Source organism: Gordonia liuliyuniae (assembly GCF_021738805.1).
Classification (GTDB): Bacteria; Actinomycetota; Actinomycetes; order Mycobacteriales; family Mycobacteriaceae; genus Gordonia; species Gordonia liuliyuniae.
In genome coordinates this window covers 115,344-173,014 of the sequence record NZ_JAKKOR010000008.1, presented here as the reverse complement: position 1 = coordinate 173,014, position 57,671 = coordinate 115,344, and the positions used below count along the sequence as shown (strand labels likewise).

General features: G+C 65.4%; 49 protein-coding genes, 1 tRNA gene and 1 pseudogene (2 of these 51 cut by a window edge). 20 read left to right on the top strand and 31 right to left on the bottom strand.

Annotated features, from left to right (window positions below; all coding sequences use genetic code 11):
* The 12 genes from L5G33_RS11775 to L5G33_RS11720 all read right to left on the bottom strand — a co-directional run.
* Positions 1-877, bottom strand: the 5' portion of a protein-coding gene (locus L5G33_RS11775; RefSeq protein WP_236998374.1) for a cyclase family protein. The gene continues 14 nt to the left of window position 1, outside the view; only the first 877 of its 891 coding nucleotides appear in the window; the start codon lies at positions 875-877; the stop codon falls past the left edge of the window.
* Between the two features lie 306 nt (positions 878-1,183).
* Positions 1,184-2,689 carry an MFS transporter gene (locus L5G33_RS11770; protein WP_236998373.1) on the bottom strand — a complete coding sequence of 502 codons (1,506 nt, stop codon included), beginning with the start codon at positions 2,687-2,689 and terminating at the stop codon, positions 1,184-1,186.
* A 472-nt stretch (positions 2,690-3,161) separates the two neighbouring features.
* Entirely contained in the window at positions 3,162-4,214 is a 1,053-nt protein-coding gene (locus L5G33_RS11765; RefSeq protein WP_236998372.1) for an alcohol dehydrogenase catalytic domain-containing protein, read from the bottom strand.
* Positions 4,215-4,217: 3 nt separating this feature from the next.
* On the bottom strand, positions 4,218-5,168 hold the full coding sequence (locus L5G33_RS11760) for a TIGR03619 family F420-dependent LLM class oxidoreductase (RefSeq protein ID WP_236998371.1): 951 nt from the start codon (positions 5,166-5,168) through the stop codon (positions 4,218-4,220).
* A gap of 122 nt (positions 5,169-5,290) precedes the next feature.
* Entirely contained in the window at positions 5,291-6,046 is a 756-nt protein-coding gene (locus tag L5G33_RS11755; RefSeq protein ID WP_236998370.1) for an SDR family NAD(P)-dependent oxidoreductase, read from the bottom strand.
* A 62-nt stretch (positions 6,047-6,108) separates the two neighbouring features.
* Positions 6,109-7,110 carry a ferredoxin--NADP reductase gene (locus L5G33_RS11750; RefSeq protein ID WP_236998369.1) on the bottom strand — a complete coding sequence of 334 codons (1,002 nt, stop codon included), beginning with the start codon at positions 7,108-7,110 and terminating at the stop codon, positions 6,109-6,111.
* Positions 7,111-7,183: 73 nt separating this feature from the next.
* Positions 7,184-9,103, bottom strand: a complete 1,920-nt coding sequence (locus tag L5G33_RS11745) for a flavin-containing monooxygenase (protein ID WP_236998368.1) — start codon at positions 9,101-9,103, stop codon at positions 7,184-7,186.
* A 104-nt stretch (positions 9,104-9,207) separates the two neighbouring features.
* Entirely contained in the window at positions 9,208-10,770 is a 1,563-nt protein-coding gene (locus L5G33_RS11740) for a class I adenylate-forming enzyme family protein (RefSeq protein WP_236998367.1), read from the bottom strand.
* Positions 10,767-11,573 (bottom strand): enoyl-CoA hydratase, encoded by an 807-nt coding sequence (locus L5G33_RS11735; protein WP_236998366.1) that lies wholly within the window; start codon positions 11,571-11,573, stop codon positions 10,767-10,769. Before L5G33_RS11735 ends, L5G33_RS11740 begins: the two co-directional genes overlap by 4 nt.
* A gap of 2 nt (positions 11,574-11,575) precedes the next feature.
* A complete protein-coding gene (locus L5G33_RS11730) occupies positions 11,576-12,652 on the bottom strand; it encodes an acyl-CoA dehydrogenase family protein (RefSeq protein ID WP_236998365.1) in 1,077 nt (358 codons plus the stop codon).
* A 9-nt stretch (positions 12,653-12,661) separates the two neighbouring features.
* On the bottom strand, positions 12,662-13,819 hold the full coding sequence (locus L5G33_RS11725; protein ID WP_236998364.1) for an acyl-CoA dehydrogenase family protein: 1,158 nt from the start codon (positions 13,817-13,819) through the stop codon (positions 12,662-12,664).
* Positions 13,819-14,862, bottom strand: coding sequence for a Rieske 2Fe-2S domain-containing protein (locus L5G33_RS11720; protein ID WP_236998363.1), 1,044 nt, complete (start codon positions 14,860-14,862; stop codon positions 13,819-13,821). Before L5G33_RS11720 ends, L5G33_RS11725 begins: the two co-directional genes overlap by 1 nt.
* Before the next feature lie 367 nt (positions 14,863-15,229).
* On the opposite strand from L5G33_RS11720, the gene L5G33_RS11715 reads away from it, so the two are divergent.
* Positions 15,230-16,312, top strand: coding sequence for a Zn-dependent alcohol dehydrogenase (locus L5G33_RS11715; protein WP_236998362.1), 1,083 nt, complete (start codon positions 15,230-15,232; stop codon positions 16,310-16,312).
* Positions 16,313-16,356: 44 nt separating this feature from the next.
* Here L5G33_RS11715 and L5G33_RS11710 read toward each other — a convergent pair whose 3' ends face one another.
* From L5G33_RS11710 to L5G33_RS11675, 8 genes are all read right to left on the bottom strand, one after another.
* Positions 16,357-17,244, bottom strand: coding sequence for a TetR/AcrR family transcriptional regulator (locus L5G33_RS11710; RefSeq protein WP_236998361.1), 888 nt, complete (start codon positions 17,242-17,244; stop codon positions 16,357-16,359).
* Positions 17,245-17,568: 324 nt separating this feature from the next.
* Positions 17,569-18,354, bottom strand: a complete 786-nt coding sequence (locus L5G33_RS11705) for an ABC transporter ATP-binding protein (RefSeq protein WP_236998360.1) — start codon at positions 18,352-18,354, stop codon at positions 17,569-17,571.
* Positions 18,355-18,364: 10 nt separating this feature from the next.
* Positions 18,365-19,435 carry a taurine ABC transporter substrate-binding protein gene (locus L5G33_RS11700; protein ID WP_236998359.1) on the bottom strand — a complete coding sequence of 357 codons (1,071 nt, stop codon included), beginning with the start codon at positions 19,433-19,435 and terminating at the stop codon, positions 18,365-18,367.
* A complete protein-coding gene (locus L5G33_RS11695; RefSeq protein ID WP_236998358.1) occupies positions 19,432-20,292 on the bottom strand; it encodes an ABC transporter permease in 861 nt (286 codons plus the stop codon). Before L5G33_RS11695 ends, L5G33_RS11700 begins: the two co-directional genes overlap by 4 nt.
* 488 nt (positions 20,293-20,780) lie before the next feature.
* Positions 20,781-21,062, bottom strand: a complete 282-nt coding sequence (locus L5G33_RS11690; RefSeq protein WP_236998357.1) for a cyclic-phosphate processing receiver domain-containing protein — start codon at positions 21,060-21,062, stop codon at positions 20,781-20,783.
* A 92-nt stretch (positions 21,063-21,154) separates the two neighbouring features.
* Positions 21,155-21,697, bottom strand: a complete 543-nt coding sequence (locus L5G33_RS11685) for a DinB family protein (protein WP_236998356.1) — start codon at positions 21,695-21,697, stop codon at positions 21,155-21,157.
* Positions 21,698-21,810: 113 nt separating this feature from the next.
* A complete protein-coding gene (locus L5G33_RS11680; protein ID WP_236998355.1) occupies positions 21,811-22,671 on the bottom strand; it encodes an alpha/beta hydrolase in 861 nt (286 codons plus the stop codon).
* A gap of 388 nt (positions 22,672-23,059) precedes the next feature.
* A tRNA-Leu gene (locus L5G33_RS11675) sits at positions 23,060-23,145 on the bottom strand.
* A 257-nt stretch (positions 23,146-23,402) separates the two neighbouring features.
* Here L5G33_RS11675 and L5G33_RS11670 point away from each other — a divergent pair.
* The 7 genes from L5G33_RS11670 (at position 23,403) to pknB (ending at position 32,902) form a co-directional block, all read left to right on the top strand.
* Positions 23,403-24,749 carry an FHA domain-containing protein gene (locus L5G33_RS11670; protein ID WP_236998354.1) on the top strand — a complete coding sequence of 449 codons (1,347 nt, stop codon included), beginning with the start codon at positions 23,403-23,405 and terminating at the stop codon, positions 24,747-24,749.
* 110 nt (positions 24,750-24,859) lie between these two features.
* Positions 24,860-25,324, top strand: a complete 465-nt coding sequence (locus tag L5G33_RS11665) for an FHA domain-containing protein FhaB/FipA (protein ID WP_236998353.1) — start codon at positions 24,860-24,862, stop codon at positions 25,322-25,324.
* Positions 25,321-26,736, top strand: a complete 1,416-nt coding sequence (locus tag L5G33_RS11660) for a PP2C family protein-serine/threonine phosphatase (protein WP_236998352.1) — start codon at positions 25,321-25,323, stop codon at positions 26,734-26,736. Before L5G33_RS11665 ends, L5G33_RS11660 begins: the two co-directional genes overlap by 4 nt.
* Entirely contained in the window at positions 26,733-28,157 is a 1,425-nt protein-coding gene (locus tag L5G33_RS11655) for an FtsW/RodA/SpoVE family cell cycle protein (RefSeq protein ID WP_236998351.1), read from the top strand. The genes L5G33_RS11660 and L5G33_RS11655 overlap by 4 nt, the downstream gene beginning before the upstream one ends.
* Positions 28,157-29,659, top strand: coding sequence for a peptidoglycan D,D-transpeptidase FtsI family protein (locus L5G33_RS11650; RefSeq protein WP_236998350.1), 1,503 nt, complete (start codon positions 28,157-28,159; stop codon positions 29,657-29,659). Before L5G33_RS11655 ends, L5G33_RS11650 begins: the two co-directional genes overlap by 1 nt.
* Positions 29,656-30,972 (top strand): serine/threonine-protein kinase, encoded by a 1,317-nt coding sequence (locus L5G33_RS11645; RefSeq protein ID WP_236998349.1) that lies wholly within the window; start codon positions 29,656-29,658, stop codon positions 30,970-30,972. Before L5G33_RS11650 ends, L5G33_RS11645 begins: the two co-directional genes overlap by 4 nt.
* Positions 30,973-30,982: 10 nt before the next feature.
* On the top strand, positions 30,983-32,902 hold the full coding sequence (pknB, locus tag L5G33_RS11640) for a Stk1 family PASTA domain-containing Ser/Thr kinase (RefSeq protein WP_308191570.1): 1,920 nt from the start codon (positions 30,983-30,985) through the stop codon (positions 32,900-32,902).
* A 50-nt stretch (positions 32,903-32,952) separates the two neighbouring features.
* On the opposite strand, the gene L5G33_RS11635 is transcribed toward pknB, so the two are convergent.
* A complete protein-coding gene (locus L5G33_RS11635) occupies positions 32,953-33,597 on the bottom strand; it encodes an aminodeoxychorismate/anthranilate synthase component II (protein WP_236998348.1) in 645 nt (214 codons plus the stop codon).
* Positions 33,598-33,652: 55 nt separating this feature from the next.
* Between L5G33_RS11635 and crgA the strand changes: the two genes are divergently transcribed.
* Entirely contained in the window at positions 33,653-33,943 is a 291-nt protein-coding gene (gene crgA, locus L5G33_RS11630; RefSeq protein WP_183369274.1) for a cell division protein CrgA, read from the top strand.
* Positions 33,944-34,021: 78 nt separating this feature from the next.
* Positions 34,022-34,453, top strand: a complete 432-nt coding sequence (locus L5G33_RS11625) for a PH domain-containing protein (RefSeq protein WP_236998347.1) — start codon at positions 34,022-34,024, stop codon at positions 34,451-34,453.
* Positions 34,454-34,621: 168 nt separating this feature from the next.
* On the opposite strand, the gene L5G33_RS11620 is transcribed toward L5G33_RS11625, so the two are convergent.
* Positions 34,622-35,488 (bottom strand): rhomboid family intramembrane serine protease, encoded by an 867-nt coding sequence (locus L5G33_RS11620; protein WP_236998346.1) that lies wholly within the window; start codon positions 35,486-35,488, stop codon positions 34,622-34,624.
* 19 nt (positions 35,489-35,507) lie between these two features.
* A complete protein-coding gene (locus L5G33_RS11615) occupies positions 35,508-36,038 on the bottom strand; it encodes a peptidylprolyl isomerase (protein WP_236998345.1) in 531 nt (176 codons plus the stop codon).
* A 112-nt stretch (positions 36,039-36,150) separates the two neighbouring features.
* On the opposite strand from L5G33_RS11615, the gene L5G33_RS11610 reads away from it, so the two are divergent.
* Positions 36,151-36,321, top strand: coding sequence for a hypothetical protein (locus L5G33_RS11610; protein ID WP_236998344.1), 171 nt, complete (start codon positions 36,151-36,153; stop codon positions 36,319-36,321).
* A 500-nt stretch (positions 36,322-36,821) separates the two neighbouring features.
* Entirely contained in the window at positions 36,822-37,079 is a 258-nt protein-coding gene (locus L5G33_RS11605; RefSeq protein ID WP_236998343.1) for a DUF4190 domain-containing protein, read from the top strand.
* Positions 37,080-37,125: 46 nt separating this feature from the next.
* Here L5G33_RS11605 and L5G33_RS11600 read toward each other — a convergent pair whose 3' ends face one another.
* Positions 37,126-38,241 carry an alpha/beta hydrolase family protein gene (locus L5G33_RS11600; RefSeq protein ID WP_236998342.1) on the bottom strand — a complete coding sequence of 372 codons (1,116 nt, stop codon included), beginning with the start codon at positions 38,239-38,241 and terminating at the stop codon, positions 37,126-37,128.
* Positions 38,242-38,356: 115 nt separating this feature from the next.
* On the bottom strand, positions 38,357-40,399 hold the full coding sequence (locus tag L5G33_RS11595; RefSeq protein ID WP_236998341.1) for a PhoX family protein: 2,043 nt from the start codon (positions 40,397-40,399) through the stop codon (positions 38,357-38,359).
* A 293-nt stretch (positions 40,400-40,692) separates the two neighbouring features.
* Here L5G33_RS11595 and L5G33_RS11590 point away from each other — a divergent pair, with 293 nt between their 5' ends.
* On the top strand, positions 40,693-43,593 hold the full coding sequence (locus L5G33_RS11590; RefSeq protein ID WP_236998340.1) for an FAD-binding and (Fe-S)-binding domain-containing protein: 2,901 nt from the start codon (positions 40,693-40,695) through the stop codon (positions 43,591-43,593).
* A gap of 81 nt (positions 43,594-43,674) precedes the next feature.
* Here L5G33_RS11590 and L5G33_RS11585 read toward each other — a convergent pair whose 3' ends face one another.
* A complete protein-coding gene (locus tag L5G33_RS11585; RefSeq protein WP_236998339.1) occupies positions 43,675-44,358 on the bottom strand; it encodes an MspA family porin in 684 nt (227 codons plus the stop codon).
* 263 nt (positions 44,359-44,621) lie between these two features.
* Positions 44,622-45,662 carry an NAD(P)-dependent alcohol dehydrogenase gene (locus L5G33_RS11580; protein WP_236998338.1) on the bottom strand — a complete coding sequence of 347 codons (1,041 nt, stop codon included), beginning with the start codon at positions 45,660-45,662 and terminating at the stop codon, positions 44,622-44,624.
* Between the two features lie 218 nt (positions 45,663-45,880).
* Between L5G33_RS11580 and L5G33_RS11575 the strand changes: the two genes are divergently transcribed.
* Together L5G33_RS11575 and L5G33_RS11570 are read left to right on the top strand one after the other, a co-directional pair.
* The gene (locus L5G33_RS11575) at positions 45,881-46,873 is read left to right on the top strand and encodes an isopenicillin N synthase family dioxygenase (protein ID WP_236998337.1); all 993 of its coding nucleotides are present in this window, start codon (positions 45,881-45,883) and stop codon (positions 46,871-46,873) included.
* Between the two features lie 117 nt (positions 46,874-46,990).
* A complete protein-coding gene (locus L5G33_RS11570) occupies positions 46,991-47,893 on the top strand; it encodes an SDR family NAD(P)-dependent oxidoreductase (protein WP_308191569.1) in 903 nt (300 codons plus the stop codon).
* A 4-nt stretch (positions 47,894-47,897) separates the two neighbouring features.
* Here L5G33_RS11570 and L5G33_RS11565 read toward each other — a convergent pair whose 3' ends face one another.
* Genes L5G33_RS11565 through L5G33_RS11555 form a run of 3 tightly spaced genes read right to left on the bottom strand, consistent with a single transcriptional unit; the run spans position 47,898 to position 51,177 of the window.
* On the bottom strand, positions 47,898-49,508 hold the full coding sequence (locus L5G33_RS11565) for a CotH kinase family protein (RefSeq protein WP_236998336.1): 1,611 nt from the start codon (positions 49,506-49,508) through the stop codon (positions 47,898-47,900).
* The gene (locus L5G33_RS11560) at positions 49,508-50,185 is read right to left on the bottom strand and encodes a DUF4956 domain-containing protein (RefSeq protein WP_236998335.1); all 678 of its coding nucleotides are present in this window, start codon (positions 50,183-50,185) and stop codon (positions 49,508-49,510) included. Before L5G33_RS11560 ends, L5G33_RS11565 begins: the two co-directional genes overlap by 1 nt.
* Positions 50,186-50,187: 2 nt before the next feature.
* Positions 50,188-51,177 (bottom strand): polyphosphate polymerase domain-containing protein, encoded by a 990-nt coding sequence (locus L5G33_RS11555; RefSeq protein WP_236998334.1) that lies wholly within the window; start codon positions 51,175-51,177, stop codon positions 50,188-50,190.
* A gap of 149 nt (positions 51,178-51,326) precedes the next feature.
* On the opposite strand from L5G33_RS11555, the gene L5G33_RS11550 reads away from it, so the two are divergent.
* The 3 genes from L5G33_RS11550 (at position 51,327) to L5G33_RS11540 (ending at position 53,749) form a co-directional block, all read left to right on the top strand.
* Positions 51,327-52,394, top strand: coding sequence for a DUF6670 family protein (locus L5G33_RS11550; RefSeq protein WP_236998333.1), 1,068 nt, complete (start codon positions 51,327-51,329; stop codon positions 52,392-52,394).
* Positions 52,395-52,620: 226 nt separating this feature from the next.
* Positions 52,621-52,857: an antitoxin VbhA family protein gene (locus L5G33_RS11545; RefSeq protein ID WP_236998332.1), complete on the top strand. Its 237-nt coding sequence runs from the start codon at positions 52,621-52,623 to the stop codon at positions 52,855-52,857.
* Positions 52,858-52,939: 82 nt separating this feature from the next.
* Entirely contained in the window at positions 52,940-53,749 is an 810-nt protein-coding gene (locus tag L5G33_RS11540; RefSeq protein WP_236998331.1) for a Fic/DOC family protein, read from the top strand.
* A gap of 243 nt (positions 53,750-53,992) precedes the next feature.
* On the opposite strand, the pseudogene L5G33_RS11535 reads toward L5G33_RS11540, so the two are convergent.
* Positions 53,993-54,887 (bottom strand): annotated as a pseudogene (locus L5G33_RS11535) (IS256 family transposase).
* Between the two features lie 761 nt (positions 54,888-55,648).
* On the opposite strand from L5G33_RS11535, the gene L5G33_RS11530 reads away from it, so the two are divergent.
* Positions 55,649-56,332 (top strand): MspA family porin, encoded by a 684-nt coding sequence (locus L5G33_RS11530; protein ID WP_236998330.1) that lies wholly within the window; start codon positions 55,649-55,651, stop codon positions 56,330-56,332.
* A 1,081-nt stretch (positions 56,333-57,413) separates the two neighbouring features.
* On the top strand, positions 57,414-57,671 hold the 5' portion of the coding sequence (locus tag L5G33_RS11525) for a hypothetical protein (RefSeq protein WP_236998329.1). The gene runs 243 nt beyond the window's last position; only the first 258 of its 501 coding nucleotides appear in the window; its start codon is at positions 57,414-57,416; its stop codon lies off the right edge, out of view.

Sequence of the window (57,671 nt, the reverse complement as noted above, 5' to 3'; positions counted from 1 at the left end):
CTGGGGTAACGGGACTTGCTGTCCCGCCGGTGATGTTGAGGGCACCGATGGCGAGCAGGAACTCGTGGCATTTGTCGCTCGCCAGTTCCTTGAGGTCGAGATTCTCGACGAGGTGGATACCGTTATCGACCAGCAGGACGATATGGCCGCCGAGGTAGACGTCCTGATCGAACGGGATGGCTTCGACAGCCGAATTGTCTGATCCGACGAGTGCGACGTCGCATTCGGCCAGGTACTTGGCTGCGTCGATTCCGATGCCCGGCTGCGGGAGGAGCTCGGACTGGGTTCGCATGAACTCTTCGAGCCACCCGGTGCGGATCAACACGAGGTCGCCGGCGGCAAGGGCGACGCCCTGCACGTCGAGCGCGTGACGCAACTCTTCGCGAGTGATCACGTGACCCGCGGGCAGGACATCGACTCCCGCGGCCGCCGCGACGTCGATCAGCACTCCGCGACCCACGATGGGGTCGACGTTCTCGATGCCACACTTGTCCGCACCCGAGTACGGACTGACCCCGTCGTGCGGATGCCCGTTGTAGATCTTGTGGTCGGAGTACACGTGGCAGAGTGCGTCCATGTGCGTAGAGGTGTGCGACGGCATGACCAACTGGTCTTCGTGCGCACCGACCCCGGGGACGCCCCCATTCGCTTGCGCCATCGCCTCGTCGTCGTGGTTAATCATCGTGAGGCGTTGCGGCGTTCCGCGATACTCCATGTTCGGCACACCGGAGCGTTGGATCGGGATTCCGAGGCTGTAGCGCTTACCCGTCCGAGGAATCTTCAGGGCAGCGAGCACGCTCTCTTGGGTCAGCAGATTGAGGGCGCCCTTCTCGTCCGATTCGCCCCATCGCCCCCAATTCGACTCGCGTGTACTCACATCGGCTCCTTGTCCGTCGATCATGTCGATTCCGTAGAAATTTCGTCCCGGCGAAAGTGGTGTGCTCGTGCGCGATCCGCTCAGCGGTTCGTCGGTGTCGTCTCCGTCGCACGATTCCGTTGCCGTGATACGAGTCACTGTAGCCATCGGCTACGCTTCCGTCAACACATTGGTGATTCTGGAGGCATCTACGCAGATAAGCGGGAAATTCATAGAATAGACCCACCCCGAGGAGCGGCGGCTAAGGAGGCATAGCGCAGCAGGTCGTCAACCGTCTTGGTTGCCGACCTGCTGCGTGGCATACAGTCAGCGGGTCGTGGCCACCGCCCGGTGCGTAGCTGTGGGCGGATCAACCTCAGCAGACTGCCCGCTCGGGGCGATACTGCTTACGTCGTTGGGCTCACCGATAACGGTTAGGTCGCCGACTGCGTCGTTCTGAACCGTTACCTCGATGATCTTTCGTGGCACGAAGAGGACGGCGACAACGCTGATGAGCGCGATACCGGCCGCCCCGATCCACGCGAACTTCATGCCGTTGGCCGAGTAGAGGGTGACGCCGTCGACGACGCGAGCGACGTTCGAGTTCAGGAGGGTGAACACGGCGACGGGAAGGATGGCGCCCAGCATGGACTGTGACGTGGCGACGATGCTCGCAGTGGACGCCTGTAGCTGCGGCGGCACCGTGGAGAACTGAACGTTCGGAATGGAACTGTAGGCCAGGCCGGTTCCGATACCGGTGATGATCGCGCCCACCAGCACGATCCATCTCGTGTCCATTCCGGACATGATGACCAGCGAGCCGACGGCGAGCAGGCTGGACCCCAAGGCGAGCAGGACGCGCGGGGTGAGGCCGCGCCCGATCATGATTCCGACGAGGACGCCGCCGATGACCTGGGCGACACCGAGCGGTGACTGAATGGCGGCGAAACCCTTGGCGTCGATGCTGAAACCGTAGCCGAGGCCGAACGACGCCGAGGTCATGCTCATCAGCGGAAGAATCGTCGAACTCACCGTGGTGGAGCCGTACGCCGTGCCGGCGGCGATTGCGGTCAGCCCGATGGACCTTCGAGTGAGGAGACGGAGATCTATCAGCGGTGCCTTGACGACTCGGGCCGAGTAGATCCACAGGCTGAGCATCACGATGCCGACGAGGAACAGGCCGAGCGTTTTGCCGTCCGTCCAGCCCCAGTCCACTCCGAAGCTGACCGCGACCAGGATCGCACCGATACCGGCGCCGAGCAGCCCGGCGCCGACGAAGTCGATCTTGGATCGCAGGCGGAACGACGATTCGTCTGTAAAGAGCCTGATGCCGATGCCGGTGATCACGAGGATGACGGTGAAGAACCAGAACAGGGACCGCCACCCGAAGCCGTCCATGAGCCAGCCGGTCAGGAATGGCGTCGCGACGCTCACGACTCCCATGCCGCTGGTTGCGAGAGCGGCAGCCATGGCCACCGTCTTCGGCGGGTAGACGTCGCGAATGAGCGAATAGCCGAGGAAGAGGCAGGTGACGAGCAGGCTCGACATCGCTCGGCCGGTCAGGAGCAGGATGAAGTTCGGAGCGAGCGCCGAGACGAGCGAACCGGCGGCGGAGACGAATACGCAGATGAGCAAGACGCGTCGCTTGCCGAACATGTCGGCGATCTTGCCCAAGGTGGGGCTGATCACAGCGGCGACGAGGAGGAACGCGGTCTGAATCCAACCGCCCTGGTTGGTGTGGAAGTAGGCCATGATGCCCGGCAGTCCGGTCGAGATCATGCTGGCGTTCATGGTGAGGGCTTCGAGCAGTACGACAAGAGATATCAGCGACATGATGAGCCGGGGAGACCATCCCCGATCGGAGGCCGGGGACTCAGTTGCGTCAACTGGACCGGTTTGCGTCATTGATGTTCCTTTGGCTTGCGGCGTGTGCCTGGGGGGCGAGTGCTGCGGCCCGCGAAACTCGGGCGCGGCGAGCGCGGCGGGCAGGTCGTCAAGATGATCGATCGGATCGTCCGCCGGTCGTCTGACCGGCTCGGTTCGGGTGATTGAGGCTTGTGGTGCGATCGCCTGAGTCACGAACTGACGGCGCGGTCGGCCGGTGATTACAGCAGTGCTCCGCGCACTCATGCGCGCTTCGAAACCGGCGCATCCGCGCAATCACAGGAAAGATGATTCGTGACTGAAGTCACTGTAGCCACCGGCTACGTCGGCGTCAACGGTTTGCTCGGAATTGGTCCACGCCCCGTCCGGAGCCTCGTCTAGGCCGGGCGGGCGCACCCCACACACGCCCGGCTTCGCAGCGTCAGGAGCCAGCGAAGTCGATCACCGCTCGGCCGCGCAGCGAGCCATCACGGAGCTTGCCGTACGCCGTCTCGATCTCGTCGGGCGAGAACACCTCGACCGGGCTCTGGATCATTTCGCGTCGAGCCAGTGCCATCACCGATTCGAGATTGCGCACGGTCGAGCCCTGATAGGTGAAGACCTCGCCGTCTCGCGGCAGCAGGTGGAACCACTCCCCCAGCGTTGCGAGTCGACCGCCACCCGCACCGACCAGCCCGTACTTGCCGCCGGGTCGCACAGCTGCGATTCCGGTAGCGATCGTATGATCGATTCCGACGAAGTCCAGGAGCGCGTCGGCTCCGCGACCGTCGGTGAGTTCGCGGATCTGATCGAGCGTCGAGTCGTTCACTCCCTCGAGCGTCTCGTGCGCACCCAGTTCACGCGCCATGGCCAGCTTGTCCGTCGACATGTCGATAGAGACCACGAAGGCGGGACTCACGGCGCGGAGGAACTGGATGGCGAAGGAACCCAAGCCGCCCGCACCGAACACGACGGCCGTCGACTGCGGCGTCAACGCCCCCCGGATGCGATCGACTCCGTGGTAGGCCGTGGAACCCGCATCACTGAGTGGTGCGGCGTGGATCGGGTCGAGCCCACCGAGCGGCACGATGTCGCGCGCATTCTTCACGAGTACGTAGTCGGCCAATCCACCGTTGTCGCCGTATCCGCGGCCTGCACCCGCATTGCTGCAGTTGTTCGGGGCGTCGCGCAGGCAGTACCAGCAGTGTCCGCAACTACTCGCGGGCAAGACCACGACAGGCTCTCCGACACTGAGGTGATCGACCCCCTCACCCAAGGCTGCGACTTCTCCCGCGATCTCGTGGCCGAGGGTGAAAGGGAACAACCACCCTGCGGGTTCGACTGTGGCAGCGGGCATTTCCTGCATGTCGAGGTCAGACCGGCATAGCCCGACAGCGGTGACCCGCAGGACCGCCTCCCCCGGACCCGGGGTCGGCTCCGGGACCTCCTGCCACGTCGGTGCAGTCAACGGTGCCGTGATCCGGAAAGCGCGCATACTTCACTTCTCCTTCATTCCAATGGGGCGGCTCGGTGCGGGCCGCGCTCGAACAATCAGCTCCTGATATCCGTCGATGAATTCTTCGGCGGCGGCCGGTGACCGAGAATCCGCGTGCACACACAGGGAGGTGGCTCCGGCCGCGCGCAAGCGATCCACTTCGACCTGCCAGCGCGCAACGGATTCATCGTCCGAGACGTCGACGTGCGGAGCCTCGACCTGAATGTCGATCTCCGACAAGCTGCGTCCTGCCGCGGCCAGCTCGTCAGCGAGTGCATCGACCGCCGTGGCGAAGGCCGCCACACCGTCAATCACGTCCGTTCTGATCGCGGCGGAGACTCCGACGTCGGCGATGACCGGACACCAACCGCTACCGAACGTGACCACACGACGACGCGCGGCCACGCTGTTGCCACCGATCCATAACGGCGGGTGCGGGTTCTGCACCGGACGCTGCAGGTGCATGTCGCCGATCGCCGCGAAGTCCGCGCCGACCACCGGGGCCGACGGGTCGCGCCAGATGCTGCGCAACGCGCTAAGCGCCTCGTCGAACAGCTCGGGACGCCGCGCGAAGTCAACACCGAGCGCCGAGAACTCGGAGCGAAGGTAACCTGCGCCGACGCCCGCGATGAGTCGGCCTCCCGAGAGCGTGTCGAGAGTGGTGAATTCCTTGGCCGTCAGATACGGGTTTCGGGCGGGGAGAATGAAGAGGTTCGTCATGAGCTTCAATGACGTCGTCGCGGCCGCGGCATACGCGAGCGCCACGACCGGTTCAAATGTGTCGTGGCCGCCATTGCGGTACCACTTCGCCGAGGGTGCGGGATGGTCGGAGAGCGCGACGGCATCGAACCCGCATATCTCGGCACGTCGGCTGATGTGCGCCAGCGCAGCTCCGGTGGACACGCTCGTGTGAGAGCCGGGTGCACCGCTCGGATACTCCAGGGTGAACTTCACGTCGTGACTCCAGTCCTCATCGCGGACACGCCGAACCGGGGCCGTGACGACCCACGAGGACCGTGCCCGCGGGGTGGGGACGCAAGAGTCGTCTCGCCCACCCCGCGTGTGCGAATATGTCGCTACTTCGCGCCCTTGATGGCCGTCCGACCCGCCGTGGCGCCACCGTCGACCACCAGGTCGTGGCCGGTCACGTAGTCGGCCTCGTCGGAGGCGAGGTACAGAATGCCCGTCGCCATCTGCGCTGGATCCGCTGCGTAGCCGATCGGCTGAATGCCGTGCAACACCTTGATGAACTCCGGGTCCGGCGGGACCATCCCGGACAGCATGGTGCCCGGCGACAGCGTGTTGACGCGAACACCCTTCGGTGCGAGTTCGATCGCACATGCCTTGGACATCCCGATCACAGCGGCCTTCGATCCGCTGTAGAACGCCATGCCCTCGGTCGGCAGCGACCCGCCGTTCGACGCCGTGTTCACGATGGCGCCCGATCCTTGCGCAGCCATCACCCGGCCCGCGGCCCGAGTTCCGTAGAAGGCTCCGAGAATGTTCACACCGACCATCCGGTCGACTTCCTCGTTCGGCGCGTCGATCAGCGGACTGCCGCCGAACACGCCCGCGTTGTTGACCATCACGTCGAGTCGGCCGTAGCGCTCGACGACACCGCTGACCAGTCTGTCGACCGCGGCCGAGTCCGCGACGTCGGTCTGCACGAACTCGGCGCCTGCGGCCGCGGCGATGGCGGCACCCGGGTCTGCGTTGACGTCCGCGGCCACGACGGTGCCACCCTCCGCGACCATCAGTTCCATCGTCGCCTTGCCGAGTCCCGACGCGGCACCGGTGACGATGATTATCTTGTCTTGCATTCGATTGCCCATGTATAACGAACCTCCTTCAGCGCGTGCGACGGTCGCACGACGAATCGCGGCGAGTTCTACGGTCAGAACTCGATCTCGATCGGACCGGCGTCCGGGCGGGACTGGCATCCGAGCACGTATCCCTCGGCGGCGTCTTCGGGATCGAGGACGTCGCCGACGTCAGTGGTGACCGACCCCCGCGTCACCCGGCAGACACACGACCCGCATTCACCAGACCGGCAGGAGTAGGGGACCCCGACATCGCGCGCCAGTAATGCGTCCACGAGTGTGACACCTGGCGACCAGTCGAAACTGTGGGTGAGACCGTCGAGCACGACAGTCGTCTCGACGTCGGAACCGGGAGCCGACTCGGCGGTGTCCTCTGGTACCGGAACGGCGGCGAACGGGTCGCCGCTGATCGACGAGAAGACTTCCCGATGGAACCGCTCGCGCGGCACGTGCGGCGCCTCGACCGCAGCACTGACGGTGTCCATGAAGGGGCCGGGCCCGCACACGAAGACTTCGCGCGACATGTCAGCGGCGATCAGCTCGGCGAGTTGCTCACTTCGCGGATACCCGTTGACGTCGTCGAACCAGTCGATGACGGTGAACCTGCCTCGATGTGCTTCTCGCAGACCTGCCAATTCGCTGGCGAAGATAACCGAATCGGCGTCCCGGTTCGCATAGAACAGCGTGACCGATCCGGTGCCGCGCACCAGTGCAGCTTTCAGTATCGACATCACCGGGGTGATCCCGCTGCCCGCCGCGAAAAGCAGCAGATCGCGCTCGTAACTCGCCGGTGTGAATCGGCCTGCAGGCGGCAGTGACGTCATCGACGCACCCGCTACGACATTGTCGCAGAGCCAGTTCGACCCGTATCCGGACGAGACCCGCTTCACGGTGATCTTGAGATCCGCGTCAAGAGACGGCGCACTCGAGAGCGAGTACGAGCGCGCGATGTGACCGGTCCGATCACTCGGAATCCGGATGGTCAGGAACTGTCCGGGGCGGTACGTGAACGCCGGTTGGTCGACCTCGCTCGGCCGAAGGACGATCGATCTCGCATCCGAAGTCTCGTCGATCACCGATATCACCGTGAGCTCGTGCCCCCGGGCCGACGGCTCGCGGTCGACAGTTTCGCTCGGCTGCACGACCGCTCTACTCCGCGCTCGCGAAGGCGAATTCGAAGTCGCCGATCCGAGGATTGACGCACATCGCGAAGTATTCTTCACCGTCCCATGGGGCACTGACCTGCAGCCGACCGAACTTGTTGACGTAGTAGTTCTTCCGCGTGGCACTCGTCTGCGACAGGTAGATCAAACGGCTCGCTTCTTTGTGCAACTGTTCGTTGTAGTGGTCGAACGCCTCACGCCGGATCGCCGTCGATCCGTAACCCTTCTCGAGCATCTCCAGGATCAGTTCGGCGATGTAGCTGCACCAGGTCTCCAGCCAGATCGGCAGGCCTGCACCGCTCGCGACCGGCTGCGAGGTCGGACCGTAAAGCATGAACAGGTTCGGAAAGCCAGGGACGGTCATGCCGAGATGAGCCTGCGCGCCCTCCGCCGCCCACACGTCTTCCAAGCGGACGCCGTCCTCGCCGATGTACTCGGTCGGCCACAAGAACTTCTCGGTCTGGAATCCGACCGCCGCGATGATCAGGTCGGCGTCGCGCACCGTGCCGTCGGAGGTCTGCACGGCCGAGTCGGTGAGTCGCTGAATCGGCGTCGTCACCAGCTCGACGTTGTCCCTGGTCAACGACGCGTACCACTGGTTGTCCACGACCGGCCGGCGCGTCATCGGCGGATAGTCCGGCACCAGTTTCTCCACTAGGTCCTCGCGGTCGTTCACCTGCGTGCGGATGTAACCGACCAGCATGTCCCGCATCGCGTCGTTGCGCCTGTTGACATCGCCGCCGTCGGCGATCCACTGCTCGTCGGCGATGAGGAGGTCGCGAAGGTCGTTCGACGCGAACCCAGCGATGTACTTGTTCCAGTTCCAGTAGAACGGCATCGTCTGGAACAGCCACTGCAGTTCCTCGGAGATCGCTTCGCCGTACTTCGCGCGCGGCGAAATCCATTGCGGGGTCCGCTGATAGACCGTCACCGACGCTGCTTCGCTCGCGATCTTCGACAACAACTGGACGCCGGTCGACCCGTTCCCGATGATGGCGACGTTCTTGCCGGCATACTCGATCGAGTCGTTCCACTCCGTGGTGTGCACGATCTGGCCGGAGAAGCTTGCGGCGCCCTCGACCGGCAGTTCGCGCGGTGTCGCGAACAGACCGCTCGCTGCCACCACGGCGTTGGCGACGACGGTGGTCGGCTCCTGGTCGGCCACAGATACCGTCAGGGACCACGTCTTCGCGTCGTCGGCGAACTCTGCGGCGGTTACATCGGCGTCGAACACGATGTGCTCGAAGACACCGTGTTTACGGGCGACGAAATCGAGGTAGTTGCGCACCTCGGACTGGCGCGCGAAGTACTCGGTCCACGGATACTTCTTCTCAAAGGAGTACTCGTACGACGCACTGAGTGTGTCGACGCGGACGTCCGGATAGGTATTGATGCTCCACACTCCCCCGATCTCCGAGCGCCGCTCGTAGACGGTGAAGGGGATACCGAGTCGTGCGAGCTGCACTCCCATCGCGATACCGGAGAACCCGGCTCCGATGATCGCGACCGAGTAGCCTTCCGGCGCGGGATTGGTGTCGGTCGACGTCCGCTGGAACGGCCATTCGGGGAACGACAGGATCTGACGGCGCATGAACATGTTGTCGTCGGCCAGCTCACGGGCCTCGGCCATGCGGATCAGATCGGTGATCTCGTCGTCCGATGGCGTCTGGTCCTCATCGGCGTACTCACCTGCAAGTAGGTAGTCGACCGCTTTCGACCTGATCAGTTCGGTGTCGGCGTCGGTGAACACCACAGTGTCGGCCACCGCGCCCTCGACACGCTCAGCCTTCACCGCAGCGATCTCGGGATCACGAGTCGCCTGAAACAGGGCCATGCGCAGAGCGTTCACCTCTGAGTCGGCGACCGCGCGCTCGAGGAATTTACGGTCTGGAATCTTGGGATTCAATTTCTCACTCCTGTACATGAGCCAGGCATGAACGCACGTGCGTCGCTGCCGGGGATGGAAGGATCGTCGGCACCTGTCGGGCGGGCACCACAGACAGATGGCCGTCAGGCGGGTGAGGGTTGCGGGTCGGCGATTCGTTCACGCAGTTGCTGCTTGCGGATCTTCATCGTCGGGGTCTTGGGCAGTTCGGTGACGACCTCGAGTTGCTCGGGGAACTTCGCCGGCGATATACCGGATTCCTTGCAGAACTGCCGCAGCTCGTCGAGTTCGACGGTCTGACCGGGGTCGACGAGTTCGCACACCGCGCAGATCCGCTCGCCGCGGACCTCATCGGGAAGCCCGATCACCGCGACATTCGCGATCGCCGGGTGGTTCACCAGCACGTCTTCGATCTCGGACGGGCTGATCGATTCGCCCTTGCGGATGATCAGGTCCTTCTCGCGGCCAACGAGGGTGAGGTGCCCCTGGCGTCCCACCTGGCCGATGTCACCGGTGAAGAACCAGCCGTCGGAGTCGAAAGGCCGGACGATCTCACCGTCGGCGATGTAGTGCTTGAACAGGATCGGGCCGCGCACCCACACGCGACCGGTGCCGCCGATCGGAAGGACTTCGTCTGCCTCAGAACGGATTTGGATCTCGCAGTTGAGAACTGGACGGCCTGAGGTCGTTGCGAGTTGATCAATGGTGTCGCTCGGTCGAGACGACGCAATCATCGGCGACTCCGTCATGCCGTAACCGTGCAGAACCGGCACACCGACGTCGGTGAACACTTCGTGGAAGAGCTTCTCCGGCATCGGCGCGCCGCCGCCCGCGAGCACCCTCAGCGTCGGCACCACCCGCGTATCCGGGCGCTGCCTCTGCTGGTGAAGCAGAAGTGAGTAGTGGGGTGTCGATCCGCCGGTGATCGTGACACCGTGCTTGCGCATGAGCGCGACTGCCGCGGCTGGTTCGTACACCTCCATCAGCACCAGTGGCATGCCTGCCCACAACGAGGTGATCAGCATGTCCGGGCCGCCGATGTGGGCGTACGGGAAGAAGATCGTGCCGGTGTCGGCGTACGTCGCCTCGATGGCGTCCGCCACACCGACGCCGCCCGCGATCAGCGAGCCGTCGGTGTGGCAGACGCCCTTCGGCGCCGACGTGGTGCCGGACGTGGTGTATATCCAACGGACCTCGTCCGCCCCGTCCTGCACCGGCGCGAGTGCTGTCGGATCGCCGTCGGGCAGGCCGTCGGCGAGGACCAGCGTCCGGAGCCGGCCTGACACCGCGCCTTTGACCTCTTCGGCCATGAGCGCGTGATCGAATCCGCGGAACGTGCCGACGGTGATCAACCATTGCGATCGGCACTGCTCCACCATCGCGGTGACCTCGCGGCCACGGTAGAGCGGAATGATCGGGTTCTGCACCGCGCCGAGTCGCGACAGCGCAAGGCTCAGTACGACGGCGTCGATGCTGGTGGGAAGCTGCCAGCTCACCACGGCGCCGGGCTCGATGCCCAGCTCGCGCAGGCCTGCGGCGGTGCGCCGCGCGGCGTCGAAGATCTCGACGAACGTCTCCGAACGGTCGTGCTCGTCGATCAGTGCCACGGCATCGGGCGTCGCCTCGACGCGGCCGGCCAGCAGCGACCAGATCGACGTCGCCGCGCCGGTCGGGTCCGTCGCGGTCACGACTCGTCCTTCTTCGATTCGGCAGGCAGCGGCGCCGCGCTGAGCAGCGGGTAACCGGTGGTCAGCATGGAGTTGGCGTGTCCGAGCCAGTGCATATCGAACGCCGACTGCAGTGCGGCCTGCTGGCCCATGATGTCCAGCGTCTGGTTCACGGCGCGCTTGCCTTGCCGGAGGGCCCAAGCGTCCATCTGCGCGATCTCACGGGCGAGATCCATTGTCTGCGTGTCAAGTTCGTCGACCGGAACCACCCGATTGACCATGCCTGCGGCAAATGCCTCCTCAGCGGAGAAGCTGCGAGCGGTGAAGAGCATCTCCTTGGCGCGACGTGGACCGAGTTCCCAGGTGTGCGCGTGGTATTCGACGCCGCCGATCCCGTACTTGGCCACCGGATCGCTGAAGAACGTGTTGTCGGCCGCGATGATCAGGTCGCACGGCCAGATGACATTGAGCGCCCCGGCGACGCACGCGCCCTTGACCGACGCGATGCTCGGCTTCGGGACGTCTCGCCAGCGGCGAGAGAATCCGAGGTAGAATTCGGTCTCCCAGCCGTAGGCCTTCTCCAGCTGACTTTTATCGGCCGACGGCTCGTAGCCGCTGGTCACCGATTTCAGGTCATGCCCTGCCGAGAAGTTGTCCCCGTTGGCCCGAACGACGATGACCTTGACCGCATCGTCCGTTGCCGCCTTCCGCCACGCAGCGTCGAGCTCCTCGAGCATCGGCTCGTTCTGCGCGTTGTGCTTCTCCGGGCGATTCAGCGAGATCAGGGCGACTGCGTCCTTGACCTGATAGTCGATCAGCGACATAGTCACACTCCTTCGTAGATTTCGGTGATAGCCGAGACGATCGAGCTGTTGAGGTCGGCGGCGTCGCCGAAGTCGAACTGCCAGCGTTTGGCGGCGTCGGTGAACAGGTGGACGTTGGACTCGACCATGTACCCGATGCCTGCGTGGACCTCATGTGCGCAGTGGACCATCTCGCGCGCGGTGAGGATCGCCTGGTTACGCATGAGGTCGACGTACGGTCGTCCGTCACCGGTGGTGTCGATCGCCGTCGCGGCCGCTCGCGTGTGTGCCGAGGTGACATGCGCGTTGACCGCGATGTCAGTGCACAGGTACTGAACGGCTTGGAAGCGGCCGATTGCACCGCCGAACTGGTGACGTTGCTGGGCGTACCGGACAGTCATGTCCAGGAGTCGCATGCCTGCGCCGTGCACCTGCGCTGCGCGCAGTACGTCGCCGCGCTGGGAAGCCAGATCGATCGCGTGGTCGGCGGCGGAACCGCGAGCGAGAGTCCGCTGGTCCGTCATGGCGACGTCGGTCAACGTAACGCTGAAGGTCGGGTGTCCACCGATGTTCGGCATCGCCTCGACGCTGACCTCCGCCGAATCGACGAGCAGCAGGAGGCTCTCGCCGTCGGCCACCGCATGCACCAGCAGGCTCTCCGCCTGGTCGGCGTACTCTACGCCGAGCACCCGCCCGGTGGCGCTGCCACCGGTGACGCTGACTGCCGATCCCCAGTTCTCGGTGCCGAATGCCGGGACGACGACGGCGTCGCCGTCACCGATACGCGCGGCCAGGGCGGTCGCCGTCGGGGACCCTGCGAGGATCGCCGCGTCGCGGGCGACGGTGAGATCGAGCAACGGTGTCTGCGCCAGTGCCCGGCCCATTTCGACGAAGATCGCGGCGATGGTTCCCAGCGATGCGCTCTCGTCCCCGGTTCCCGACGGATCGGCGAGTTGTAGCCAGCCCAGTTCGGCGAACTGTCTCACCTGTTCGGCGAACGGCACGGTATTCGAACGGTCGTCCAACGGCGAGTAGCGCGCGAAGACCGACTTGCTTACGTCAGTGAGGGCTGCGAAGTCCTCGCCCCATGTGAGTTCCATGATCTTCTCCTATCGCGGCAGGCCGAGGCCCCGCGTCGCGAGCACCATCCGCTTGAGCTGAGACGTTCCTCCGGCGTGGTTCGCGAACGATTGTCGGTACCAGGCCTCGGGCTTTCCGTTGAGCGGTGCGTCCGCCGATCCCTTGCGCAGCTGACTCGTCGGTCCGAGGACGCGATCGAAGACCTGGGCGAAGACCGGCTCGTACTCCTTGGCGATGACTTGCTGCGCGCCGCCTGCCCAGGGCGTCTTGCGGCCTGCGGCGTTGTCGCCGATGATCTCGTAGGCCAGCGCGCGCTGGGTCTGCACCATCTCGGCTAGCTTGGCGATGTCGGCTTGCACGTGCGGGTCGTCCAGCTTGCCGGGAATCGCTTTGCAGTGCCCGATCAGGTCACGCAGTCGACTCTCCTGCATCGCGTAGATCGGTTCGACGGTGCCCGAAGCGTAGAAGGCCCGCATGATGTACTGCCAGCCCTTCCCCTCCTCGCCGATCAAGGCGTCGGCGGGCACTCGGACCTTGTCCAAGTACGTGCTCGACTGCACGCCGCCGCCGTAGTTCCGCATCGGGTGCAGCGTGACGCCCGGAGACTTCAGGTCGACGACGAAAATGCTGATCGCGTCCCGCGCGGCATCGCCTGTCGAGGTGCGCGCGGCCACGAAGAGCACATCGGACATCGGCCCCCACGAGGTGAACGCCTTCTGTCCGGTGATCACCCAGTCGTCGCCTTCACGGACGGCCTTGGTCTGCAGGCTTCCCAGGTCCGAACCGGCCTCAGGTTCGGTGAGCCCTTCGGCCCACAGCGTGCGCATGTTCGCGATGTCGGGAAGCAGGCGCTGCTTCTGCTCTTCGGTTCCGCCCACCAGGATGGTGCCTGCCGCCAGAAAGATGCCGACCGAGTTGATCAGTGGCGCGTCGGCGGCATACAGCTCCTCGAGGAGGATCTGGTTCGCGACCGGCGTCAATCCCTTGCCGCCGTACTCGACAGGCCATGTCAGTCCGATCCAGCCCTTCTCGGCGACCTTCTTGCTGAAGTCGACAGCGATCTGCCACTGCTCCGGTGCGTCGTCGAATTCTGGGTTGAACGCGTTCTCGCGAGGCAGTTCGGCGTTCAGGAACTCGCGGATCTCGGTGCGCCAGGCTTCGAGATCATCGGTCAATGGTGTGCGCATCAGGCCTCTCCTGCTGTCTGTGCGTCGGTTCCGGCCAACTGATCGTCGACGCGGTGGCCCTTTTCTCCCTCGGGGTAGAAGCGGCGGGCCCACTGACGAATGTCTCGGAATCCGGCCGCCTCGGCTGTCGCCAGACCCGGCGGCTCGGTATAGCGCTGGTGCTCCCAGATCGCGATGTCCGCACGTACCTGGTTGATCGCGCTGCGCTGCCGTTTGGCCACCTTGTCCTGGTCCTGCCCTGGTTCGATACTCGCCCATGCGGAGAACCGCAGGATCGATGTCTCGTCGTCGACCGGCGTGACCGCGGAGAGGCTGCAGACGTCGCCGACTCCCCATGCGTAGGCGTACCCGAGCCCAACTCCGAGGAGGGTCGCGTTAGTGCCGCCGGGTACGGACTCGATCTCACCGTCCGCGCCACGAACTTTGAACGCCAGAGCCAGTTCGGTCTTGAAGTCGTGATCACCGAATTCCCGGCTCACCACAGTCGGAATCTCGTCCGCGCGGTGCACATACTTGAAGTGCGCGAAGTCGACGCCGTTCTCCGCCGCGTACTGCGGATGGATGGGGGCCTTCGGATGCTCGTACCGGCCGGTCTCACCGGCCTCGTGGTAGTTCTCGGCAGGTCCGCTCCCCTCGAACAGGTCGAAGACGCTGGGTACGTCGTACGTGGGCTCGCCGCCGTTCGCGTCGTGCCACACGTACATGACTCCGTCGCGCTCGGCCGCCGTCCATACGCCGATTCGGCGCACCCGGTTCGTCGACTTCTGGTACGGAATGCAGGTGTTTCGGCCATTCGGCCCCCATCGCCATCCGTGGAACGGGCATTGGATGTCGTTGCCCTGCACGGTTCCGCCGTACGCGAGATTGGCCCCGAGGTGCTCGCAGTACGCGTTCATCACGACCAGTTCACCGTCGTCGGTCCGATAGGCGACAAGGTCCTTTCCGAAGTATCGGAGCGGCAGGACGGCGCCCACCTCCAGTTCGTCAGACCATCCGATCTGGAACCAGCCGGTGGGCTTCATCGACAACGCCATCGATGTCATTTCAGATCTCCTCGCTGTGTCGGCACTGCCGCGGGTGGAAGGAAGTCGGACGGGCTCGCGGTTCGAAGTAGCCCACACGGAAGACGTCGGCCCTCCGGGGCTGGCTATACGGCTCGTGGGCTCCGTGACTGCTATCACTGTAGCCGTTGGCTACGCACGCGTCAACTTCGTCAACTTGAATGGCTACAACTCGCTTGACGCCACTCCTGAGCGGCTCTACAGTATGGCTACGAATGAGACGTCTGCCACGGAATTGGCAGGCATTCGAACTTCCTATTTCCCGTTTTGGGCGGACGAGGCGAGTCGCGCCGCGACGTGCGCTGCGGGGTCGGCCCCATTTCCTACGACGATCAGTGAGGTTGAGACGTTGAGAGCTCTTTTGTTCGACGGAAGCGAGAACAAGCTGGTGGACGGGGTAGAAGTCCGCACACCGGGCGTCGGTGAAGTCGCCGTCCGAATCGAGGCGAGCGGACTGTGCCAAAGCGACCTGAGTGTCATCAACGGCAAGATTCCGTTCTCAGTGCCGGTGATCCTCGGGCACGAGGGCGCTGGCGTAGTGGAGGCGGTCGGCCTCGGCGTGACCAACCCGGTCGTCGGCGATCATGTCGTGCTGTCGACGCTCGCCGCGTGCGGAATGTGTGCGTCCTGCACCAGCGGCCATCCGACGATGTGCCGCGAGTCGTTCGGCAAGACAGCGACTCCGTTCCGCATCGGAGACACTCAGGTGCACAACTTCGCTGCGCTGTCGACTTTCGCTGAGCGCATCGTGGTGGCCGCAGGCCAGGCCGTACCCATCCCGAAAGACATCCCGATGGAGGCCGCCTGCCTGATCGGCTGCGGCGTCCTGACCGGGGCCGGCGCCGTGATCAACCGCGCCCGCGTTCAGATCGGCGATTCGGTGGTCGTCATCGGCGCCGGCGGCATCGGCCTGAACGTAATCCAGGCGGCCCGTATCTCGGGCGCCACGAAGATCATCGCCATCGACACGAATCCCGACAAGGAGGCGACGGCGCGGACATTCGGTGCAACAGAGTTCGTCAACCCGTCCAGCGTCGACGCCGTGGCCGCCGTCCGATCGCTTACCGACGGAGGCGTCCACCACGCTTTCGACTGCGTCGGCGGAGAAGCGATCACCAGCATGGCGATGGAGATGATCGACTGGGGCGGCCAGCTCATCATGCTTGGCGTCGCCGGTCCCGACGCCAAGCTGTCGGTGCCTGCAAGCACTTTCTACATGGACCGCTCGGTGCTCGGATGCCGGTACGGATCGTCGCGCCCCGGCACCGACGTGCCCCGCTATGTGGACCTTTACCAGTCGGGAGAGCTCTACCTGGACCAGCTGATCACCAAGGTGTACGACTTCGAGGACTACGAGTCGCTGTTCGCCGACGCGAGAGAGGGCCGCCTCGACCGCGGCGTCCTCCGCATGAGGACTGAGTCGGCCGTCTGATGTGCGGCGCACCCGCTGCGCTACCGCGCCGCGGGTGCCGTCCGCTACCGGTTCGGTCGCGTCGCGTACACCAGCACCTGCAGCATCTCCGTCACTTCCCGACGGATGTCAGCCGCTGTTCGGTCCGGGCTATCTGCGAGCTCGGTGAGGTAGGGCTCATACAAGTTCCACACGGCGCCGACCAACGCCAGCAGTGATGCGAGCACATTCGAATCGAACTCCGCACGGACATCCGGTTTCCGATCTTCCCCATTCCAAAGCGCCTCGATCTGATTTCGATAACCGCGAGACTTCACCCCGTTTAGGAGTCGATCCGGCGGTGTCCCCTCGAATACTGACCACGTCAGCATTCGACCGAACTGCCCGGAGTCGACGTCTGCGCCGAATGAGTTCTCAAGGGCTGCGTACGCATCGTCTTCTTCCGAAAGTCGGTCGCCACCGTATGTCACGAGCATCTCCATGACACTCATGAGGAGATTCTCTTTCGTTCGATAGAACCGATGGATGAGGCCGTAGGAGACATCGGCTGCGGCGGCGACCTCTCGCAAGGAGACTTTCGCGGGGCCTTTTCGTGCGAACAGATCTGCGGCCGCTAGGAGGATCGCGTGCTGTGCACCGGAGTCTTCCCCTTTCGGGGGCGGCACCCATGCGGGAACGGGCTTGCCCCCTTTGCCTTTCGGCCCGCCGTTGTTCGCACCGTTCGCTGCGGCAGTTCCCGGCGTCAACGCCGACGCCATCGCGAGAACGACGTCCTTCGTCGCCGGATCGAACAGCATCGTTGCGGGTGTGAGCCCCTCGTCGGTCGCTGTCGTCATCCATTCCGCGAGTGCGCGACTTCCGACCTCGTCGTCGACGACGTCGAGGAGCTCAGCGACCTCCTCGCGCACTTCGTGCCGATCCAGGTCGAACTGCCAAGTCGGAAACAGTGTCACCTGAGCGCCCAAATAGCCGAGAATCCTTCTATTCCTCAATCGCCTGTTGATTGCCTGTCGGCTAATATCGAGAAAATCCACGACTCGAGGAGTCGGCCACAACTCCACAACCGTCTCGACAACCTCGTTAGTGGCACCCATGACCCGAAGTTTACCAGCTGATCGATCTAGCAATGGTGTATGAATTCAGGTTTCTGACGACCAGTGCGCCTTCCCGTGACAGGCCAACGATTAAATAGTCGTCTAGCCTCACGAGATCGACGCAGCGCGTTTCGACGTTGTCAGCGTGCGCAAAGCCGTCTTTCGCCCTGCGGACACCACTACTCAGTCATGCGCCGCGTAGATCGCCCCCGCCAGCTCAGTTCTCAGCCGCTGGAATTCGGCGGTCGCCGTCACCGACCTGTCCCGCACCACACCGGGGCCGTCGCCGGGCAGATCTATCTCGCGATCGATCGCGATCCGGCCAGGCCGCGCCGACATCACGATCACACGGGTACTCAAGAACACGGCTTCGTCGACCGAGTGGGTGACGAAGACGATGGTCTTGGCCGCCCTGCGCCACAGTTTGAGAAGATCGACTTGTAGTCGTTCGCGGGTCAGCGCGTCGAGGGCGCCGTAAGGCTCGTCCATCAGGACGATGCCGGGATCATTCACCAGCACCCTCGCGATCTGTGCGCGTTGCTGCATACCGCCGGACAGCTCGTACGGACGTTTGTCTCCGAAGTCCCCGAGGCCGACTTGTTCCAGCAGTCGCTCGGCCTGCTCGCGTCGCTGCGTCTTGCTCACGCCCCGGACTTTGGGACCGAATTCGACGTTGCCGCGCACGGTGAGCCACGGGTAGAGCGTCGGAGCCTGAAACACGACACCGCGGTCGGCAGACGGAGCGGTGACTCGCGTCCCGCCCACCTCGACTACCCCCTCGGTGGCATTCTCGAATCCGGCGATCAGCCGGAGGAGGGTCGTCTTTCCACAGCCCGACGGACCGACGATCGAGACGAACTCCCCCGGCTCGATCGCCAGGTCGGTGGCTTCCAAGGCCAGCGTCTCACCACTCGACGTCTGGTAGGTCTTGCTGACGCCCGCCAGGTCGACGCGTTCTGTGCCGCTCATCGTGTTCCCCTCACCGTGTCCCGACCGCGTAGACACCGTTCGCGTAGTGCTGCGCCGGTCCGACGCGTTGCACTTCGCCTTCTTGCAGCAGGAACTCGGCGGTTCTGCGGATGTCTCCGGCGACCTGGCCACCCAAGTACTCCGGGCCGACCTGGGTGGCGGCGTCGAAATAGTCGTAGCCCTTGATCTGGTCGATGATCCGTTCGACCGGAACGCCGAGTTGGCCTGCGATGTGTTCGGCGGCCTTCGTCGGATCGGTGTTGATCAGATTCGCCGCCCACCCCTGCACCGTCGTCCACATCTTCACGAATGTCGGGTTATCGCGCAGGAAGTCGCCGCGGGCCCCTTCCAGGTCATAGGTGGATGCGCCGAGCTGACCGACGTCAGCGCTCGTGGTGACGACCTTTCCGCCGTCGCCGGTCAGTTCGCTGAGCGTCGGCTCCCAGATATACGCAGCGTCGATCTGTCCGCCGCCGAAGGCGCCACGGATGGCGTCGGGGCTGAGGTTGACCACTTGCGTCTGGGAGCCGATGCCGGCCTGATCGAGCGCGGTCAACAGACTGTAGTGTCCAGTCGACGCGAAGGGCACGCCGATTCTTTTGCCGCGCAAGTCGGCCACTGAGGTGATCGACGGGTCGCGGACGACGAGCGATTCGGCGGCACCGATCCGGTCCTGGATCCAGATCACCTTCATGTCGATGTTCAGCGGGGCCGACAACGCTTTCGCAGCGGGCGCGCTGCCGAGCAGACCGATGTCGAGCGAGTCCGCTCCGAACGCCTGGACGACGTCGCCGCCGGAGGCGAACTTGCTCCACTCGGTCGTCACGTTCGGCAGGCAGGTGTTGAGCAGACCGGTGTCTTTGACGATCAGGTCGCCGTTGGGAATCTCCTGCCAACCGATCCGCACGGTGCCGGTGACGGACGCGTCTGGTTCGACGGGGCAGGGAGTGGCACCGCCGAGGGAACGCGATTGTTCGGGTCGTCCGGATTCGACGATGCAGCCAGACAACGTCAGTCCGATCGCGACGAGGGCCGCGACGTGCATCGCTAGACGGCGGCCCTTGCCGAGGCCGGGTCTCATACTTTCCCCTTCCACGGAACCAGCAGCACGCCGATCCATTTGATGAGTGCGTCGAGGAGCAGAGCGGTGATGCCGATGACGACGATGCAGGCGATGGTCAGCGGCGTGTTGAGCTGCTGGCCTGCCAGATAGGCAAGACCGCCGATGCCGGGGATGCCGTTGTTGAGCTCTGCGGCGACAACGGTGGTCCAGGCGAAGCCGACGGCGATGCGGATGCCGTTGATGGCCTCGGGCAGGCTCGCCGGCACCACGACCCCGGTCAGCACCTGCAGACGGTTTGCGCCGAGCGCGCGGGCGGCATTGATCTGGTCGCGGCTCACGCCTTGCACGCCGCTGACAGTCGAGATCGCGATGGCGGGAAAGGCCGCGAGAAACAGCAGCCAGACCTTCGAGGTGTCGCCGATCCCGAACCACACGATAAGGAGGCCGATGTAGCCGAGCGGCGGCAACGCACGAAGAAAGTTCAGGTACGGCTCGGTGACCGTGTTGAAAGTCTTCGACATGCCCATCGCGAAGCCCACGATCGGCCCCAGGACGATGGCGACGCCCACGCCTGCGAAGATCCGCTGCAGGCTCGCCACCAGGTGTTCCCACAGGAAGTAGTTCTGTTCGCCGAGCACTTCACGCGGTACGCCCGGCGCTACCTGATGCCAGGTGCTCGCTCGGACGGCGGCATCCCAGACGGCGTTCGGCGAGGGCAGGAACTTCTCGTCCACCAGGTGCAGGCCGGCGATCAGCAACCACACTGCGATGAACACGACGAGCGCGATCAGTCGGACCAACCACGACCGGACGACGTCTGGCACCGATTGTTCGACGGCGTTCTTCACCCGCAGCAGCGGGGGCTCTCCAGCCATGCGTTCCTCTCTCGTGCCGCCCCGAGGACGGCCCGAGCGGGAACTCTGCCTGGCCCGTGTGCGCGAGGGTAGAGATTCGCGCGTGGTGATCTTTTCAGTTGCGCGGCCGGTGGCCAGTAAGCGGCCCCGAACGTGCCGACCCAGGAACGCTGCGAGGCGCCCGGAGTTCCCCGATTCGACGCGCGCGCTGCCGGACACCAGTGCGTCGGCGTGAGCGAGCAGTGCTCGAGCGGTCGGGCCTTCGCCTTCACCACCGAGTCCACGCCGTCGTCGACGATGAGCGCGTACGCGTCGTCGATATACCGGGCGCGCCAGTGTCGCGTCGTCCCGCGCCTGCGCCCGGTCTATATGAGGAGCGACCAGACCTCCTCCTCGGTCGTGCTCGCCTGCTGACCCGTCGCGCTTGTCTCTGTCACCGATTCCGTCACAGGATCGCTGTGGCACGGACCGCTGACAAAACGCGTATATCGCTCAATCGGTGGACAACGTCAGCGGCTGATACCCGGCCCGTACCGCTCGACCATGCTCGTCAACCATTCGACACCGACGGGGTTCGCGGAATGCACCCGCACCACGGCGGGCCGACCGCCGTACTCGGCCAGATACAGCACGACCGGCCGCGACGTATCCTCACCACCCAGGTCGTGATCCAGACTCAAGTCGGTGACGAGAACACCGCTCCGGAGAATCTCGAGGGCCGCCGCGCTCGTGCGGGCCACAGTCCAGGTCATGTCGGGCGGATCGCGGAAAGCGTCCACGAACAGCTTCATGGGCGGTGACAGTACGGGGACGGGCGCGGAGCGGCCACTGATTTACCGAAGGTTGCCGACGACGTCCGGGGCTACGGCGGTCGGGCCTCGCCCTAGTTCTCGAAGAGCGCAGCCATCGTGGTCTGTCCGTCGATGGATTCCCGAACGATGTCGGCGTGGCCGCAGTGATGCGCGGTCTCCCTCAACAAGTGCAGTACCAGCTTCCGGACACTCCACCACGTCAGTTCAGGCTGCCAAGGCGCCCTCGCTTGCGGAATCAACTCGTCGAGGCTGTTGATTCCCGCGATGAGGCGGTCGAACTCATCGGCGGACCGCTCGTACCCCTCAAGGCATTCGGCGAGAGTCTCGTCCGCGCGCAAGATGTAGGCGTCGCTCAGCACCTCCATGTCGAGCTCGGCATTCTCGTCGCGTTCGATGATCTGGCTCGTCATGTCCCGCTCGACGCGAGAGACGTGCTTGATCAGGCCTCCCACAGTGAGCGCGCTCACTGTGGAAGCGGTCCGGGCCTGCTCGTCGGTGAGCCCGCGCGCAGTGATTCTGAGCAGCGCGCGCTGGTCCCGGAGCAGCGTCAGCAGGTCCGTTCGCTCTGCGTCGACATCGAGATCAACGGTGACTGGGGTGTACGTGCCGGCCATGAGGTGCCTTTCGACGGTGCCTGATTGGTTCCGTCGCCCACGCTAGTTCGAATACCGGTCAGTTACTGACCTCTACGAAAATGATGTGCACGACCGTTCTGTTGCAGCCGCCCTCATGCGCCGATAGCGGGCCCGATCACACGCCACGACTGACGCAGCCCGCCTTCGAAGACGTCCCAACTGTGCGCGCCACGCAGTCCATCGGAGGTCACGCGGATGCCCTGTGCACGAAGCGCTGCGGCGGACGCGTCCGAGCATGCGCGGACCGGGAGTTCGAGGCCGGCGTCACCGGCCGAGATGTAGATCGCCGTGCCGCGAAGTCGCGCAGCGTTGAGCACCGGGTCGTGGACCACATAGTCGCTCGGAGTCCACATGTTCAGCGGGTTGCCGCCCTGACCGATCACCGTGCCCATCACTGCCGGGAAGCCCAAAGCCTGGGCGGGGCATCCGCTGTACGACGCCGCGGCTCGGTAGAGACGCGGTGCCCGCGCAGCCAAGTCGATGGCCGGACCACCACTCATCGACACACCCGCGATCGCGTTGCGGCCGTTGCCGCCGAAGTGCCGGTTGACCGCTGCCGGCAGTTCCCTGGTCAAGTAGGTCTGCCACTTGTTCAGCCCGAGCTTCCGATCACGCGAACGCCAGTCTGTGTAGAAAGAGCCAGCGCCTCCGACCGGGGACACCACGGTCACGTCCTTGTTCCGGAAGAACTCGCGGTATCTGGTGTTCCACTCCCAGCCGATGTGATCGCTGCCGCCGCCCGCGCCGTGCAGGAGGTACAGGACGGGAGCCTTTCCGCCTCCGGGTGCGGGAAGGACGTTGTTCATCACCGTTCTGTGCATCGACGGTGAGTACACCGGGAACTGGACCAGGGCCCTCGACGGCGCGGCCTCTACACGCGCGGTCTCGGGCACTGTTCCGGCGGCGGTGAGCAGAAGCCCCGCGATCAGCAAGATTCTCAGTACACGTCGCATGTGAGTCCCCCGTCTCGTCTCTTCACGTCTCGTCTCATCCGGAGCGTAACGCCGATGGCGACGGATCCGCGGCTCTCCACGACATCCGCGCGCCGCCGAATGTCGGGGTGGGGCGCGTTCGCATTCGCGACAGCGTGGGCATCTGACGCGAGCGCGATCATGTGAACCGTCCTGGCTCGGACGGAGACCCGGATTAGGCAGGCTTTGCAGCAGCATGTTTGGCGAGCGTCAGGCTGGTCGAGCCCGAACACCGGAGGTCCTGCTCCACGCGTCTGTCCCCGCTAATAGTCCGGACTATTAGCGGGAACAGACGCGTGATGCGATAGCTACTTTGGGTCGAAAAACAAGGAACCGCGACACCGTGTAAACGGTGCCGCGGCTCATTGTATGGTGGGCGAAGGGGGACTTGAACCCCCACGTCCCGAAGGACACTGGCACCTGAAGCCAGCGCGTCTGCCATTCCGCCACTCGCCCGTGGCGTCGATCAATCGACATATGTCCGCGTGGACTCGAAAACGATAGCACGCAGCCAGCGCCGAAGTTAAATCCCACATCTCCGACCACTCCGACCTGCGATTATCCACCCTGAAGCTGTCCGCCACAGCATCGTGCTGTTGTGACGTCAGTTGCGCATGTGACGCACAAGCGGCGACGGGCTTGCCTGGCCGGTAACATCGACAGGCACGGTATGCACGCCGACACGCCACAGACCACGGAAGGAGTCGAGACGGGTGGGAATTCTCGACCGTTTCGAGCGCAAGCTCGAGTCCGCCGTCGACGGTGGTTTCGCCCGAGTCTTCGGTGGCAAAGTGGCACCGCAGGAGATGGAACAAAGCCTTCAGCGCGAAGCCGAAGGCACCCTCGAGAACCTTGGCGACGGCGCGAGCCTCGTCGCCAACAGTTACGTCATAACGCTCAGTCCGTCCGACCTGGAGCACGTATCCACGGAGTACGAACTGAACCGGAAGATCTTCTCCCGCCATTTGGAAGACTTCATCCGGGACAATGGGTGGCAGACTTATGGGCCAGTGGTCGTAGAGTTCGATCAGATACCGTCACTGCACACCGGACAGTTCCATACCGACGGCGTCGTTAACCCCGACGCCACACCACGCCCGGTCCCCGCGTCCGCCGCGGCCCCGGGACCAGCTAGTCACCGAGGAGCCCCAGCCATGACCAATCCACCCGGAAACGATCAGGGCGGCCAGTACCCCGGCTACCCGCAACAGGGCGGACAGTACCCCCAGTACGACTACGACCAGCAGCAGTACGACCCCCAACAGGGGTACGCACCGCAGCCCGGCTACGAACAGCAGCCGTACGACCAGCAGGGCTACGCACCGCAGCAGGGCGGCTACGACCAGCAGTACGCCGCACCCGTCGACCAAGGGCAGCAGCCCGGATACGACTACGGCCAACAGGGCTACGGGCAACAGGGCTACGGTCAGCAGCCCGGCTATGACCAGGGCTATGCACCGGACCAGGGTTATGCACCCCAGCAGGGGGCACCTCAGCAAGGCGGCTACGAGCAGCCCGTCTACGACCAGGGCTACGGTCAGCCGCAGCAGGGCTACGACCAGGGCTATGCGCCGCAACCCGGCTACGACCAGGGTTACGCAGCACCTCCGATGGACCAGGGTTACGGCCAGCAGCCCGGGTACGACCAGGGCTATGCTCCGCAGGGAGCACCGCAGCAGGGCGGCTACGAGCAGCCCGTCTACGACCAGGGCTACGGCCAACAGCCTGCGTACGACCAGGGTTACGGAGCACCGGCCGGCGGCGGTTACGCGCCCGCAGGCATCACCCTCGTCCTCGAAGACGGCAGCAACCGCACCTTCGCACTCCGTCAAGGATCGAACGTCCTCGGCCGCGGCCAGGACGCGCAGTTCCGTCTCCCCGACACCGGCGTCTCACGTCGCCACGCCGAGATCCGCTGGGATGGACAGACCGCCATGCTGACCGATCTGAACTCGACGAACGGGACAACCGTCAACGACCTTCAGGTCAGCGCGTGGGAACTCGCCAACGGAGACCGCATCCGTCTGGGACATTCCGACATCACGGTCCGTTTCCAGTAGGCCGGATCCGCATAAGATGCTGTCGGGGGATCGTCGCGTCCCCCGACAGTTGACTGCATCCAGGCAACCGCCCGGATGTCGATGTTCTTCGTGAGGGAGGTGACGCGCAGGTGCAGGGCATCCTGTTGCAGGTGACCCGTTTCGGGTTCCTCATCTTGTTATGGCTGTTCGTCTACGCCATCATCCGCACCATGCGCAGCGACCTCTCGGCTGCCACCAGCGGTCGGATCCCCATCGGCTCGAGCCGATCCGACCGGCGGTCACGCAGCACCCGCGGCCGCGGCTCCGCGAAATACCTCGTCGTCACCGCGGGCGCGCTCGCCAACACACGCATCACGCTCGGCGCACAACCCGTCCTCATCGGCCGCGCCGACGACTCGACGCTCGTCCTCACCGACGATTACGCGTCCGAACGACACGCTCGACTGTCGCCACGAGGCGACGACTGGTACGTCGAAGACCTCGGCTCCACCAACGGCACCTATCTCGACCGCGCCAAAGTGACGACCGCCGTCCGCGCTCCGATCAACACACCGATCCGGGTCGGCAAGACAGTGATTGAGCTACGCCCGTGACTCTCGTCCTGCGCTATATCGCGCGAAGCGACCGCGGCCTCGTCCGGTCGAACAACGAAGACTCCGTGTATGCAGGTGCCCGCCTGCTCGCACTCGCCGACGGAATGGGCGGCCACGCGGCAGGCGAAGTCGCCAGCCAACTCGTGATCCAAGCCCTGCGCGGCCTCGACGACGACGAGCCCGGCGGCGACCTCCTCGACGCCCTCGGACACGCCACAGCGGTCGGCAACACGGCGATCGCCCACCAGGTGGAGCAGACCCCCGAACTCGAAGGCATGGGCACCACGCTCACCGCCATCCTGTTCGCCGGCAGCCGCCTCGGCCTGTGCCATGTCGGCGACTCGCGCGGCTACCTGTACCGCGACGGCGTCCTCACCCAGATCACCCGCGACGACACCTTCGTCCAGAGTCTCGTCGACGAAGGTCGGATCACCGCCGAGCAGGCGCATTCGCATCCGCAACGATCCTTGATCATGCGCGCCCTCACCGGTCAGGAAGTCGAACCGACGCTCATCATGCGTGAAGCCCGCGCAGGCGACCGCTACCTGTTGTGCAGCGATGGACTCTCCGACGTCGTCAGCGAGGAGACCCTCGCCGACACTCTCGGCAACATCGCCGACCACAAGGAGTGCGCCGACCGCCTCATCGAGTTGGCGTTGCGCAGCGGCGGCCCCGACAACGTCACCGTCGTTGTCGCCGACGTCGTCGACGACCAGTACGGCGAATCGCGGCCCATCCTCGGCGGCGCGGCAGGCGACGACGACCAAGACGGTTATGTGCCCGACCCGAAGACCGCAGCGGGCCGTGCAGCCGCGCTGCGTCCACCGGCGCCCGCGACTGCGCGGCCGACCATCACCATGGCGGACAAACCCGAACATCGACGACGGTGGGGGTGGCCGCTCGCCATCATCGCCGTACTCGTCGTCATCGCCGCGCTCGTAACCGCCTTCTTCGTCATCCGAGCCCAGGCGTTGAACAGCAACTTCGTCACCGTGAACGACGACGGCGCCGTCGAGATCCACCACGGCACACCCGACAAACTGCTGTTCTTCACCGTCGAATCACCCAACCAACGGGCATGCATCGACGACGCAGACGCCGAGAAGCCGAGCGTCACGTTCGTCGACGCCGACAGTTCGTGCACGCCAATGCTCGTCGACGACCTCACCGAGATCAGTCGGAGCGCCGTCGAATCCCAAAGCATCAAGAACCTGTCGCTCGACGCCGCGCAGGAACGCATCCGCAATGAACTGACCTTCCTGCCGTTGTGCGCCGTGCCCGACGCACCGAAGCCGCCCGGCGACAAGGAACCCGGGGACAAGAAGCCCAGGGACACCACCTCCACCACGATGCAGGCGCCCGCCCCAACCACCGACTCGGACGGCGCACGCCGCTGCCGGGAGGTCGGATGACGTCGACTCCCGCTGGGCACGCACCGCCGACCACACCGCCGGCGAATACCGGGCGTACCACCGAAGTGGTACTGCTCGGTTTCGCCGTGGTGCTCGTCGGCGTTGCCTTGGTGATCGTCGAACTCGCTCAAGGAGAGCCGCTGACCTGGGAGGTCGCTAAGTTCGTCGCGGCGTTCGCCGCCCTCTGTGCGATCGCCCACGTCGCCGTCCGCTACTTCGCGCCGTACGCGGATCCACTGCTGCTGCCCGCCGTCGCGATCCTCAACGGACTCGGCCTGGTGATGATCCACCGCCTCGACCTCGGGTCGGCGCGCGCCGACGAACTCCTCAAAGAGTCCGAGCGCACGCACAACGCCGACCAACAGCTGCTGTGGATGATCATCGGCATCGTCTTGTTCACCGTCATGCTGGCCCTCCTCCGCGATCACCGCTCGCTTTCGCGGTACGCGTACACGCTGGGTCTCGGCGGTCTGATCTTCCTCGCTATCCCAGCGATCCTGCCGTCGTCGATGTCGGAGATCAACGGCTCCAAGATCTGGATCCGCGCGGGCTTCTTCAACATCCAGCCCGGCGAGTTCTCGAAGATCCTCATCATCATCTTCACCGCATCGTTCCTGGTGTCCCGCCGCGACCTGTTCACCACCGCGGGCAAACAGTTCGCTGGGATCGACTTCCCGCGTGCCCGCGACCTCGGCCCGCTGATCGCGGCGTGGGCGATCGCCGTCGGCGTGCTCGCCTTCGAATCGGATCTCGGTACGTCGCTGCTCATCTTCGTGACCGTCCTGACGATGCTCTACGTCGCCAGCGGGCGCGTCAGCTGGCTGATGCTCGGACTGACGCTCTTCGCGCTGGCCGCCGTCATCGCCTACCAGCTGTTCTTCCACCTGCAGATGCGGGTGGCGGTGTGGCGTGACCCGTTCGAGCAGTACGACACGTACGGCTACCAGGTGGCGCAGAGCCTGTTTGGATTCGCGACGGGCGGCCTGTTCGGGACGGGCCTGGGTTCCGGCCGCCCCAACATCGTGCCGTTCGCCAACACCGACTTCATTCTCACCAGCTTCGGTGAAGAGGTCGGTCTCGTCGGCCTCACCGCGATCACCCTGATCTACCTGGTCCTCGTCGTCCGCGGACTACGCACCGCCATCGCTGTCCGCGACAGCTTCGGGAAGCTGCTGGCGGCCGGCCTCTCGTTCACCATCGTGTTCCAGCTGTTCGTGGTGTTCGGCGGCGTGTCGAAGCTGATCCCGCTGACCGGTCTGACCACGCCGTTCCTCGCGTACGGCGGATCATCACTGCTCGCGAACTATCTGCTGCTCGCACTGCTCATCCGCATCTCGAACGCCGCCCGCGAACCCGATGCGCCCAAACCTAAGCCGAAACGCAAGGTCGACGCGATGCCCACCCAGGTGGTGACGCGCTGATGAACAAACCCATCCAACGCGTCGCGATCGCCGCCATCGTCCTCGTCGTCGCGCTGCTCGCCAACGCCACCTACCTTCAGGTGTTCAAAGCGGACTCGCTGCGCAGCGACACCCGCAACTCGCGTGTGCTGCTCGACGAATACTCGCGTGAGCGCGGCGTCATCGTCGCCGCCGACGGCACGGTGATCGCCGAATCGGTCGCCACCGACAACAAGTTCAAGTATCTCCGGAAGTACCCGACCAACCCGAAGGCATTCGCCCCGGTCACCGGCTACTTCTCGTTCGTGTACCGCGCCGACCGCGGTATCGAGGCCGCCGAGGACTCCGTGCTCAACGGCAACGACGACCGCCTGTTCACCCAGCGGTTCATGGACATGTTCTCCGGACGCGACCCGCGCGGGGGCAACGTCGTCACCACGATCGACCCGCGACTGCAACGCACTGCGTACCAGGAGCTCTCGGGCGCCGACTGCGACGGCCCATGCCGCGGAGCCGTCGTCGCCATCGAGCCGGGCACCGGCAAGATCCTGGCGATGGCGTCGACGCCAAGCTACAACCCGAACGCGATCGCCACCCAGGACTTCGGCGAAGCCGAGAAGGCATGGACGTCGATGACCGACGAATCGGCGGACTCGCCGCTCGTCAATCGAGCGACCTCGGCGCTGTATCCACCCGGTTCGACGTTCAAGGTGGTCTCGACCGCAACGGCGCTGCATGCCGGCCTCAACGCCGACACCCGCCTCACCGCGGCGTCCCGCTGGCAGCTGCCCGACAGCAACACCTTCCTGTCCAACGATTCCGGGTCGACGTGCCCGGGGTCGTCGAACGGGACCGTCACGTTGACGCAGGCGTTCGAATACTCGTGCAACACGGCGTTCGCGCAGCTCCTGACCGAGAAGGTCCCCGGCGACAAGCCAGAGGAGTTCACGTCGACCGCCAAATCGTTCGGCGTCGGCGAAGACCCGGCGGGCATCCCGATGCCGGTCGCGAAGAGCTCCGTCGGCGACATCGGCGACGACCTGGCCGCCCTCGGCCAGTCGGCAATCGGCCAGCGCGACGTCCGACTCACCGTGTTGGAGAACGCGGTGATCGCGGCGACCGTCGCCAACGGCGGCGCGCGGATGCGGCCGTACCTCGTCGATAAATTGCAGACCGCCGACCTGCGCACCATTTCGACAACGGCGCCGACGACCCTCAACCGCCCGCTGACCGCCGATCAGGCCGACGTCCTGACCGACATGATGATCAAGTCGGAGCAGAACACAGCGGGCTCGCAGTCGGGCATCGCGTCGAAGACCGGCACTGCCGAGCACTCGGACACCGCGCAGGGAGGCGAGACCCCGTACGCCTGGTACATCGCGTTCTCGCCGGGAACCAACAAGCGCATCGCGGTGGCCGTCATGCTCGAGAACGGCGCACAGGGACAGAACTCCTACGGCGGCGTCGTTGCCGCCCCGATTGGACGAGCAGTGATGAACGCATATACGGGAGGTGGCCGATGAGCCTGCAGAACGGGACCATCATCGCCGACCGGTACCGCCTGGTCCGGTTGATAGCGACCGGCGGCATGGGACAGGTGTGGGAAGCACTCGACACGCGACTGGGCCGCCGAGTGGCCGTCAAAGTTCTCAAGGCCGAATACTCGAACGACTCCGAGTTCCTCGGACGTTTCCGTACCGAAGCGCAGACGACCGCACGGTTGAACGACCCGGGCATCGCGAACGTCTTCGACTACGGCGAGACGCCCGACCGCAACGGCGGCGACCCGCTCGCCTACCTCGTCATGGAGCTCGTCGACGGCGAACCGCTCAACTCGGTGATCGCCCGGATGGGCCAGCTCGCGCTGACCCACGCCCTCGACATGCTCGAGCAGACCGGACGCGCGCTGCAGGCCGCGCACACCGCGGGTCTCGTGCACCGCGACGTGAAGCCCGGCAACATCCTGATCACGCCCACCGGGCAGGTCAAGATCACCGACTTCGGCATCGCGAAAGCCGTCGACTCGGCGCCGGTGACCCAGACCGGCATGGTGATGGGCACCGCCCAGTACATCTCGCCCGAACAGGCGATGGGCGGCGAGGCGACCGCCGCGTCGGACGTGTACTCGCTCGGGGTCGTCGGCTACGAGGCGCTCACCGGACGGCGACCGTTCCTCGGCGACGGCGCGATCACCGTCGCGATGAAGCACATCCAGGACACGCCGCCGTCGTTGCCGTCGTCGATCCCGGCTCCGGTCCGCGAACTCATCGACATCACGCTTTCGAAGGATCCGGCGCAGCGGTACGCGACGGGCGGCGAGTTCGCCGACGCCGTCGCCGCCGTTCGGGTAGGCCATCGTCCGCCGCGGCCGCGCACCGCGGGCGGCGTCGCGCCGGTCGCTGCGGCGGCAGGGACCCGCGCGATGACGTCGCCGACTCCCGCACCGGTCTCGCGGCCCACCACGGCCCCGTCGACCGCTGCCGCCACGAACACCGACAACGGTGGCTGGACGACGACCCACAAGGTGTTGACGGCGGTCGCCGCGCTGCTGCTCATCGCGGCGATCGCTTTGGTCGCCTGGTGGATCAGCAGCAGCCCGAAGGACCCCGTCGAACCCCGGAACTCGACCCCGGTCACCGTCACTCAAACGCAGCAGCCGGAGGAACCGACTACTACGGAGGAGGAGACTCCGAGCTCGACGCCCGAGTCGACGACCACCACCGACGAGCAGACCACGACCACGACCGACGAGGACACGACGACGACGGAAGAGGAGACGACCACCGGCAGCGACGGCATAGAGGTCCTGCCCGGAGTCACGATCCCGACTAGATGAGGCTGACGATGTGAGCGACTTCGATCCGCACTACCTCTCCGAGCGTTACGAGCTCGGCGAGACACTCGGCTTCGGCGGCATGTCCGAAGTCCAGTACGCGCGTGACCTCCTGCTGCACCGGGACGTCGCGATCAAAGTGCTGCGCGCCGATCTGGCTCGCGATCCGTCGTTCTACCTGCGTTTCCGGCGTGAAGCCCAGAACGCCGCCAAGCTGACCCACCCGTCGATCGTCCAAGTCTTCGACACCGGCGAAGCCGAGACGTCCGAGGGACCGCTCCCGTTCATCGTGATGGAGTACGTCGACGGCGATACGCTCCGCGACATCCTGCGGGCGAGCGATTCGGGGGTCATCGCACCCAAGCAGGCGATGACCTGGATGGCCGACGTGGCCGCCGCGATGGACTTCTCGCACCGCGCGAACATCGTTCACCGCGACATGAAGCCCGCCAACGTGATGATCGACCGGACGGGCGCCGTCAAGGTGATGGACTTCGGCATCGCCCGCGCCATGGACGACACGTCGGCGACCATGACGCAGACGTCCGCCGTGATGGGCACCGCCCAGTATCTGTCGCCGGAACAGGCACGCGGCATCAAAGTGGATCCGCGCAGCGACATCTACTCGATGGGCTGCGTTCTGTTCGAACTCGTCACCGGTGAGCCGCCGTTCACCGGCGACTCGCCGATCGCGGTCGCCCACCAGCACGTCCACGAGGATCCGCGCCGCCCGTCGACCGTCCGACCCGAGCTGTCGCCGGAACTCGACTCGATCGTCATGCAGGCGATGAGCAAGAACCCGGCCAACCGCTATCAGACGGCTGCCGACTTCCGTTCCGACCTCATCAAGGTTCTGGCAGGCGGCAAGCCGTCGGCGCCGATGCTGTTGACCGACCAGGAACAAACCGACCTCATCGAATCGACGCGGGCGCCCGTCCGCAACGAGACGCAGTCGTCGCGACGTAACAGCCACCGTCTCGCCGAGGTGATGGACGACGAGCCAACGCCGCTCCACCGTCGCAAGCCGGTCCTCGTGGCCGTCGCGCTGCTGTTGATCGCGGCTCTCGTCGGCAGCCTCCTCGCGTGGGCGCCGTGGACCAGCGAGGAGCCGTCGATCGCCGTCCCGAAGGTCGCCGGCCTCACCGCCGAAGCCGCCAAGGCCAATCTCGAACAAGCCGGTTTCAGTGTCAAAGAGCAACGCGAGTCGAGCTCGGACATCACCGAAGGCCTCGCCACACGCACCGTGCCGGGCGACGACGTCCCCACCCCCGAAGGGTCGGAGGTGACGTTGTATATCTCGTCCGGACCGCAACGATCCGCGGTGCCTGATCTGCGAGGAAAGACCGAGAAAGACGCGCGTAAACTACTCGAAGCACGCGGATTCGAGACGGTGAAGACCGAGCAGATCGAGTCAACGACCGCCCTCAAGGACAAAATCGTCCGGACGACCCCGCAGACCAATGCGACGGTCGCCGTCACCAGCACCATCGTCCTGCACATCGGCACCGGCCCGAGCGAAGTGACCATCCCCGACCTGCGCGGACAGACCGAGGATGAGGCCACCACCGCCCTCGAACAAATGGACTTGGACGTGGTGACCGTGCAGGCCGACTCCGACCTCCCCGAAGGCCAAGTGGTCAGCACGTCGCCCGACGCGGGGACCTCCGTACGGGTCGGCAGCACCGTCCAGGTGATGGTCTCGCGCGGCAACCAGTTCACCGTCCCCGACCTGCGCGGCAAGACGCCCAATCAGGCACAGGATGCGCTCGTCAGGGCCGGATGGGATCCGAACACGATCAACATCACCGAACGCAAGGTTCCGCTCGGCAGCCGCGACGACGGCAAAGTCATGTCCCAGCGGCCGTCCGCGGGCAGCAAGCTCCGCAAGAACGAGTCGGTCTCCGTAGTCGTCGGCAAGGAAGCATTGTTCTGACCGGGCTCGCCTCGAGCAACAGACCAGGGCTCGGACGCCGAGGGCTGGACTCAGACGCCGAGGGCTACGGCCATCTCGCTTTCGAGGCGAGCGACGAGGTCCTTGGAGACGTCGAGGCCGCAGACGCGAAGCCAGTTAGCGAGCATGCGGTGACCACCCTGTGTAAGGACGCTCTCCGGGTGGAACTGGACGCCGTGAATCGGCAGGTCGCGGTGCTTGAACGCCATGACGACGCCGGTGTCGGTGGTCCCGGTGACGACCAGTTCGTCTGGGATGGTCGCCGGTGCGACGGTCAGCGAGTGGTACCGGGTGGCGACGAACGGATCGGGCAGGCCCGCGAGGACGCCGGACCCGTCGTGGTTCACCAGTGACGTCTTGCCGTGCAGGAGCTCCGGGGCCCGTTCGACGGTGGCGCCGAACGCTTCGCCGATCGCCTGATGGCCGAGGCACACCCCGAGCAGCGGGGTACGCGCGGCCGCAGCGACCGCGATGATCGGCTCGGTGGCACCTGCACGGTCCGGGGTTCCGGGGCCGGGGCTCAGCAGAATGCCGTCGAATTCGGCGACCACGGCGTCGAGGTCGGTCAGATGATCGTCGTCGTTGCGCCAGACGACGGCCTCGACTCCGAGCTGCCCCAAGTATTGGACCAGGTTGTAGACGAAGCTGTCGTAGTTGTCGATGACGAGGATGCGCACCGGTAAAGGTTATCGTTTTGGCTGCTGACCGTGCAGCTGGGATACCGTGGAGGGTATGCCGAAGTCAAAAGTCCGGAAGAAGACCGACTACACGGTCAACAGTGCGAGCCGCACCCCGGTGAAGGTCAAAGCCGGCCCGTCGGGCGTTCTCTATCAGTCCGTCATGTTCGGTCTGATGCTCATCGGCCTCCTGTGGCTGCTCGTCTACTACTTGGGTGCCACGCAGGACACGTTCGGTGCCGAGGGGAAGTTCCTGCACTGGATGTCCGAGCTGGGTCCGTGGAACATGCTGATCGGTTTCGGGATCATGGTGGTCGGCCTGCTCATGACAATGGGCTGGCGCTGACCGGAGACGTTGTCCCCAGCGGGGGAATTACATGTGTGTAATTCATCCCCACTGTGTATAACTCCTGTGGATAACTCTGTGGAACCAGTGCACAAGGAATGGGCGCCACCGGCTCTGGCCGGTGTCGCCCTCATTGTCGGCGGCGTTGCTCTGGCCGCCGCTGCGGCCGCGTCGTACACCGACCCCGCGGCGACCGTGTTCCTCGCCGTCGCCGCGCTCGGCTTGATCGCGGCGGGGACGGTGATGCTCGTGCGACGGCCGCGCCTGACCCTCGACCCGGGCCCCACGCTGACGGTCCGCACCCTGACCGGGCGCATCACGTTGACGGCCGACGACGTCCAACGCGTGTCGACGCTGCGGACGCGCAGGCTCGCGGCGCACAGCAGACAGCTGCTCATCGACCTGCCGGACGACCGACTGTTGATCTTCGGACGCTGGGATCTCGGCGCGGCGCCCGGAGCCGTCGCCGACGATCTACGCGACGCAGGGTTCCGCGTCGAAGAGCGCTGACGCGGCTCGTGTCGCGTGTCGTTAATTCCTCGACGGTTGGTGGTGTTCCGCTGTGCAGCTGGCAAGGCGGAGGAGGAAGGGATACCGGTAGGTATCGCGACCGACGACAACGCCGCCAGATGTGCAGCGGGGCGCTGCCAACCATTAAGGAATTAGCGATACGAGGCACTAGAGACTCTCGCCGAGTCCTATGCCGCTGCCGATCGCGACGGCGATGACGGCGAGCGCGAGGAGGCCGTACCAGCCGACCCGGTCGACGGCGGCCTGCGTGCGCTTGGGCGGCGGCAGCACTGCGGTCGGCAACCAGATGACGGCGGCGGCCGACGCCGCACCGAATACCAAACCGCCGAGGTGCCCGAACAGGGAGATGTTCGGGAGACTCACCGAGAACACGATATTGACCACGATGATGACGAGGACTGTGGTGACGGGCGCCTTCAACTTGAGCAGCAGTACGAACAGCGCGCCCATCAGCCCGTAGATCGCGCCCGACGCACCCGCGGTCAGCGTGGTGCCGTCCTGGAAGGCCATGACGGCTGCGCTGCCGCCGAGGAGACCGACCAGGTAGATCGCCAGGTAGCGGGCGCGGCCGAGGACCCGTTCGAGGTCGGCGCCGATGATGTACAGCGAGAACATGTTGATCGCCAGGTGCGGCACGCTCTGGTGCAGGAATCCGGATGTCAGCAGACGCCAGTACTCGTTTTCGAATCCGGCTCCATTGACGAGCACGCCGTGGCTGTAGATCGACGACGATACCAGGTCGCGCAGATCCGTCCCGCCCGCCTGCAGCAGCACGGCGCCAAACACCAGAAGGTTGATGGCGATCAGCGCGTAGGTGACGACCGGTTGCACGGAGCGGCGGGCGACGACGGTGGGCGCGGTCGCGCGCTGAGTGGCGCTCGCCTCTGCGACGCAGTCGACGCAATGCTGTCCGACGGACGCCGGACGAAGGCACTCCGGACAAGCCGACCGCCCGCACCGCGTACACGAGAGCGCGGTGGGACGGCCGGGATGCCGGTAGCAGACCTGGTTCAACAGGTGCTCCCGAGTTGTTTCAGGAGAGCTCGACGCTCTCGATGACGACGTCCTCCACCGGGCGGTCGCCCGGCGCGGTCTTGGTGGCGCCGATGGCGTCGACGACTGCCTGCGACGCAGCGTCCTTGACCTCACCGAAGATGGTGTGGCGACGGTTCAGGTGCGGCGTCGGGCCGACGGTGATGAAGAACTGCGAGCCGTTGGTGCCCGGACCGGCGTTGGCCATTGCCAACAGATACGGACGGTCGAACTGCAGCTCGGGGTGGAACTCGTCCTCGAACTGGTAGCCCGGGCCGCCGCGGCCGGTGCCGGTCGGGTCGCCGCCCTGCAGCATGAAGCCCGCGATGACGCGGTGGAAGATCGCCCCGTCGTAGAACGGTCCGCTGGACTCGCCCTTCGCGTTCTTGGTGGAGTACTCCTTCGAGCCGTCGGCCAGGCCGACGAAGTTCGCCACGGTCTTCGGGGCGTGGTTCGGGAAGAGTTCGATGACGATGTCGCCGCGATTGGTGTGCAGGGTCGCGGTCTTGTTCTGCTCACTCACACTGTCCATACAACCATGTCCGACCGACATCGCGCCGCCGCTGTTCGCGATGGGCGGATGTCCGCGGGCCGGCCGACGGCACCGGTTGGCGTCTCCCGGTTTCACCTGGCAACCTGGAACAATGCGCCAGAAACTTCTTGCCGCCGTCGGTTCGGTCCTGCTGCTCCTGCTGGTGGCCGTCGTCATTGTGCTGCGGCGCGCGCGCACCGAACACCCGCCTGTCTCGCAGACCATTCCGCGCGTCGACGCGCCGTCGTCCGCTGCCGACGACGCCGGAGCAGGTAGTTTGTAGGCGTGACGACTGACGACCCCCGCCCCGACGCACCGAACCCGCAAGGTTCGCCGACGCCCGCGCATCGCGCCGCGCCGCGTCCCGCGGCGCCGTCGTCTCCCGGCTCCGGCGGCAGTCACCGCCCCCCGGCCGCCCCGGGCCCAGGACAGGGCCAGGGACAGGGGCCGGCAGCACCGGGACCGCGTGCACCGCAGGGGCCGCCGCAGCAGCCTCCGCGTCCGCCGTCCACTGCGCCGCGTCCGCCGAGTGCCGCGCCGACGAGTTCGTCCGACTCCGAACCTCCTCGTCGCCTCGCCTATTCGGCGGTCCCCGAGCCGAGCCCCCTGTCGGGACGCCCCCAACAGCCCGGCCGACCCGGCCCCCAGCCGCCAGCAGGGCCCAGTTCACAGCCGCCCGCTGGCCAGCCGCCGCGGCCCACCGCAGGCCGACCGTCAGCACCGGCGAGCCCGCCCCTGAACAGCCCTCGTCCCGAGACCGACCGCGCCGCGAAGGAGAATCCGGTGCCTGCCTCCACCGCGACCCCGCCCCGAGCCACGTCCGACGACGCGGTGAACGTCCTCGCGATCGTCGCCCTCGTCCTCTCCGGCCTGGGTATCACGTCACCGTTCGGCATCTGGCTCGGTTACCGCTCACGCAACGAGATCGACCGTGACGGCGGCATCGGCCGCGAGTTCGCGTCGGCGGCGATCATCGTCGGCTGGCTGTGGATCCTCTGCATCGTGCTCGGCCTCATCGCGTTCCTGTGGATCTTGATCTGAACGCTGCGACGGCGCTCGGCGAGCGGTAGCGCTCGGACCGGCAGCCTCAGCCGAGGTGCCGGGTGAAGAAGCGGTCGAACGCGGACCACTGTGCGGCGTCCATCTCGGTATGCGAGCCATCGCCGACGACTGTGGTGAACGGCACCCGGTTCAGCGCTAGGTCCGCGGCGAGTTTGGCGTGCAGCGGCGACGGCACCGTCGTGTCGAGGGTGTTGAGGAGCAGCAGGATCGGCGCGTCATAGCCGCGCACGGGCACCGCCATGTACCGGTTCAAGGCCACCGTCATCTTCGGGGTGGTGAGCGGACGCGACAGCAGTGAACCGAACGCGAGATTCTTCGGGAGCGTCGGGCCACCGCACGTCTGACCGACCTGGTCGACGAGTCGTCGACCGTACGGCGTGAGGTACGAGTTCACGTGCGCGCTCGGATCCGCCTGACGCAGGCCCGCGAGAGTCGCGAGGAGGAATCCGTACGAGTGGTCGATCGGCGACGGCAACGTCGGTACGTACGGGCCGAGCAGCGGCATGATCTTCTCGACGTCCGACTCCGGGTCGATCGCGACCGCGCCACGGAAGTCGGTCGTGGGACCGTATGTCTGTTGGCGGTGCGCGGTGGCGAGCGCGGCCTGCCCGCCCTGGGAGTCGCCGGTCACCGCCCATCGGTCCGACAGCCTGCTGTCGAGGGTCCGGGCGGCAGTGAGCAGGTCGATCGTCGCGGACGATTCGCTGCGCGTGTTCAGGTACGGGTGGACGCCGACGTCGTCGTGCCCGAGTCCCACGTAATCCGGTGCGACGACGGCGTACCCGTTGCCGACGAGCCGCGTGATGTACCGGTTGGCCTCCGCGTCGGCGGAACTCTGCCCGCCGCAACCAGTCCCGTAGCCGCTGGTGCCGTGTGTGTACGCGACGATCGGCCATCCGCCCGCCGGACCCCTCCCCGGCGGGACGAAGACGGCGCCGCTCGCCCGAACCGGGCGACCCTGCGGATCCTGCGTCCAGTAGTCGACTGCTCGTCCGTTGTCGAGTCCACGCCAACCGTCCGGCCGAATGGTGACCGAGATCAGTGCGCCGTGGTCTCTGTTCTCCGCCGACGCGATCGGTGGCGCCGTGACCGGTACCGACAGCAGGGCGACGGCGACCACCCCGACCAAACCTCGTCGCATCCTGAACACGCCGCGCCTCCCGTCATCCGTACGAAGGACGTTACGCCGTCGTACCGGTGGTTCCCGGCAATTCTGGAGTTCGCGTACCACCCTGGTCCAGCCTCCCCGAACGGCCCTACACGCCGATCGCGCCGCCGCCGTCGCGCCACACGGCGACGACCGAGGGGCGCGGCTGGGAGTTCCCGCCGTCCGGCCAGTGCGAGAACGGGCGGTCGGCCGAATAGTCGTCCTCTTCGCCCGGGTGCTGGACGCAGACGATGACGCGCTTGGAGTCGATGATCGGGCCACAGGTCTCGGCTCCGCGCGGGACGGTGAGGAACTGTTTGGTCTCGCCTCGACGCTCACCTTCGAGAGCGACGGCGAACAGGCCGTCGTTACTCTTGAGCGCGTTGCCGTCGGTGGAGATCCACAGGTTGCCGTGCGGGTCGAACGCCACATTGTCCGGGCACGAGATCGGGCTGACCTTCGTCTTGTCGAAACCGCCGTAGTACGTGTCGGCCGCCTTCGGGTCGCCCGCGACGAGCAGGAGGTCCCAGGTGAACGACTCGCCCGCATGATCGTCGGTCATCTCGAGGATCTGCCCGTTCTTGTTCTCGTTGCGCGGGTTGGCCGACGTCGGCCCCTCTTCGCCGTCGACGCCCCGGTCGTCGTTGTTGGTGAGCGCGCAGTACACCTTGCCGGTGATCGGGTGCGGCTCGATGTCTTCGGGACGGTCCATCTTCGTCGCGCCCGCCTTGTCGGCGGCCTCACGCGTGAAGACGGCGACCTCGGCAGCGGTCATGCCCTTGATGTGCGACTGGGCCGAACCGTCGGCGTTGACGGTCATCAGCTTGTGCCACGCGCCGCTGCCCGCCGCGTCGTCGGTGGTGACCGGCTTGTCGCTGGAGAACGACGCGACGTACAGGGTGCCTTCGGTGAGGATGCCCATATTGTGGCGCTTGTCGCCGTCCTTGATTTTGCGGCTCGACACGAACTTGTAGATGTACTCGAACTTCTCGTCGTCACCCGTGTACGCGACGACGGTGCCCGCGGCGGGACCGTCCTTCACGACGTGAATGTTGGCCGACTCGTGCTTGAGGCGGCCGAGCGCCGAATGCTTGAGCGGAGTGGAGTTCGGGTCGGTCGGGTCGACCTCGACCACGTAGCCGAAGCGGTTGGCCTCGTTCGGGTCCTTCTCCAGGTCGAAGCGTGTCTCGAACCGGCCCCACTGGTGATAGTCGGCGTCGTCGGCGAAACCGTAGCGCTCCAAGTGCGCGGCAGCTGCCTTGTCTTTCACCTTGCTCGCGTTCGAGAAGTAGTTGTTGTAGTTCTCTTCGCCGGACAGCATGGTGCCCCACGGCGTGATGCCGCCCGAACAGTTGGCGATGGTCCCCGCGACGGTGTTGCCCGCACGGTCGGCGGCGGTCTTCACGAAGTCGGTGCCCGCGGCCGGCCCGGTGAGACGGAACGGGGTGCTCGCGGTGATGCGGCGGTTGCGCGGTCCGACGACCGGGGTCAGCGATCCGTCCTTGTTCGAGGCTTTCACTTCGAGGACGGTGATTCCGTGCGCAGCCATCGCGATGCGCGCCTGCTCTTCCGTCGGCTCCTTCTCCTGGTAACCGCGGAACATGAACTCCTCGGTCGTGTACTCCTGGTTCACGACAAGGTAGAAGCTGCCGTCCTGGCCGTCGATCGGGATGAGTCCCGCGAAGTCGTTGTTGAAACCGAACTGTTTCGACTGCGCGTCCGCCGTCTGATTCTCGAAGTCGAACTCGGGTGCCCCGGGCAGAACGGGATCGCCCCAGCGGATGACGACTCTCTGTCGGTAGCCGTCCGGGATCCGCAGGGCGTCGTCGGTGTTGGGTCGCACGATGTCGAACTTCATGCCGTCGACGGGGCCGCCGCCTGACGGGGCGCCGGTCGAACTCGCCCCGTCGTCGCCGCACGCCGAGAGAAGCGACGTCGCACCAACCGCCAGCACCGCACCTGCGCCGCCACGCAGGATGGTGCGACGCGACAGTGCGGTGCGTGCGACGTCGCGGAAGTACTCGTTGTCGCTGCTGTTGCCCGGCTCGTGCCAGCACGCCTCGCCGCACTTGTAGCGGCACGTGACGCGCGAACGTGCCGAACGACCCACGTCGTCTCCACCGATGGTGAACAGCTGCAACGGAATACGCATGAAATCGCCTTCAGGTCTCGGTGCCTCGTCCGCACTGGGCTGAGCGGATACGCCGACGACGTTAAGGAGACTTCTCCACGGTTCGTCATCGGGGGAATGAACGACAGACGAACAGGCGGCTGCGAGCAGGTGGTCGCCGCCGCCGGGCACGAATCTCACGTAGATGGCCCCAGGACCCGAAATACGGCCGATCCGGGTCGAGAATGTGAGAACTGTGCCCGGCCCCCGTGCAAGACTGGCGTGGAGTACGTGGCCCATGACGCGAGGAGCACATCCGAGGAAGGGAACGCGTAGTGAACGCACAGTCCACCGGCGCCGAGAATCGGTTCACCACCTGCCCGATCGACGTCGACGCGTCGAGTGCTCGACGCGGTGCGTACAGCTACGACGCGTCGAACTATCGGATCCCGCCCGCCGGAGTCGCCTTCCCGCGCACCGCCGACGAGGTCAGCGCGACCTTGGCCTGGTGCCACGCGGAGAAGGTCACGGTGACCGTCCGCGGCGGCGGCACCTCGATGGCAGGCAACGCCGTCGGAGCCGGACTCGTTCTGGACCTCTCCCGCCACATGGACACGATCATCGACATCGACGCCCGCGCGCACACCGCGACGGTGCAGCCCGGCGTGGTCCTCGCGCAACTCGCGAGCGCCGTCGAACGGCACACCAACGGCGCGATGACGTTCGCTCCGGACCCGTCGTCGAAGTCACGCGCGACGGTCGGCGGATCGATCGCCAACGATGCGTGCGGCAACCATTCGGTGCGTTACGGCCGGACCACCGACCACGTCGTCGCACTCGACCTCGTCCTGGTGGACGGCACGCGTGTCACCGCGACCCGATCCGGGATCCGGGCCAGCGACCCGTCCGACACCGCCGCCGTCGGCCGCGCCGCCCGGATCACCGCCGACCTCGCCGACCTGACACATGACACGATGGCCCCGCTGCGCACCGAACTGGGCCGTATCCCCCGTCAGGTTTCCGGCTACCACCTGTCGCATCTGTTGCCCGAGCACGGCTTCGATGTCGCACGTGCCCTGGTCGGCAGTGAGGGGACGTGCGCGGTCGTCGTCGCCGCGACCGTCTCGATCGTGGACGTCCCGCCGTCGGCCCTCCTGCTGATCCTCGGCTACGAGAACGTGGTCGACGCGGCCCGCGACGTCCCCGAGATTTTGACGTTCTCGCCGTCGGCGGTGGAGGGCATCGACGAGCAGATCGTCGCGACGATGCGCGCCCGACGCGGCACCGACTCGGTCACCGCGTTGCCGCCCGGGCACGCCTGGCTGTACGTGGAGCTCGACGGCGACAGCCCCGATCAGGTGGCGACCGATGCGACACGCCTGCTCGCCGGTCTGCGCAGCGCGGGGCGAGTGCTCGACGGCTCCGTCGTCACCGATCCGGTTGTGCGCAAGAGCCTGTGGCGGGTCCGCGAGGACGGCGCCGGATTGTCGTCCCGGCTCCCCCTTCCGGACGGCGGCTCGATTACGTCGTGGCCGGGGTGGGAGGACTCGGCGGTGGCGCCGGAGAACCTCGCTGACTATCTCGCGGACTTCACCGACCTCCTCGCCGATCACGATCTGATCGGCGTCATGTACGGCCATTTCGGCGCGGGCTGCATGCACATTCGCATCACGTTCGACCAAGCCACCGACGAGGGGCGCGCCGTGATGACGCGCTTCCTCGACGCCGCGGCTCGCCTCGTGGTCCGGCACGGCGGCACGCTGTCGGGCGAACACGGTGACGGCCGCGCCCGGTCGGGCCTGCTGCCGATCATGTACTCCCCCGCGATGCTGGCGGCGTTCGCTCGGTTCAAAGCCGTGTTCGATCCGGAGGGTCTGCTCAATCCCGGGATCATGGTGTCGCCCGCCGAACCGGTCGCCGACCTCGCCCTGGCGGGAGTCCAGGTGCTGGAGTGGCAGACCAGTTTTGCGCTGGGCGACACCACGGCGTCTCCGCCGGGGCAGGGGCTTGTCGACGCGGTGCAGTCGTGCATCGGTGTAGGACGGTGCCGTTCGCACAGCGGCGGTGTGATGTGCCCGAGCTACCGGGCGACCGGCGACGAGAAGGACTCGACGCGCGGCAGGGCGCGCGTGCTGCAGGAGATGATCCGCGGTGCGGCGACCGTCGACGACGGATGGCGTTCGGAGGATGTGCGCGAGGTGCTCGACCTGTGTCTTTCCTGCAAGGCCTGCGCGTCCGACTGTCCGACGGGCGTCGACATGGCGACGTACAAGTCGGAGTTCTTCGATCACTACTACCGGCGACGGCTCCGTCCAGCGGCCCACTACTCGCTCGGCTGGCTGCCTCGTTGGCTGCCGATCATGTCGCGGACGGCGCCCGCGGTGAACGCAGTCCTGGCGTCTCCGTTCAAGAATGCGGCGCTGCGGATGGCCGGGCTGACCACCGAGCGGGATCTGCCGCGGTTCGCGTCGCATCGCACCCTGCGGAGACTGCTCGCGCGCCCCACGCCGACCGGTGCGGCCGATGTCGTGTTGATGGTCGACTCGTTCACGCGTGGCTTCCGTCCGGAGGTCGCGGCCGCCGCGCGTCGCGTCGTCGACGACGCCGGGCATCGTGCGCAGATCCGCACCGACGTGTGCTGCGGGCTCACCTGGATTTCGACCGGTCAGCTCGCCCAGGCGACGAAGAAGCTCACCCATGCCGCCGAGGCTCTCGACGACGGCACGGACCGTCCGATCGTGGTGGTCGAGCCGAGTTGTGCGGCCGCGTTGCGCAAGGATCTGCCCGAGCTCGTGCACACCGACGCCGCCGAACGTGTGTCGAAGCGGATCAGGAGCTTCGCCGAGCAGGTCAGCGCGCAGGTCGCGGAGGGTTGGGCCCCGGCCCGGGGTGTTCCCGGCGAGGTCGTCGTGCAGACGCACTGTCACGAGTACTCGGTGTTCGGTTCGGCCGTCCAGCAGCGCGCGCTCCGGGACGTCGGCGTGCGCGAGATCCGGGAGGCGACCGGCTGCTGCGGTGTGGCGGGGAATTTCGGTTTCGAGGCCGACCACTACGAGACGAGCATGGCTGTCGCCGAACAGGCGTTGGCGCCCGCACTGCGCGCCCGTGACGACGCGGCGGTCCTCACCGACGGCTTCAGTTGTCACATGCAGGTGCGGCAGTTGACGGGCGATCGGTCGTCGGACGCGTCCGCGCACCTCGCCCAGATGCTCGATCCCGCTCCGGAACAACGATGAGGGCGGGACGGCGTCAGCCGTCCCGCCCTACCCCTCGACATGCGCCCCCCGACTGGCGCATGTCTGGTCACCGGTGCACGCTCAGAGGCGCGTGGTCTTCCCGTAGTCGTAGTAGACGTAGACGCCGGTCTCCGTGGTGACCGATATCTTGGCGAACGGCTGCACCGAGATCGGGCCGACCGCGTTGGACACGTTGAGCTCCACGCCGGATAGGACGACGTCGGCGGTCGGCTTCGTCATCGCGAACTCAGCGAGGGCGACGGTGGTGATCTTGCCTGCGCCCACCTCGAATTCGAGGTCTGCGGCGGGGATGACCGTCGACTCGGCTCCGGCCTCCAGACCGATGTCGCCGAGCGAGCCGCCGCCACCGGTTCCGGAGATGGTGACGTTCGGCGAGACCTTCGTGTTGACGCCGCCCGACAGCTTCAGGTCCGGGGTGTGCGCGGTGACTTTGACGCCGCTCGGCGCCACGGAGACTGGATACCCGATCTTGTATCCGAGCTCGACCGTCGCCCGCACCTTCTTGTCACCGATGCCCGCGATCGCCGCGTGGACGTCGGACGTCAACAGTGCTTGACCGGAGAACGGCGACGAGTCGAGCGGCGCAAGCTTGCGGACCTTCAACCGGCTCGAGTCGAGCGTGATGTTCACGCCCTCACGAGTGTGATGGGTCTGGGCGGCCGCCGGGCCGGCGACCAATGCCGACACCATCGTGAAAGCCGCGACGACGGCCAAAAGCAGCAGAGTGGTGGTTCGTCGCAACACGACGATCTCCTTACGGTGACGCGGACCGTGCGGCCCGAGGCGAGATCTGAGTCGCGGAAGATCCGCGTCTCACAGGAGGATTCTCCTGCCATCGATCTCACGCTCTCTGCCACCGTTCTCCACATCGCGAAGGCGAAGAATGGACGAACTAGCTGGTCAGAGCGCCAAAATATTTGTCCGGTCCGGACAAATACGGACCGTACGCGGGTCCGGAGGAGCCACCGGAGCCCCGATTCACCTCAGTGAATCGGGGACGGCTACGGCTACAGGGTGGCCGTGTCGATGACGAACCGGTAGCGGACGTCGCTGCGCAGGACGCGCTCGTAGGCATCGTTGATCTCGTCGGCCGAGATCAGCTCGGTCTCGGGTGCGATGCCATGCTCAGCGCAGAAGTCGAGCATCTCCTGCGTCTCGGCGATGCCGCCGATGTTCGATCCGGCGAACGACCGCCGGTTGGCGAACAGTGAGAAGACGCGCATCGAGACCGGGTCGGCGGGAGCGCCGACGTTCACCCACACGCCGTCCAACCGGAGCAGTTTGACGTAGCGGTCGAAGTCGAGCGACGCGCTCACCGTGTTGATGACGAGATCGAAGGTGTTGCGCAGGGCCTTGAACGTCTCTTTGTCGCTCGTCGCGTAGTAGTCCGTCGCACCGAACGCAAGACCGTCGTCCTTCTTCGACAGAGTCTGCGAGAGGACGGTGACTTCTGCGCCCATCGCGGACGCGATCTTAACGGCCATATGCCCGAGGCCGCCCATGCCGACGACGGCGACACGCTTGCCGGGACCGGCGTTCCAGTGAGCCAGCGGCGAGTACGTGGTGATGCCCGCGCACAGCAGCGGTGCGGCGGCTTCGTACGGGATGGCTTCGGGGACGCGCAGCACGAAGTCCTGGTCGACGACGACGTGGGTCGAGTACCCGCCCTGCGTGATGGTGCCGTCGCGGTCGACCGACGCGTACGTGCCGGTGTTGCCGGCGAGGCAGTACTGCTCCATGCCCGCCGCACAGTTCTCGCATTCGCGGCACGAGTTCACCATGCAGCCGACGCCGACGCGGTCGCCGACAGCGAACTTCGTGACGTCGCCGCCCACCGCGGTGACCTCACCGACGATCTCGTGGCCGACGACCTGCGGGAAGGTGATCGGGCCCCAGTCCTCGCGAACGGTGTGGATGTCCGAGTGGCACACACCGGCGTACGCGATGGCGATCAGGACGTCGTTCGCGCCGACGTCGCGGCGTTCGATGGTGGTGGGGACGAGCGGCTCGGTGGCGGACGGTGCGGCGTATGCCTTGACGGTCAGCAAGAGTGTCTCCTGAGATCAGCTGTGGACCTTGGTCTGGTCGTGGACTGCGCTGTGGCGGGATGTGGGTTGTGACGGGATGTGGGTTGGGGTCACGCCGGGATGTGGCGTACGCGCACGAGAATCAGGTCTCGGTGCGATGGCGACGCTATCGTCCGATCGTACTCATGCGTGAGCGTGCATGTGGGAAGCGCGGTCTGCTGCGGTGGAACAATGCAGGCATGACCGATCGTGCGCTTCCCGTGGTGGATATGTCCCTGCTCGACGGCGACGACACCGACCGGGCGCGGTTCCGCGCTACGCTGCTTGACGCCGCTCATCACGTCGGATTCTTCTACCTCGTGGGGCACGGCGTCTCCGACGAGACGATCGAGAAGATGTTTGCGGTGACCCGCGAGTTCTTCGCGCTCGACGACGAGGCGAAGCGAGCCGTCGAGATGACGAAGAGCCCTCAGTTCCGTGGTTACACGCGCTTCGGCGGCGAGTACACGCAGGGCCAGATCGATTGGCGCGAGCAGATCGACATCGCGGCGCACTATCCACCGCTCGAGGGAGACGACGACTTCCTCGTCCTCGACGGGCCCAACCTCTGGCCTGCCGAACTCCCGGAGTTGCAGACGGCGGTCGGTGAGTGGCAGGAACGCTGCGGCGCGATCGGCCTGCGTCTGATGCGCGAATGGGCTGACGCTCTCGGCGCACCGCGTGACGTCTTCGACGCCGGCTTCGCCGAACGACCGTCCACCCTGATCAAGCTGGTCAAGTACCCGGGACGCGATTCGCCGGACAAGCAGGGCGTCGGCGCCCACAAGGATCCCGGCGTCCTCACGTTGCTGATGATCGAACCCGGCAAGGGAGGGCTCCAGGTGCAGGGGCCCGGCGGCTGGTCGGATATCGACCCGCTGCCCGGCGCGTTCGTCGTGAACATCGGCGAGCTCATGGAGTGGGCGACCGACGGGTACCTCACCGCGACAATGCACCGGGTCGTCTCGCCGCCCGCAGGCGACAGCCGACTGTCGATCCCGTTCTTCTTCAATCCGGCGCTGTCGTCGACGATGGCGCATCTGGATCTGCCAGCCGACCTCCTGGCGGCGGCCCGCGGCGTCACCGACGACCCGGACAACGCCATCTCGGGGACGTTCGGCGAGAACATGCTGAAGGCGAGGCTGCGCGCCCACCCCGACGTCGCTCGGATCCACCACCCGCATCTCGTCTGACTCCGCACGCACCGAATCACATTCGGACCGGAGTGTCATAGGGGTCACGTCGGGGTCCATATACTTGCGAGCGTTCACCGGCGCCGTCGCGCCGTCATGAGGAAGAGAAGTGTCGAGATGACCATGCAAACCGCCGGAAAGGTGTTCGTCGTCACGGGCGCGGGGAACGGGATCGGACGCCAGGTGGCAGTGGAGCTCATTGCACAGGGCGCGACGGTCGCCGCGGTGGACATCAACGAAAACGGGCTCCGGCAGACGGTCAGCGAAGCGGGCCTCCGGCCGTCAGGCGACGAAGCGGGCCTCCGGCCAACAGGCAGCGAGGAAGGCTCCCGGATCTCGACGCATGTCCTCGACGTCTCCGACGGTGACGCGGTGGCGGCCTTCCCGCAGGTGGTGCTCGACGCGCACGGTGTCGTCGACGGGCTCTTCAACATCGCCGGGATCGCGCAGGACTTCGAGAGCACCTCCGGGATCACGCCCGAACGCATCGATCAGATCATGGCGGTCAACTTCCACGGCACCGTCGCAATGACCCGCGCCTTCCTCCCCCACCTCGCAGAGCGACCCGACGGCGGCCGGGTGATGCTGACATCTAGCCTGTCCGCGCTGGTCCCCGTTCCGGGAGCCGCCGTCTACGGGGCGTCCAAGGCGGCGATCGCCTACTTCGGATACGGGTTAGCGCAGGACCTGCGCCGCCAATGCCCGTCCGTGAAGGCGACGACGGTGATTCCGGGGACCATCTGGACGGACATCGTGCGCAACAGTGCCCAGACCATGGGCGTCCCCGTCGCAGTGGCGAAAACCTTCGCCATGCCGGCGCGCAAAGCCGCCAAGAGGATGATCTCGTCGACGATGAAGGGCCGGACGTCGGTCGTCATCGGCAAGGACGCGCACGTATATCGCACCCTGCAGCGCGTCAGTTCCGTTCTCGCCGAACGCGTCTCGTACATCCAGGTGGGGACGTTCGTTTACCGGGGGAACGCCGGTGAACTGAGCGGCGGAACAGATAGTCGCCCCTGAGCGGCTACCTGTTCCGTTCCGAGGCGAGGGCCTCGGTGCGTTCGGTGATCCAGTCACGCATCGTTGTCACTTCCTTCGCGAGGTCGTCTGAGGTCATCTGGTCGCTGACAGGGATCGACGACGCGAACTGATTCAATGTGTCCGTCGCCGTCGTCTGCCCGTAGATTTCGTCGAACAGCTTCCAGTAGGCGTCGTCGTAGACTGCGGTGAACTTCGCCGAGTCCAGGAAACGAGTCTTCAGCTCGTTGCCGCCGCCCATCCCGCCAGGCACCTTTCCTCCTGCCGGTCCTGCCGATCCGGGGACCTTATCGGGAGCCACGCCGCCGGGAGCCTGCCCTCCGCGAGCTTCCCCGCCTGCCGCCTTGCCGAACATTCCGCCGATCGAGATCGAATCATGCGGTCCCGCGTCCGCGTTCCCTTGCATGGCGAGGTTCAGGTCCCAGGAGATCACCGAGATCTTCTTCGAGTCCAGGTCGTACCAGAGGTAATAGTTCTGTCCCGGCCCCGACATGTCGTCCATGTTGGCGAGCAGGTTCTGCGTCGCCAAGTAGTCGGCGAACGAATCGACGTCCACCCAGTCGGCCAAGTGCGCGTCGAACTCAGTGTCGTCGGCGGAGTCGACCCATTTCAGAAAACTGATGATGGGCTCGAGGTTCCCGTTACCGTCGGAGTTGATCTGCTTGAACTGGTCCGAATACGAGGACTGGTCGTCGTCGACGTACTCGAATCGTGACGAGGCGTCCGCTTTGAACAGGTAGCCGTCCGAGTCGGACAGCGAGTCCGCATATCCGGCGTCGGGATGCTCCAACAGCAGTCGAGTGGTGGACTCACTGTCGTTCACCGAGTACACGGTGTATGCGAATCGCTGGGTCGGCTGACCGGTCGCCTTCGTCAACGCGAGCGCCATCGCCTCGTTGAGGACCGGCGAGCCAGGTCGCACCGACAGTTCGGTCATGCCCTGGTAGGCCCGACCCTGCGCGTTGTGGTCGAAGCTGAGGAGCAGCGGCAGCGACGTCGGATCATTGGCCGACAACTGTGCCAACCCGGCTGGGCCGCCCCGCGGCACCCCCTGGCCGTCGGGCTTCACGCCCCCGTTCGGTTCGCCTCCCCGACCGCTCTGTCCGGGCCGCTGCTCACCGTCCGGCAGTTGCATACCGGGTGGCGGTTGCATTCCCTCCGGGACCTTCTTGCCGCCGGGCGGTCTCATGCCGCCGCGGAGGCTCTGCAGAGTGGAGTTGCCTTTCAACCTCACCCCGACGTCCTTGACGAGGGTGCCGTCGACCACCACGTCGGCGGTGACCCACTTCTTCTCACCGTTCTTGACGTACGAATCCACCATCTCGGCGTATTCCGCGTCGGAGATCTTCATCGAGAAGTCATGCTCAATGGAGTCGTCGAACAGATCGACGGTGCCCGCGATGTTCTCGGTCACGTCCGACTCGATCACCCGCTCGTCGCCCGAGATGTAAGGGCGAACCGTCAGGCCCCCCATCGTGACGATCACGACGAGCAGGAAGACTCCGAGCGCTGCGGGCCACTTCCAGTAGCGGCGCAGCCTGGTCGGGATCCGGTGACGGAGTCGGCGGCGCGGGGTGCCTTCCTCGCGCGGCCCCATCACAGATCGGTTTGGTCATAGCCGGTCAGTACGGTGACTCGCTGGCCGGAGTTCACTTCGCTGAGGGCGGAGACGAGGTCGTTGGACTTCTGCCCCTTCTTCAGTTGGGCCGTGTAGTACATCTCGTTGAGCGCACCTGCCCGAACCGATTCGGTGGACACCAGTTCGTGTTCAGCGCAGAACTTGATGAGGACGTCCTCCACGCGTGCGACGTACGCCTGCTCCGGTGGCATCTGAACCTTGACGACCTGTCGCTGAACGTCAAGCTTGTACCAGTTCATCTTGCTCATCACGACGAGCACGAGGCAGATTGCGACTGTCGCAGCGATCGCCAACACGTAGAAACGCGTTCCGGTGGTCATCCCGATCGCCATGACCAAGAAGATGAAGCCAACGTCGCGGGTCTCCTTGATCGCGTTTCGGAAACGTACCACCGACAACGCCCCGACCAGCGCGAACGCCCGCGCAATGTTGGATCCGACGACGAGCATGATGAGAGCGATGACCATGCCGACCAGGACGAGTGTCTGCACGTACGACTGGCTGTACGAGACGTTCTTATGAGTGAAGCGGTAGACCCAGCCGATCGTCGCCGACAGCACGAACGACAGCGCAAGCGCCACGACGATGTCCAGAGTGCTGAAGGTGCCACTCAGGTCTTGGAAGTCAAAGTTCACGATTACCTCTGCGAATGATTGTTGATGGAGAGCGAGCAGCCGACGCGGTCAGCTGATGGGATCAGATCGTCGATGCTCGTGACGTCGAAGTCCTTGCCGTCGAGAACGCCGGCGGGAACGATGCCCGCATCGCCGTCGGGTGCGACGAACTCGGGCGATCCGAGCTTGGAACGCGGTGCCAAGTCGAACGCTTCGACGGACTGGCAGTATTTGGACACCCGAATGACCGACATGTTGAGGCGAGCGGTCAGGTCGGTCGTCCAATACGGCACGCGCTCATTGGCTTTCAACTCGACGATCGCGAGATTCGGCGGGATGATGAACCGATTCTCCCCGCCGGCCGCGAAGTCGAAGTCGCGATCGCGTCCGTGCACCTTGTGGTCGATGGTGACGCGCAGGCCCGTGTCAGCTTCACGGCCGACGAAGGCTTCGCGCAGATAGCCGGTCGTCACGATCGGCCGCAGGTCGAGGTTCCCGACGAGCATGCTCACCTCGTCGGCGAACCCTCGCTGGCCCGGGGCGAAGTCGAGTTCCTCACCGCCGTTGAGCCATCGCCGGGCGTCGCCGTACGGCAGTTCGATTCGACGTTTCTGAGTCACTCGATTGACCCGCTGTTTGATCTCGACTTGAACGGGCGTGTCTGAGTTGCACTCGGACGGTGGGCCGTACAGGCGGACACGGACTTTGCGACGGAACTTCAATCCCTCTATCTTCTCCCAGTAGAAGCGGAGGGACTGCGTGTCGTAATAGAGCGAGGTCACCGGATAGCCGCCCGTCGGCGAGTGCGGATCGGTGTCCATGTGCTCGGCCAGCTCATCGCGAAGCGCTGGCACGTCCAACTCGTCGATGAAGTACTTGATCTCGTATCGGTTGAACGAATGAAGACGACTCGCGGTTTCGCGGAAACCGGATCCCGGATGCTCGACGAGCTCCTCCTCAGCCGCTGCTCCTGGGTCCTTGCGCACAGTTCTGGAGAACCGGAAGCGTGCCATGTGTACTGGTCCTTAGACATGGGTTTACGAATAGGCGAACTTTCCTAGACAACCTCGTGAACCTGCCCGTGCGCGGCCACGAAGCTGCCAGTTTCCTGTCAATCAGGCTCTGAGGATTGATTCCGTGGGGCGCGTGCGAAGATCGGGCCATGCACCACATCGCTTCGAGTGCCATACGTCGGGTCCTGAAGTCGGCTTTGGCGGTCGCGGACAGTGCGAGCAAGGCCACCGGGGCCCCGTTCAACGCCCCGGAGATCCTGGTCCCGAATCTCGACTCACGCCGTTTCGGCTGGACGCACTACGGACTGATGATTCCGGATCTGCCCGAACCGCATCGGTTCCTCAGCGTCATGTCATTGATCGGCGCCACCGGATCGCTCGCGTTCGACAACGACCATGCGCTCCCGTGCTCCCCTCGTCGGACGGCAGCTGTCGTCGCGGGCACCGCAGCATCGCACCCGGGGCATTTCGGCACCTACGAGTTCGGGGCGGACTTCTCCGCCTCAGCGGACGGCTCCGAGGTGCGGTTTGGCGACGACCTCGCGTTGACCGGCGGCTATCCCGAGTACCGGCTCGAAGGGAGCTTCGGCGGCGTCGAGGTCGATCTGACGATCACGTGCAGCGACACGGTGACGTGGTTCTTCCGGACGCCCGTGTACAAGCATCTGAGCCTGTTCGGTGAGTATCGCGGCACGCTCACCACCGGCCCGGACTCAGTGGACGTGTCGGGCCTGTGCTCGTTCGAGTACGGTGCGTGTCCGAGCCCGTACCTGCTCACCGGCAGGCCGCTGCCATCGCGGCTCAAGGCGCCGCTGGACTACTTCGTCTATCACATCGTGAATCTCGACGACGATAACCAGGTCTTGCTGAGCCAGTACTCGATCGGTGGAGTTCCCCTGTGCACCACCGCATTTCATCGAAATCGCAGCGGAACCTCACAAAGCTTCCCGAACGTCTCCTTCGAGGTGACCGAGACCCGCGCTGATCCCGAGCCGACTCCGTACGGCAAGCCAATGCCGGTGCCGGCCAGGACACGTTTCCGGGTGTGGGACGAAGCGGGCAACCTGTGGCTGGATCTGCGCACCGTGATGGACACACCACTGACGTACGGGCTGGGGTCCGGTTTCGTGAGCGGATTCGCACACGAGTCGCACTGGCGAGGAGCGCCCATCAGCGGCCGCGGCTACCTCGAGTACATCGACCGGCGCAACGGCTGAGCTCCGAGGGGGACTGCTGGCGCTTGCCTCATCATGAACCGCCCCGCCCCGGACTGCCAGCTCCGAGACAAGGACGACGCGGCCCGCGCCCTCGCCACGTCGACTATCTACACCGCCGGCAAGGCTCACTGTTTGACATATAGACCCGCCACTAACCCGCAGCGAGATACCTCACCGCGCCCAATGAGCAGGTAGAATCTATGAAAGCCCATCAGAAAGGACGGCTATGAGCACGACGTTCGAGGAGAAGTACGCCGACCTGCTGGACCGGCTCAACCCTGTCGAGCGCCGCGCCGTCGTGCGGTCGGTCACCAACGCCATCCAAGAAGGCTGGGACCCGACCCGTAGCCAGATCGAGTTGCAGGTACGACGAGCATCCGGCGAGATCACCGGCGAACAGGCCCGCGCACAGATCATCGCTGCTGCCCGCGGCACGACCGCGGCGCACAGCTCGGCGTCCTAAAGATCTCCCGCGCCTGAGTACCGGCGGGTGTGCCGCGCCTTAGAGGACGCTGCATACCCCCGGTTTTCGCGGAAGGAATGCGATGGCTAGTTCGCACGCAGACTGGGACGCGACCTTCATCCCGGGGACACACATCCTCGCCAACAAACTCGACATCACTGACCCCAGCACGCTGGCCGAGACTGAGTACGCGATTTCATCAATCGCGCAGGGGGAGATCGAAGACGGCACCGTGCAGATCGAGCGGTCCTACGACCAGAGGCACCTGCTCGCAATCCACCACCATTTGTTCCGCGATATTTATGAGTGGGCCGGTACGGTCCGAACCTATCCACTCTGGCGTAACCCGGTCGTCCCATTCGCCGATCCGGAACTCATCCCAGTCTATCTAGATCACGCCTACCAGAAGATCGCACAAACCGAGTGGGAGAAGCTAGACCATCGGCAATTCTCGCAGGCCGCAGCAACAGTGTATGCGTCGGTCAATTTCGCTCATCCGAGCCGTGAGGGAAATGGTAGAGCCGCGAAGACGTTCATGACTCACCTCGCCAACGATCACGGCTGGGACCTCGACTTTGATCGAGTACCGGCCCGCGCTTGGAACCAGGCCGCCGCACTGTCAGCACCGGACCGCGGAACATTCGAACCGGTACCGGACGAGCTCTTCCCCGTATTCGAGCGCCTGACCATCATCCGCACGCCCGCCGCGCCATCGACTCAACCCCCGCACCCGACAGCGACCGAGCTCGCGGCCCGCGGTCCTCTATCGGCTGGCCCCGACGCCCCGCGCGGTCCCCAACGAGAAGCATCCCTACCTCCGCGTTCTTCTCGCACAACGAGACCGCCTCGCCGCGGCCATGACGAACGCAAACGAGGCGGGCCGATGACATAGGGTGCTCGGGTTATCGGCGCATCGAGTTCGCAGACAGTCCCATCGTCACGAGCGCGATGCCCGGGACGATGAAGAACATCGTAGCGATCCCCACTAGCGCAGCGCGGCCGAGTAGATCCGACCACGTCCGGCCACGATCCCAGTACGGTCCGCGCCCCGGTACCGGGTTCGGCCGCGACTGCGCCGGCCGCGCCGGTCAAGCCCCTTGTAGTAGTGTGACTAGTTTTGATCCTTCGTTGGTGGTCAGGCGGGTAGTTCGGTCAACTGATCGGTACTCACCTCCGCTGGCGAGTTGGTGGCGGGGCCGGCGGTCAGGGTGAGTCGTCAGCGGCTGAGGACTTCCAAGCCGAGGTAGCGGCGGCCTTCGGCCCGTTCGTCGGGCTGTTCGGCCAGGACGGCGCCGATGAGGCGGACGATCGCGTCGCGGTTGGGGAAGATGCCCACGACGTCGGTCCGTCGGCGAATCTCCCGGTTCAGTCGCTCGGTGGGGTTGTTGGACCAGATCTGGCGCCACACGTCGTCGGGGAACGCGGTGAAGGCGAGTAGGTCTTCACGGGCGTCGCCGAGGTGCGCGGCTACCGCGGGTAACCGGCCCTCGGTGTACTCGAGGAGCCGGTCGAACTGAGTGTGGACCGCGCCTGCGGTGGGCTGGTCGTAGACGCTGTGCAGCATGGCCTTGACTGCCGGCCACATCGATTTGGGGCACACGGCCATCAGGTACCGTGGCGTAGTGGGCGCGGCAGTGTTGCCACGCCGCTCCCGGTAGATTGGCCGCGATCGCCTCGATGAGCCCGGCGTGGGCGTCGGAGGTCACCATTCGGACCCGCCCAGACCGCGAGCGGCGAGATCGGCGAAGAAGGTGTTCCACAAGGCTCTGGTCTCGCTGGTGGCGCTGCCCGAGCGCAGTTTGGGCACCGGCGACCTCCACGGTGCCCACACGGGTATCGAGGGGTCGGCGACGGTATCCGTTGCGGTAGTTGGTGTGCTCGGCCGAGCGAGCATTCCACTCCGCCCCGCAGACTGCGTCAGCGTCGGCGGACAGCAGGGCGTTGATCACCGTTTGCAGCAGCTCGCGCGTCAGATCGGCGAAGGCTTGGCTCAGCATGCCCGCAGGGTCGACAATATGAGGTGCGGTCATCGTGATGACTCGGTTCGAGGATTCGGTAAGAGGTTGACTCGAAGGATCACACGGTGACCGGCTACATCCGGGCACAACACCCCGTCGCGGACGATCTCGGCCACCGAGTTACACCACTCCAAGGGATTCACCCTCGGACTATTTTCCGTTCACTGGTTCTTCACTGATATATCCCCCACCGATGCGCTGGGGCATGCCGCGAACTGGATAGGTCGGGATACCTCGGCGTTTGACGCCATCCACCGGTGGCTGGCCAGCCCCTCACGAGCAGCCCCGCTTGAGCGGGTGTTCGGCGGCGCGCTGCTTCCAGCTATGCCAGGCCATTTCGAGCGACGCGAGTACCAGCGGTTGTGTGAGCTTGCCTGGACTAAAGTCCCGAAATGGCTCGGCGATCCAGCGGACTAACGAGGTCCACCTGACCGGTCCCCATCAGGCCACTGACTACGCCTGGCGACAGCCGTTGGGCGACAGGTTGGTTGAGGCGCGAACCGACACACTGTGGGCACCACTCCCCGCCGATTCTGTCCGGACCGGCCACGATCTTGTCCGGACCGGACAAAAGTTCCGGGCCCTGACCTGCGGGTTTCGACATATTACGCACCCTGCGTTTGCGGATCGGTTGCTACGGGTGTGGGGTGACGGGTGGGAGTAGTTACTCCCGGATAGACCGACCCGGGATGTATGTCGTGTGGTCGGGGGGAAGCGTTACACGGGGCCAGTGAGTGCCCCGTGTCCATGAACTAGGAACAAGGGGGATCGTCGTGTCTCGAAGTATCACCAGAGGACTTCTGCTCGTCATCATCGCCGCGTTCGCGTTGGCGTCCAGTCTGTTTGCCGGGCCGGCGTACGCCCGCACGCATCACACGCGTGAAGGCGTGGACATCACGCTAACCGCATCAAAACTCAAAGCCAAGAAGATCCCTGCACTGGACTCCTCGCCGTTCTCCGGCGAAGCGTTGTTGTCCTCGGACGTGCACGCCGGACTCAAAGGCATCGACGGCAAAACCGTCCGCGCGACAGTTGAGGTCGGCTACAAGATCGGCTACCCGGTCTCGGTCGCATCCAACGGGGTGAAGGTCACCGCGCACACGCCCGAGCTCAAGCTCACCGGTGGAGTGAACGCCAAGATCGCTCCGGAAGTCACTATCTCCGGTAGCGGCGGGGGCGGCAAGATCGGCGAGATCGGCGGCGAACTCGGTGCCGAAGCAACCGTGATCCCCGCAGCGGACCTCGAGTTCGAGATCGGCGCAGGAAAGATCACCACCGTCACCCTCGCCGACATCGCACTCACGCAGCCGGTCGCCGACATCGTCCTGTCCGGCATCGAACTCAACGTCTCCAACGCCGTCGGCCCCATCTCCGTGCGCCCGTTCGCGAAAATCTCGGTGACTACTGAGACCGGCGTCTACGTGTACTACGACCACGGCCCCACCAGCCGAATTTGACGGGATGACGAGACATATGAAAACGATCCACACCGGCGCTAGGAAGGACCGCAGCGCACCTATCGGGGCAGTGATCGGCCTTCTCACGATGATCGTCGCACTGGCTCTCGCATGGTCACTGACACCGGCTCCGGCATCAGCGGAAACCCCAGCCGAACGCTGCCAACGTGAGACCACCGCGTACAACAACGCGTGGAAAGCCATGGGCAGGAAGCCGCCCGTTCCCTATAGATGCGGCGGAAACAACGACGCACCTCCTACTCTGGCGCCGACGACAACTCCGGACGAGGCTCCGGACGAGACGGCCGAGCCCACCACGGTAGCTCCGGAGAGCTCAGGCAGCGGGCCAAACATTAATACACCCACTGAACGCCGCGAACTCGAACATCCAGGAACTGGTCAAGCCCCGATCGGCGGCGGCGCAACGTCGTCGGCCCCGGCGCCACGCTCAAGTCCGTCTGCGTCGTCACCGCAGCCTGGCGGGTCCTCGACTCAGCCCCAGGGAACCATCCCTGACTTGTTGAAACCCCAACCCGTGTTCTGTCCGATCGGCCACAACGATGACGGCGGATGTCGAGGGGCCGGGGTCGCGCGAGGTGCATGGAAGTGGACTAAGTGTGTGGGAGCAGTGGCGGTCGTTTTCGTTCCGACTGCGAAAGCGTACAAGGCCATTAAGGCACTGGGTGGAGTCAAAGAGACAGCTCGGCTGCTGTGGGGCGCAGGGAGTGCAAGTGAGTTCCTGAGTATCACCGGAGGGGTCGGAGCAGAGATACTGGGAGTCTCTGGAGTACAAACCTACTGCTTCGATTAAGGAGGCGAGCATGGAGCAGAAACGAACGCTTCCAGATTGGGTTACCCCACCTATAGCTTTCGCGATAATGTACACGGTAATCGTATTTGTTAGAGACGTTGTCATGAACACGGGGATCCTTCTGGCCGCGTCAGTAGCGATTGGCGTGGTATCGCTCGGCGTACTTCACATCGCCCAAAACTACAGGAGCCAGGCACTCGCAATCCTCTGCCTCGCCTCATGGGTCACTGGTATCGCCGCGGGGATTCTTCAAAGCTAAAGGAGCAAATAGTGTCAGAACATAGAAGGAAACTCTTCAGTGCAGCGATCATCGGCTCTGTCGGGGCAATCATCCTTGGCGCATGCGGAACCGATAACGACACGACAGAAGTAGCGGCCGCACCTGAGTCCTCTATCGAGAATGTCGCGGGAGTCTCTGACGCAGACAGCGCAGCCATAGCAGATGCCGTATCAGCAACGCTGCATGAGTACCAGGAGGGGAGCCGCAAGAGCTTGCTGAAACAGACGTGCGGGGAGCTCCACGGCGAC

What these genes read in the sequence shown, in the direction of transcription:
- L5G33_RS11725 (WP_236998364.1), bottom strand. Translation starts at nt 13,819, where the DNA reads ATGCGCACACCATTGACCGATGATCTCGAAGCCTGGCGCACCGAGATC.
- L5G33_RS11540 (WP_236998331.1), top strand. Translation starts at nt 52,940, where the DNA reads ATGGCTAGTTCGCACGCAGACTGGGACGCGACCTTCATCCCGGGGACA.
- L5G33_RS11765 (WP_236998372.1), bottom strand. Translation starts at nt 4,214, where the DNA reads ATGCGCGCTTTCCGGATCACGGCACCGTTGACTGCACCGACGTGGCAG.
- L5G33_RS11700 (WP_236998359.1), bottom strand. Translation starts at nt 19,435, where the DNA reads ATGAGACCCGGCCTCGGCAAGGGCCGCCGTCTAGCGATGCACGTCGCG.
- L5G33_RS11705 (WP_236998360.1), bottom strand. Translation starts at nt 18,354, where the DNA reads ATGAGCGGCACAGAACGCGTCGACCTGGCGGGCGTCAGCAAGACCTAC.
- L5G33_RS11755 (WP_236998370.1), bottom strand. Translation starts at nt 6,046, where the DNA reads ATGGGCAATCGAATGCAAGACAAGATAATCATCGTCACCGGTGCCGCG.
- L5G33_RS11565 (WP_236998336.1), bottom strand. Translation starts at nt 49,508, where the DNA reads ATGGGGCCGCGCGAGGAAGGCACCCCGCGCCGCCGACTCCGTCACCGG.
- L5G33_RS11600 (WP_236998342.1), bottom strand. Translation starts at nt 38,241, where the DNA reads ATGCGACGAGGTTTGGTCGGGGTGGTCGCCGTCGCCCTGCTGTCGGTA.
- L5G33_RS11690 (WP_236998357.1), bottom strand. Translation starts at nt 21,062, where the DNA reads ATGAAGCTGTTCGTGGACGCTTTCCGCGATCCGCCCGACATGACCTGG.
- L5G33_RS11655 (WP_236998351.1), top strand. Translation starts at nt 26,733, where the DNA reads ATGACGTCGACTCCCGCTGGGCACGCACCGCCGACCACACCGCCGGCG.
- L5G33_RS11575 (WP_236998337.1), top strand. Translation starts at nt 45,881, where the DNA reads ATGACCGATCGTGCGCTTCCCGTGGTGGATATGTCCCTGCTCGACGGC.
- L5G33_RS11595 (WP_236998341.1), bottom strand. Translation starts at nt 40,399, where the DNA reads ATGCGTATTCCGTTGCAGCTGTTCACCATCGGTGGAGACGACGTGGGT.
- L5G33_RS11615 (WP_236998345.1), bottom strand. Translation starts at nt 36,038, where the DNA reads ATGGACAGTGTGAGTGAGCAGAACAAGACCGCGACCCTGCACACCAAT.
- L5G33_RS11680 (WP_236998355.1), bottom strand. Translation starts at nt 22,671, where the DNA reads ATGCGACGTGTACTGAGAATCTTGCTGATCGCGGGGCTTCTGCTCACC.
- L5G33_RS11685 (WP_236998356.1), bottom strand. Translation starts at nt 21,697, where the DNA reads ATGGCCGGCACGTACACCCCAGTCACCGTTGATCTCGATGTCGACGCA.
- L5G33_RS11720 (WP_236998363.1), bottom strand. Translation starts at nt 14,862, where the DNA reads ATGACATCGATGGCGTTGTCGATGAAGCCCACCGGCTGGTTCCAGATC.
- crgA (WP_183369274.1), top strand. Translation starts at nt 33,653, where the DNA reads ATGCCGAAGTCAAAAGTCCGGAAGAAGACCGACTACACGGTCAACAGT.
- L5G33_RS11695 (WP_236998358.1), bottom strand. Translation starts at nt 20,292, where the DNA reads ATGGCTGGAGAGCCCCCGCTGCTGCGGGTGAAGAACGCCGTCGAACAA.
- L5G33_RS11650 (WP_236998350.1), top strand. Translation starts at nt 28,157, where the DNA reads ATGAACAAACCCATCCAACGCGTCGCGATCGCCGCCATCGTCCTCGTC.
- L5G33_RS11550 (WP_236998333.1), top strand. Translation starts at nt 51,327, where the DNA reads ATGCACCACATCGCTTCGAGTGCCATACGTCGGGTCCTGAAGTCGGCT.
- L5G33_RS11555 (WP_236998334.1), bottom strand. Translation starts at nt 51,177, where the DNA reads ATGGCACGCTTCCGGTTCTCCAGAACTGTGCGCAAGGACCCAGGAGCA.
- L5G33_RS11545 (WP_236998332.1), top strand. Translation starts at nt 52,621, where the DNA reads ATGAGCACGACGTTCGAGGAGAAGTACGCCGACCTGCTGGACCGGCTC.
- L5G33_RS11730 (WP_236998365.1), bottom strand. Translation starts at nt 12,652, where the DNA reads ATGGAACTCACATGGGGCGAGGACTTCGCAGCCCTCACTGACGTAAGC.
- L5G33_RS11735 (WP_236998366.1), bottom strand. Translation starts at nt 11,573, where the DNA reads ATGTCGCTGATCGACTATCAGGTCAAGGACGCAGTCGCCCTGATCTCG.
- L5G33_RS11645 (WP_236998349.1), top strand. Translation starts at nt 29,656, where the DNA reads ATGAGCCTGCAGAACGGGACCATCATCGCCGACCGGTACCGCCTGGTC.
- L5G33_RS11770 (WP_236998373.1), bottom strand. Translation starts at nt 2,689, where the DNA reads ATGTCGCTGATATCTCTTGTCGTACTGCTCGAAGCCCTCACCATGAAC.
- L5G33_RS11610 (WP_236998344.1), top strand. Translation starts at nt 36,151, where the DNA reads ATGCGCCAGAAACTTCTTGCCGCCGTCGGTTCGGTCCTGCTGCTCCTG.
- L5G33_RS11570 (WP_308191569.1), top strand. Translation starts at nt 46,991, where the DNA reads ATGACCATGCAAACCGCCGGAAAGGTGTTCGTCGTCACGGGCGCGGGG.